Raw genomic sequence first — 57,671 nt, forward strand, 5'->3', positions numbered from 1 at the left:
GGAGTGGGCGTCGGAGTGACCGATGTCGTCGGAGTCGGAGTGGGAGTGGGCGTCGGAGTGACCGATGTCGTCGGAGTCGGAGTGGGAGTGGGCGTCGGAGTGACCGATGTCGTCGGAGTGGGAGTTGGTGTCGGAGTGACCGATGTCGTCGGAGTTGGAGTCGGAGTGGGCGTCGGAATTGGCGGCGGCGGTGGCGCTACATCGTTATCAGCGATCGCCACTGTCACGCCCGGAATCCCGATCGCACTATACTTACTATCAGCACTCTGGGCCGTATGAGAAATACTGCCTGTATGATTTCCTTCAACAACCGCATCGTCTTTCGCCGTGACAGTCACTGCTTTCGCGACATTCCAGTTAGTAGAGTCGAAGGTAACATCAGCGATCGCATTAATTTCATCGCCATTGGCAAAACTAACCGTCACAGGCGCCGTGGGCGACGAAGTTAGTTGAACGCTGTAACTGCCAGTAGCCCCGCCTTCGGTAGCAGTTATGTTCGTAGGTGAAATACTCACGCCTGCGGTATCGTTGTCAGCAATCGTGGCAGTCACAGGAGAAATCGTCAGCGCATTATACTTAGTATCGGTGCTGGCAGAAGTGTGAGCGATCGTGCCGCTGCGGGTTCCTTGGGCTATGCTATCGTCGATCGCACTAACAGTGACCGTCTGATCCACATTCCAGTTAGTGCTGTCAAAAGTAATTGGGGCGATCGCATTTATTGGCTCCCCTGTAGCGAAACTAACCGTCACAGGTGCGATCGGCTGGGATTTTAACTTAACCCTGTACGTGCCCGCACCGCCTTCGGTAGCAGTTGTACTCGTAGCTGAAATAATCACGCCTGCGGTATCGTTGTCAGCAATCGTGGCAGTCACAGGAGAAATCGTCAGCCCATTATAGAAAGTATCGGTACTGACCGAAGTGTGAGTAATGGTGCCGCTGTGGGTTGCTTCGGCTATGTCGTCTTCGATCGCACTAACAGTCACATTTTGAGCAACATTCCAATTATTTGGGGTGAAAGTCAGAGGTGCGATCGCACTAATTTGAGTACCCGGGTCAAAATTAATCGTAACGTTGGCAGTAGGTGCGGTAGTCAAAACCACTCCGTAGGTAGCCGTTGCACCGCCTTCAGCAATATTTGTACTGCCTGCCGATTGCACGATCGACACACCCGGACTATCGTTATCTGTAATCGATGCTGTCACATCGGGCATCGCTTTGGCGTTATAACTGGCATCGGTACTGGTAACTGTGTGAGCGATCGTGCCGCTGTGGGTTCCTTGTGCTAGATTGTCGTCGATCGCACTTACAGTCACAGTTTGATCGACATTCCAGTTAGTGCTGTCAAAAGTAATCGGTGTGGCGATCGGGCTAATTGCATTGCCAGTATTAAAGCTAATATTAACCGGTGCCGTCGGTTCCGAAGTTAGCTTGACGTTGTAACTGCCAGTTGCACCGCCTTCTGTAGCAGTGATGTTCGTAGGTGCAATGCTGAAACCGGCAGTATCGTCATTTGTGATAGTAGTTGTAGCAGTTGCAGCAGTAAAGGTAGGTGTCGGCCCCGGTGCAACAGGATTCGACAGCGTAACCGCAACTGTTTCGTCGGGTTCTACTAATCCGTCGCCTACCACATTTAATGTGATAGTTTTAGATGTTTCCGCCGCCGCAAAATTGATTGTGCCACTAATACCCGTTGCCCCAGAAGTGCCGCCGATGCTGTTGTAGTCGCTGACGTTAGTAGCAGTTCCTCCAATTGTATAATTGACGCTACTTGCTACACCAGTGCCTCCGCTGCGAGTCACGGTAAAAGTCAGAGGAGTTGGGCCGCTATTAGCTTCGGGAATGCTGGCAATATCGGCGGCTACAGCGTAAGAAACAGTACCGTTAGCTGCAATAGTTAGTGTTGTTTGATTAGTTGTACCTGCAACGCCACCAGTAATTGTGCCAAAGTTGAGAATTGCGGTTTCGGCGTTTTCAGGGAGATTATCTGGTTTGATAGTAACTGCAACATCCTGGGTGAGAGTAGTAGTGCCGGCGGGGAAAGTAACAGTAGTAGGGGAAATGGTGTAGTCTGAATTTTCGGTGGCACTGCTGCTGGGGTCGATGACAATTGGTACTGTCACGTCAGCGTCAGGAGTGGCGCTGATAGTAACGGGAATACTGACTACTGTATCCGCAGTTCCTTCAGTGCCACTGTAAGTGGTCGCACCGAAATTTACCGCCGGAGATGTATTCAGCAGAATCGAGGTGTTTTGACCGCCAAAATTCGCCGTAGCTAAATCGGATAAGCCATCTTTGTTAAAATCGCCTACAACAATACCTTGGGGATTGGTTCCCACAATAAAATTAGTGGCAGTCCCAAAGCTGCCATTGCCACTTCCAAACAAGACGGAGACATTGCCTGATCCATTGTTAGCTGTGGCTAAATCGAATTTTCCATCGGCATTGAAGTCGCCAGCAGCAATAGCAAGGGGTTGTGTTGCAACGCCAAAATTTGTAGCTGTACCAAAGTTACCCGTACCATCTCCTAACAATATGGATACGTCGTTTGAGCTTTCGTTACTCGTTGCTAAGTCAGGATTGTTGTCCCCGTTAAAGTCTCCTAGAGCGATGTAATTAGGGCTATTCCCAACGGTAAAGTTAGTAGCTGTGCCGAAACTGCCAGTACCTGTCCCTAGCAAAATAGAGATGTTATTTGAGCCTGAGTTGGCTGTTGCTAGGTCTGATATCCCATCTTTGTTAAAATCACCGACGGCAACAAAATAGGGACTTGAACCTAGGCTAAAGTCGGTAGCAGTTCCAAAAGTTCCAGTGCCAGTTCCCAATAGAACGGAAACGCTGCTACCACTTTGGTTAGCTGTTACTAAATCTTGGTTGCCATCTTTATTGAAGTCGCCGACAGCGACAGTATAGGGACTTGAACCTACGCTAAAGTTGGTGGCAGTTCCAAAAGTTCCATTGCCATTACCCAATAGAACAGATACGTCGCTAGTGCCGTAGTTTGCAGTGGCTAAGTCAGCATTGCCATCCCCATTAAAGTCATCTACAGCCACAAACCAGCTATAGAAATCAGTTGGCGTAAGGTTGGTAGCAGTACCAAAGTTGCCAGTGCCATCTCCCAGTGCGATCGAGATGCCAATTCCAGTGCTGGCAAAGGCTAGGTCAAGGTTGCCGTCTTTGTTAAAATCGCCACTGGCAACTTTACGGAGACTGTATGTTATGGGAAAATTAGTCGCAGCACCAAAAGTAGACAAAACATACTCGTAACCCGCTAACACTTCGGCTTCAAATACCAGCGGTGTGTTAATTTCCCCGGTTCTCACTTCCAGTTCCCAGTCCCCACCCTTTGCTACACTTCCCGTGAGGTTTTGGGAAGCCGCAACATTGGCATTTGTGAGTTGGGCGATGCGCTGGATGAATGCGATCGCACTTAATGCCACATTACAACCGTAAATCAGAATGTCCGCGCCCAGAGTGAAAGCACTCCGCCACTGCCGCAATTTCTCGGAATAAGCCTCTAGATTGTCTAAACTCAAGCTACCGCCGCCGAGTTGCAAGCTACCCGGAGCACCGTGAGAAACGATGTGAATGCTGTCAATATTGGTACGAAGAGCTAAAATTTGAGTAATTTGGTCGATCGCATCCCGGTTCCCATCCAACACTACTACTTCCGTACCGGGTGTTACCCCAGCAACTAAACTTTGATAATTTGGTACTTGAGTGTCGATAAAGGCGATCGCACTTCCTGAAACTTGAGTATTTAAATTTGGCATAATACACCTACTTGGGGGTAAAAAAAGACAATAATTTTCCCGTTTCGCGACGTGCGTCCTAAACTCTTTCTGAATGTTGTAGTAACCATAACAGTTCTTTAAGAGAATATATGTAAAATTTTCCCGTAAAAACACTTATTTAATTAAAGTTTTGATAAAGATGGGGAAATTTCTTAAGTAATATTGCGGGCGATCGACCGCGAGGTTGATGGCTTAACACAAAAAATTTTCAATCGCAAGTGTAATTATACTTAAATATTAAGAGATTTTTGATATACAGCGTATTCCAGTTTATCAAGCAGTAAGGCACACGGCAGTGCCGTATCCCTACGGGGATAGCTTTATCCGGGGTGTACTTCATAAACCTGGAATCCGCTGTATGTGCGATCGGGGCGGGTTTACTATAGCTTTTATCAAAAAGATGAGGTATGACTGTATGACTGACAGCTTATATAACCACTAAACTAAGAGGGCTGAAGCCCAACTACGTACCTCATCTTTCTGAGAACCGCTATATATTATTGATTTTAGGCAATTATTGTTGGTAAAACCCGCCCCTACGAGTTATTCGTTACCATCTTGACGGGCGATTCCCTACGGGATAGCTTCGCTTCACGCACTTACTTCAAACTTCCATCTATCTCTGCCAAAATCCCCTCAGCTTCCCCGCACAAAGCATCGTGACAGCAACCGTTACTCGCCAACAATCCCCCCCACTGACTGACATCTCCCCGGTTATATTCCAAAGCAGAACCGTCAAAACGAGTAAATCGACCGCCCGCTTCCGTCAAAATCAATTCCGGTGCCGCCAAATCCCAATCTTTCGGTGCAGACTTCCCCGAAAGCGCAATATAAACATCAGCCTTTTGTTCCACAATTGTCGCAATTTTACAGCCGATGCTGCCGACGGCTAGTTGATTTTGACAAGGCAGTTTGTGCAATAATTGATTGAAGCGATCGTCTCGGTGACTGCGGCTGGTTACTATAGATAAATCTGTCGCTGTATTTCGCGCAGACACCTGCAACTTTACCGCAGAACCGCCCCGACTTTCCACAAAAGCACCCGCATCGCGGATTGCGTAATAAATCTTTTGCTGTTGGGGCCAAGCCACAACTGCCAATACCGGTCTTCCCTGGTATGCTAAAGCAATGTGAACTGCAAATTCGCCTGTCCTGTCAATAAAATCTCGCGTTCCATCCAAAGGGTCAATAATCCAAACCCAATCTTGAGTTAAGGGAATTTGCCCGTTTTTTTCTAAATAAGATTTGTAAGTTTCTTCGCTAAGATAACCAAATTCTGCATTCCCTAAAACAGACTGCAATTCGTCGAGAATGTAAGAATTGACAGCGACATCGGCCGCGGTGACGGGCCCATCTTTTTGCTCTTGGATGTCGAGGTTAGGAGTGTTGGAATCCTGCCGATAATAGGATTGTAGGATATCTGATGCACTCCAGGCGATCGATCGGGCAATTTCGCTGATTTCTTCGAGAGTTTTCATTTTTAACCGCAGATAAACGCTGATTAACGCAGATAGGTGTTCGTGTTTGCAAGTTGTCTAATAACAACTATCAACTGACACCTGTCAATTGTCAACTAACACCTATCAACTGTCAACTGTCAACTGTCAACTGTCAACTGTTCTCTACCAATTAATATGAGGATATTTCCATTCGTAATAATTGGGAAACACAAAATTAGTAAAGGAAACCGAAATACTAACCTCCAAGGATTTTACGTGGTGCCACCAACCGACAGGAATAAAGATAACTTCTCCCGGTTCCAAAATCACCTCGATGATTTTTGCATCTCTGTAAAGCGGATACTTTTCGTAGTCGGGATTTTCGCCGTCAACCTTGCTGAAAACTCCGACGTGATTGTAAAGCAGAGGTGTTTGCTGCGGAGAAATCAATTTAATGAGTTTGCGTCCCGATACCTGTGCTAAAACTAAGTTAACTGGGTCGTGGTGCAGCGGCGTAATCGTACCTTTCGGCCCGAACCAAAAGAAAACTCTGCCTTTTGTGTCCGTGGGATTGAGGTATTCTGGAAAAATTTCAATATCGTTGAATAAGGGTTTAAATTCCTCTCTTTCCAGAGTTTGGTTGTTAGCAACCATGTAATAATCGTTGCTAGGCCCGCCCTTGACCACCATCTCTACATATTTGCGGAATAAAACAATTTTTTTGTGATTTTCTATCTTAATTTCGTAATTCGGGTCTGAGTTGCGGTTGGCTTGAATTTGTACCTCTGCATCGCCATATTTTTGCTGCAAATACTCCGGCGTCCACAACTGCAACGCTTTCCAGTTGTGCATAATGTTGGTAATAATTACTGGAGTATTTTTGGCGTAGTAATTTTCGAGAAAATACTCTCTAGAAAGGCTGCTTTTGCGTTCGATTGTGCCAAACTTGGAAGACAATGCAGCTAATTGATTGTGAATCCTGAGATGCGATTCTAATTTCTGCAATAACTGCACGTACTGACTACCTGCTTGAAAGTAGGGATGAGATGATATTTCCCTAACTTCTGCGGTGGCTGTTTCCGCATCTATGCCGGTATTTATTAGCGCTTGAATGATTTCTGCGTCAGGTTGATTTAATAATTTGTTGGCCGCCACCCACTGTCTCATATTGTCGGGAATTTCTGGTTTGCTTGGGGTGAGTAGATTAGGCAAGTTTTGCGTCAGCCATTCTAGATTAACCTGTTGTTGCTCGCTTAGGGTAATCCGCAAAGGGGGAAGGGTGATACTTAGAGGTTGGGTGTCAGGCATGATTCGGGTATGTTGTTTTGGGACTGTTTGGTTTGCGGTTATCTTACTAATATAGCAATTTTAACGAACCGCGAAGGCGCTAAGGGCGCTAAGGAAGAAAGGGAAAGGGAAGGTGTTCGGAATTTTTGTCAAGGTTGTTTTTCGGATTTTAACTTAGGGAGTGGTGTCTGTTCAAGTTTTCTAGCTTGGATATGTTTTTCCCGGATACTTTCGTTGATTTTTAGGGAAAGTTAACCGTTATTCATCCAGTCGCGGGTTCCTAAAATTTTGCAGGAATCGGCAGCAATTTTAGCGGCTGCTGCCAAACTATCTGTAAAGTTATTTTGCAAAATGTAGTGACAGAAAGCCCCGTGAAAAATATCGCCAGCGCCTAAAGTGTCTGTGGCTTGAAGTTGAGTGACTTCTATACTGCCGTAAGTGCCATTGCTGAGGTATAAAATTGATTTTTCGCCGCGAGTGATGGCTGTGTTGGGAATTCCCGCTGCTGACAGATAAGCAAAGACTTGTTCGGAATTGTCGCAGTCGGGCGGATGAAAGTTATCGGAACATACCGCCCATTCAATGAAAGGCAATATTTCTTCTAATCCGGGTTTCCAACTGCCACCATCTAGAACAATGGGAATGTTTTTTGACTTGGCAAGTTGAGCAATTTCTTGGCTGGCTGCGATTTGATGTCCGTCAAGCAGTACAATACTAACTGATGTTAAAATATCGGGGTGAATTGCTTGACTGTTAACTTGCGATTTAGTAGCATTGATGGAAATTACAGATCGATCGCCCGTTGCTTCAGTTACAATAATCGAGGAAACTGGCGGCGAGTGCGATCGCCCCGGCTCCAAATCAATTATCCTGACATTATACTCCCCTAAGTCTGCACGAATTAATTGGGCGATCGCGTGAGTGCCCAAAACCCCCGCCCATATCGCCGCATTCCCCAAATAGCTAAAAGTCACCGCAGCATTAGCCGCAGGCCCGCCCGCAGCAATGGTAAAATCAGAAGCAACAACTTTCTGATTTTCACCCGGAGGCCCAACAGCCAAATAAACTAAATCTAAAGTCGCCAATCCCAAAAACAATCCCGTTTTCATATCTGCGTTAATCTGCGTTAATCCGCCTTCATCTGCGGTTAAAAATCCAAATCTTAAAATGCAAGCAAATCCCAATACAGGAACACTTTACATCGTCGGAACCCCGATCGGCAACCTCGAAGACATGACCTTTCGCGCCATCCGAATTTTGCAAGCAGCAGACTTCATCGCCGCCGAAGATACCCGCCATACAGGCAAACTTTTGCACCACTTTCAAATCAAAACTCCCCAAATCAGCTATCACGAACACAACCAACACCAACGACTCCCCGAATTAATCGACAAACTGCATTTAGGAAAAAGTATCGCCCTCGTCACAGACGCCGGAATGCCCGGAATTTCCGACCCCGGATACGAGTTAGTCAAAGCTTGCGCCGATGCTAATATTAACATTATTCCGATTCCCGGCCCTACCGCCTGCATTGTTGGCATAACTGCATCAGGATTGCCCACAGAAAGATTTGTATTTGAAGGTTTCTTACCCGTGAAAGGTCAAGAACGCCAACAGAGTTTAGAAGCTTTGCAAATAGAATCCCGCACTATAATATTATACGAATCTCCCCACCGATTGCGGCAAACTTTACAAGATTTAGCAAATATTTTGGGAAGCGACAGACAGATTGTACTGGCGAGAGAGTTAACTAAAATGCACGAAGAGTTTTGGCGTGGTAGTATGGAAAGCGCGATCGAACTTTACACAACTCGCGAACCCCAAGGAGAATTTACCCTCGTAATTGCCGGCATCCAAACAGCAGCGCCGATATTCTCCGAAGACGCCATCAAAGCAGAATTGCAGACATTAATTGCAGAAGGCATAACTCGTTCCCAAGCCAGCCGCCAGCTAGCGCAACAAACATCCCTCCCCCGCCGCCAAATCTACCAACTCGCCCTCACACTTGGCGACAGTGAATCGCTAGAACAACCCTGAGATAATTTGTGAATATCTCTCTTCTCCTCTGTGCCCTCTGCGCCCTCTGCGGTTAAATAAAAAAAGCTAGATAATCACACTCAGAATTATATGGTACGCGGAAACTACGATCGACAAAAACCATATTTACGCAACCCCCACATCAACAAACCAATCGCCGAAATTTATGCAGACTTAGACGCCTTTAGCTGGGAGATATTTGAAGACCAACCCCACCGCTTCGATACCGTCAGTTTCTACGTCTTGCTTCCCCCGCTGTTTTACGAAGGAAAATTCATCAAAGGAATTTACTTCAGCGAAGCAGTCGAACTCATCAACAAACTATTTCCCCAACTTTCCTCAGTATTTTTATCCTTCGCCTATTCCCCCGGAATCTCCTATTCCTGGGCACCCGTAGCCGACGCCTACTCCAGTTTATACAAAAATCCACAGCGAGATAAGTGGTTTCGGGAAACTTATGCCGATCGCGCTCACAAACCAATCATACCACTGCAAGACACCGACTTCATCAACGAATACTTAATTTCCCCTCGCAACGTCCCCGCCAAAGACATAGACCTCCTCGCCGTCGCCCGAATTTCCGAAGAAAAAAATTTGCCAATCATAGCCAAAGCCTTAAAAGTTTACCGCCAAAAATATCCGCAAAAACCGATAAAATTAACAGTAGTCACCGGACACGAATTTGATGCTAGCAACCTGAAAACCCTCGACGAGTACGCCTTAAAAGAATGGCAACAAATAGAAACAATTTTAGGCAATCCCTCGGACTACATTAACTTAGTGCCGAGAGTTGACTACTACAGCGAAATACCCACATATTATTCGCGATCCCAAGCATTCGTCCTCGGTTCCCTCCTCGAAGGAAAAAACCGGGGAATTACCGAAGCCATGAGTTGTAACGTACCAGTAATTTGTTTTGAAGAATTCAACCAATACGCCAGAGGAAACTCGCCAGTTTTCCCCGAAGGTGCGGGTATTTACGCCAAATTTGACCCAGAATCTCTCGCAGATACTATATATACAGTATTGGAAAATCAAACTGAATTCAAACCGCGACTTCAGTATTTAAAACATTGCGGGCGCAAGAACTTTTTCAATACTTGTATAGACAGTTTTCCTTACTACCAGCACAACATTCCTGACTACAAACCCGGAGATGCTGTTAATAACTTGTGGCTGGATTTAGCAGTTCAGCAAAATTATCAAGTCAGCTTGAACAGCTTTTTGTACGGAGGTTCACCCATTTCTCACCTGCGCGGGATAAATACGATTCAGCAAAATCTCGGCGAGTTAACAAAATTTATAGCTGAGTAAGATACCTACAGTAGGGACACTCCAAGATCCCATTGGTGTCAACTTAAGCCGAAAGCTTTGAGAAATCTCGTTTTTACCCCAGTCTAGATCCCCCTAAATCCCCCTTAAGAAGGGGAGTAGGGGTTGACTTTGAGAAGACTCCTGTCCCCCCCTTTTTAAGGGGGGTTAGGGGGGATCTGGGCCTAATCGTCAGACAGTAGAGTGGTACTACATTTAACGTTAAGTTGACACTAATGGGCATTGCCGTTTCCCTGCGGGGATATGTCGCACCAAAGCCGATCGCAATTGTCTAAAACCGCATAAATTAGTAATTTACGATACAGTAAAAACCGCAATTAGGGTATTATAAAAGATAGTGACTTTCACAATTAGGGCAGACCGGAAACAAAAGTTATTTAACTGTTATCAATTCTGGAAATAAGATGTCATTCACTAGGAGAAACACATAATGCACGACTTGAAAGTTGTCATCATCGGTGCGGGAATTGGCGGCTTAACTGCGGGCATTGCCCTCGAACAAGCGGGCTATCAAGTTGAAATATACGATCGCGTTAAAGAACTGCGCCCCGCAGGAGCCGGAATATCTTTGTGGTCGAACGGGGTCAAAGTTCTCAACCGACTCGGTTTAGGCGAAAAGATGGCAAAAATTGGCGGGCAAATGGAGCGCATGGAATACCGCACCAAAACCGGCGAACTCCTGAATGATATCGATTTAATGCCGCTAATTCAACAAGTCGGTCAGCGCCCCTATCCCGTTGCCCGCCGAGATTTGCAAAATATGTTGCTAGCAGGATTTAAGGGAGAAGTCAAGCTCGATCGCAAGTGTATCTCTGTAGAAGAAGACGAAAGCGGAGTAACAGCAATCTTTGAAAACGGAGACAAAGCGCGGGGCGATTTGTTAGTGGCGGCTGACGGCGTGCGATCGATTTTGCGTACATATATATTGGGCCGCGAAGTAGAGCCGAAATACGGCGGCTATATCAACTGGAACGGGTTAGTTCCGGCAGATGAAAAACTCGCGCCGAAAGATACTTGGGCGATATATGTCGGCGATCACAAACGGGCGTCAATGATGCCGGTAGCGGGCGATCGATTTTACTTTTTCTTAGATGTTCCTTTGCCCAAAGGTACACCCGCCAATCCCGACAACTACAAAGCGGAACTTAAAGAACACTTTCAAGGCTGGGCAGAACCCGTGCAATTGTTAATAGACAGGTTCGATCCCGCAGCAGTGGCGCGGCCGGAAATTCACGACGTAGGGCCGATCGACCGCTTCGTTCGCGGTAAAGTTGCTTTGCTGGGAGATTCCGCCCACGCCACCTGCCCGGATCTCGGACAAGGCGGCTGTCAGGCGATGGAAGATGCGCTGGTACTTAGCAACTACCTTTTGAGTACGAATTTGGGCGTAGAATACGCGCTAAAACGTTACGAAACCGAGCGCAAACAGCGGGCCAATGCAGTCGTAGAAAAAGCCCGACAGCGCGCAGAACAAATACACGGCAAAGATCCGCAGGTAACAGAACAGTGGTACGAACAATTGGCTGATGAACGGCCAACTGATGTCACCGATGCGATCGCCAAAATCATCGCGGCCGGCCCGTTACACTAATACGAATAGATGATTTCCAGGAGACAGCATTGCTGTTTCCCTACTCATCCTTCTTCCTAACATCCGTTACATAATCCGTTGCCGAACTTCTTCAATAAAAAATGTCAGGCAAACTTACTACTCACGTTCTCGATACAGCCCGCGGCTGTGCGGCAGCAAATATGTCGATCGCCCTGCATTCAATTGACCCAAACTCCGGCGAAAAAACCCTGCTGAAAACTGTAACAACTAATGCTGACGGTCGCACCGCAGCTCCGTTACTATCAGAAAGCGAACTCAAACCGGGAGTTTACGAATTAGTCTTTTCCGTTGGCGAATACTTCGCGCAGTGCGCCGAAAATTTGCCAGAACCGCCGTTTTTAAACAGCGTTCCGATTCAGTTCGGCATCGCCGATTCCACCGCACACTATCACGTACCTTTGCTAGTTTCCCCTTGGTCGTACAGCACTTATAGAGGTAGCTGAAGTCAGTTGTCAGTTGTCAGTTGTCAGTTGTCAGTTGCGGTGCTCTGAGCGTAGTTTAGTATTGTAGGGTGCGTCAGCCCTTTCTCGTTTCCCTTGTAAGTAAGCGTAAGTGTTCTAGCTGACGCACCCTACAGGCCCCTAGAAGCCCACCCCACAAGAGTTTGATTGTTTTTTGACAGCCAATTTAAATGCAGAACAGCTTAACAGCTTAGTCAGTTGTTAGATAGTATTTTCTTGACACTCCCCAGCCTAAAGGCGTGGGGATTCTTAATTCATCGACTGACCTTTAAGCACCATGTCCTTGCGGCAGTCCTTAAACCTTTCAACCGTACAATAGTACAAATTGACGAGTCTAATTCACGGTAACCCCAGAGGGTCTATCTCCAAAAGCGTACTAGGATACAAGCCTAGAGTTTGGGTATGCCCTACCCTACTTAACAAAGCAAGAAATTGTTTGTTTTTACTGGTTTAAGGATGCGTTGATCCTTTAGCTGTTTTAAGAGTTTTCGCCGCTCTGCGTCCCCCGGTTTATACCTAAAAGTGTGTCTTAACTGTTTCACGATGGTAAAGGAGTTTAACCTTGACTATTTTAGTATACTACAAATACCAGCAATTCCTGATTTTTAGGAATGGATTTAAGAAATTAAAGCCGCCCTAGAAGGACGGGGTTTTAAACCCAATTTCCTGATAAACAATGCAATATTCTTTAGTTGACCTCAACCAAATCAGCCAGGAAGAATTTACAGAAGCTTTGGGTGCGATTTTTGAACACACGCCCGACATCGCCCGCCGCACTTGGGACGATCGCCCTTTTGCCTCCACAGCCGATTTGCACGCCAAAATGGTAACAGTTGTCAGCGCCATGACTGATGCCGAAAAATTAGCTTTGATTCAAGCGCATCCTGACTTAGGAAGCAAAGCAAAAATGGCGGAAGCATCAGTTAGCGAACAGACAGGTGTAGGTTTAGATCGGCTATCTGTTGAGGAGTTCGATCGCTTTCAATTCCTGAATCGATCGTACCGCGAAAAGTTTGGTTTCCCCTTCATTGCTGCGGTGAAAAAACACACTAAAACCAGCATTCTCGAAGCATTTAAAAGCCGCCTCGATAATTCCCCGGAAACTGAAATGCAGCAGGCTTTAGCTGAAATTTGCGAGATTGCCCGCTTTCGGATCGAGTCAGCAATCCGAAATTAATCGGGCGGGCAGGATGCCCAACCCCTACTCCCCACAAGAAAATTCAATTTTTGTGGAACAAGCATCTTGCCTGTTGCGGGCGGGCAGGATGCCCAACCCCTACTCCCCACAAGAAAATTCAATTTTTGTGGAACAGGCATCTTGCCTGTTGCGGGCCGGCAGGATGCCCAACCCCTACTCCCCACAAGAAAATTCAATTTTTGCCCCCATGCCTAAGTCAATATCACCCGATCGGGTGATACTTCCCGCCAAAAAAGTTCTATAATGGTATCATAAGACACAGAAAAGATTCGGACATACCAAATCAAGCTGGTATGGTGACAGGTTTCCATGTGTCTCCCAGAAACCACTCTCTTGGAGGCAAAGCCATGACATTCTTCAATCGCCAACTCACAACAAAATCCCCCGCGCCAGTACCTGTAGAAGAAATTAAACAGGCTCAGCACGAAGAACATTTAGGCCACCTGCACGGCATTTTCCGGCACTGGATGTGGCTTAGCCCATCCAATCACCGCGCCCAGTAAATCAGGTATTTCTCCGCCGCCGCAAACAAGCCATAAAGCACGGTTCCCATCACCGCCAAAACCATCAATCCTGCAAAACCTAAAGGCACGTCAAAGTTAGAACTCGCGGTGACAATTAAGTAGCCGAGGCCTTTGTTGGATGCTACTGTTTCCGAAATTACAGCGCCGACAAAGGCGAGGGAAATTGCTACTTTTAGAGATGCAAAAACGTAGGGTAAGGTGTGGGGGAACCCGACTTTTTGGAAAATTTCGATTTGCGATGCACCAAGCGATCGCATTACATCTTTCATCTCGGGTTCTACTGTATCTAATCCTAAAGCTACGTTAACGGCGATCGGGAAAAATGCCAGCAAAAAAGCAGTCAGAATTGCCGGCACCGTACCGATGCCAAACCACAGCGCAAACAGCGGCACTAACGCTACCTTCGGTACAGTATTGAACCCAACTAATAGCGGGTACAGAACTACATAGGCAATCCGCGAATATCCGATTAGAAAACCCAGCACTATGCCCGCTACAATGGCGAGGATGAAACCCGCGAGAGTTGTAAACAGAGTTTGTCCGGTGTTTTCGATCAGTGCTTTGCTTTGAGTGAAAGTTGCGACGATAATCGCAGAAGGTGCGGGCAGGTTGTACGGGGGAATTTTGAACAGCAATACTAGAAGTTCCCACAGCACGAACAGCAAGATTGTCGCAGCAATTGGCATCACAACACTTGCTGTTTTTGACCGAGCAAATTTCTCTAAATCTTCCATTGCTTTCTCGTTTTTTAATTGCGGTGAATGTGCCGGCGCAGTTCTGCTACAATGTGGTTGAATTCATCCGAGACCATCATATCTAGATTGGTGGGACGCGGCAGGTTGACTTTTACTTTATAGACGATCGTACTCGGACGCGGGCCCATTACATAAACTGTATCCGATAAGAAAACTGCCTCCCGCAAATCGTGAGTGATCAAGATGCAAACGCACTTCACCCGCATCCACAAATCTTGCAGCATCACCCACATTTCCTCGCGGGTGAAAGCATCTAGCGCCCCAAAAGGTTCGTCCAGCAGCAGTATTTCCGGTTGGTGAATTAACCCCCGACACAGGGAAGCCCTCTGCCGCATTCCTCCCGACAACTGCCAGGGAAACTGTTTCTGAAAGTCTTGCAATCCGACTGTAGCTAACAATTCTTGGGCTTGGCGCACAAACTTTTCGCGCCGCTTCGGATCTTTAGATTCCCGCTTGTAAGGCTGCACTACTTCCAGCGGCAGCAGTACGTTGTCGAGGGTATTTCGCCAAGGCAACAGCACGGGATTTTGAAACGCAATTCCGACATTTTTGAGCGGTTTGGTAATCTTTTTGTCCCGAATCCGAATTTCGCCGATCGGCGCTGGAGATAGCCCCGAAACCATCCTCAAAATAGAAGTTTTACCGCAGCCGCTCGGCCCCACAAACGACACAAATTCCCCCTGGGCGATCGACAGAGAAATCTCGTCAATAATTCGCCTCGGTTGCCCGTCAACTCGATACTCCAAACCCACCCGATCGAATTCCAAAAGAGTCGGTTCTTGCGTTTCGATCGCATCTGTTATAATTTTAGGCTGTACCACGATTAGTCTACCTCCTTTCTTTAATAGAAACTCAGATGTGGATGCGGTAAACAGTATTATCTCAACATTGTCCCGTCACCACTATCCTGCATACAAAAACAATTTCAAATTTATCTATTTATTGTTGATAATTGGGAACTGTGCTGTATCAGAGAATACAAAATTTCGCACGAGCAAGTAAGCGATCGCAGCATCAGCCAGTGCAGCCGAAAATAACAACTTATTTATTTGATTGTTGTTTGACAAAAACCAAATAAATGTGTTTCTGTATACAGTAAGTCAAGTAATTAGAGTATACGGTATACTGCAAGCCAGAGCGCTGCTTAACTTGGACGCAAGATCCGCAGAGATTAGCGATCGAGTTTGGCGCGCTAAATAGGTTTTTCCTTCGGTTGGTTGTCCAAATAGCAAGCTTTTTTATATGAAAAATACGTGGTTAGTACGATCGCTATCCCTAGTGCCGATCGCAGCGCTACTAATTCTGACTAGCTGCCAATCTCAGCAGCCGAATGCCGCAACTACCCCTGCACCGGGGGGAGCAACTACAACAGCGGCGGCTGACACCGCACAGAAACGCACGATCAAAGTCAATCCATCTTGGCTGCTGCAAGGCGACAATGCACCGCTAACAATTGCCATTGAAAAAGGCTATTTCCCAGCCGAAGGATTGGATGTCAAAATCGAGCGGGGCTACGGTTCATCTGACACAATTACCAAAGTTGCAGCAGGCCAATTCGCGCTCGGATTTGGCGATATTTACTCGATGATGGAGTTCAACGCCAAGAATCCAAACGATCCAGTAGTAGCAGTTGCAATACCTTACAACCGATCGGCTTTTGCAATTGTCGCCCTCAAGTCGAGCAACATTGCAGATCCTAAAGGATTAGCCGGCAAAAAGCTAGGAGCTCCCGCAGGAGATGCACCGCGCAAATTGTGGCCGGTATTTGCCCAAAAAACGGGCGTGCAGGCCGACTCAGTAGAGTGGATTACAATGGAGCCCAAGCTGCGCGAAACATTATTAATTAAAGGCGATGTGGATGCGGTGACCGGCTTTGCAACAACGATAATCCCTGCATTAGAAAAAGCAGGCAAAAAGCCGGAAGATATGAATGTCTTTTACTACACCGACAACGGTTTAGATTTGTACGGAAATGCGATCGTTGTTAAAAAAGCCTTTTTAGAAAAAAATCCAGAAGTAGTAAAAGGCTTTTTGAGAGCGTATTTTAAAGGACTTCAAGATACATTAAAAGATCCGGCAGCCGGATTGGAATCGGTGGTGAAAGCTGGAGATAGCTTGATGGACAAAAATGCGGAAAAGCGCCGCCTGCAAATTGCTTTAGAAAGGCTGTACGTCACTCCCGAAGTTGAAAAAGTTGGCTTGGGAGGAGTCGATCCAACTCGTCTGGAAGCCACAGCCAAACAAGTAGCAGAAGTCTTAAAAATAGCAGCTCCGCCAGTTAATCAGATATTTGATGAGAGCTATTTGCCTCCGAAAGAGGAGCGGGCTTTACCTCCTGCTGCCGATCGCAAACCGTTGACTTAAAAGTCGATCGAATATATTGCCGTTTTCCGAGATCGCTCGGCGGTTGAAACCGCTCCTTGTCAAACAAAGTCCGCGCAACGCGAGACTAAGAAATCGAGGGGTATTATACTCGTTACCAGGCTCTTCCTGGTAACGCAGATCCGGAGGCTCTGCCTCCAATTTCGCTATTTACGGTGTGAGGATCATGTCTAAATCTTTATTTTTCCAAATCCTGCTGACAGCAACGCCAGCCTTTTTTTGTATTAATTTTCTGCATTCTCCTGCCAGCTTTGCTGCGGAAATTGCCGCTGCTGAAACCGAGGAAGCAACAGCCCCAACAGCAGAGTTACCGCTAGCAGAATTGGTTGCATCGCCAGTGGCGATCGCACCAAGTAAAACACAGATAAACCCGGCGGTAACGCCAGAAATAGCCGCCAAGATCGAACTAAACGATCGACAACAGGAGAATAATTCACTCACTCCCGACAGCGAAAAAGTCACATCAGTTTCTCAGCTAAACGATGTTACACCTGCCAACACAGTAACTGAAGAATCCGGCGAAGCACAAATTGCGATCGCACCAATTCCCACCCAGACAAATCCAGCGGTAACACCAGAAAATTCCGCCGCGATCGCACCCAAAAATCAACCAGAAACAGAGCCGGAAAAAGTTCCAGCATTTTCTCAAGAAAACGAGGTAAAACCTAAAGAAACAGCAGCCCAAGAATCCGGCGGATCGAACGTATTGGCAGAGTCAATGCAAACGCAGGAAAATCGGGCACCGGCAAATATTGACGATATCCAACAGATAGATAGCCTGGAAATAAACGACGATTCCGAAATAGAGCAAGTCACCTCAGTTTCCCAACTCAGCGATGTCAAACCCACAGATTGGGCATTTCAAGCACTGCAATCATTAGTTGAACGCTACGGCTGCATCGCAGGATATCCCGACGGCACCTATCGCGGAAATCGAGCTATGACTCGCTACGAATTCGCCGCCGGCTTGAATGCTTGTCTCGATAAAGTGGCGGAGTTGGTAACAGCAGGAACATCCAACTTAGTTAAAAAAGAAGATTTACAAAAACTCCAGAAACTGCAAGAAGAATTTGCGGCAGAACTAGCAACGCTGCGCGGTAGAGTCGATGTATTAGAAGCTCGCACGGCGGAGCTAGAATCCAATCAATTCTCGACCACAACGAAACTCAATGCTACGGTTTGGTTCAACCTCACATCAGCATTTCCCACAGGCGACATCACTGCCGAACGCAGCCGAACTGCCCCGAACAGCGCCTTTGCTGCCCCAACTCGGGATGCAAACAATCGACCGACTCGCGTCGATCGGGATACTCCTGAAACTACTTTTAGCTACTACGCTTTCTTGACGCTAAATACCTCGTTTACAGGCAAAGATTCCCTGGTGACTCAGTTAGTTTTCGGCAACGGCAACTCGCCTGCAAACGAACTGGTATCGGCGGGTTTTTACAACTCTTGGGGAACGCCGTTTTTAGATCAAACAGGAGTGCCGACAGCTAATAGTGTGGGAATTCGCGAGATGTCCTACACGTTTCCAGTAGGAGATAAAGTTCAAGTTTCGATCGGGCCGCGGTTGAATTATTATCGATACTTTGACGGCAACCGCTTCACTTTCTTTCTGAGGGGGGCGACGAGTTTTAACTCGAACGGAAGTACGCTGTTGAATGCAGTCGATCGCGGATCGGGCGCTGCTGTCGCTTGGCAAATTGCCAAACCAGTCAGGTTTACGGCTGCTTATATGGCTGAAAATACAGAATTTTTGAATCCTGCGGTATTCAATACGGCTAGCAATCCCAGCGAGGGTTTGTTTAACAGTTCAAACACGATTACAGCGCAGTTGGAATACGCCCCCAGCAACTCTTTCAATCTCAAGCTGATTTACGCGCGATCGAGCCTCAAACCTTATAATGGATTCATCGGCGGAGCAGTGGGCGAGCCGCTGCCTTACGGCTATGCAGATGACGGTTTTGGGGGAAGAGTTAGAGACTCCGGTGCAGATGCTTTTGTGGTCAATTTTGATTGGTTGCTGACCAAAAATTTTGGTTTATTCGGGCGGTATTCCTACGGCCAACTTGAGGTAAATCCGGTAAATCGCGATCGCTCTGGCGGAGATATTAAGGTACAGTCTTTTCAAGTCGGGATGGGATTTCCAGATTTGGGAAAAAAGGGCGCGCTGGGTGTACTTTCATTTGTGATTCCCCACGATTACATATCGGGCCGCAGATTTTTGCTGTCGGGCGGGGGTAATGGCGGGACTCAGTACGAGGTAGAGGGTTCGTACTATTACCCGATTACTAATAATATTGCGATCGTCCAGGCATTTTATGCTATCTTCAATGCCAACAATTTTGATGGCAATCCGACTGTATTTGTGGGAAATCTTCGCACTCAGTTTAGCTTTTAAGTAGGCACACGGCTCCTAAGTAGTCACACGGCAAAGCCGTGTGCCTACAGTTGCAGGTGCGGGTAGGGACACGGCAAAGCCGTGTGCCTACAGGTGTCGCGTACAATCTACAGTCCCTACAAATGTCACCTGCAATCTATACGTATCTGGTGCAGAAACGTCAATGTGCTGTATCATTGATAATGAGTCAGCCAAAACAAACTCTCATTTAACATAAAAGTTTTAGATAGGAGGCTGAATCAACTATTTTTAACAATAGCAAACTAACTTTATTTTAAACTGAAGGATAACTGATTTTGGGCCTTTCATTTCGCGCGATTCGCCGCACTCAATCCCTCCACGAACAAACTTACCAAGCTCTCCGAACTGCTATCCTGTCGGGGGAATTAGCAGGTGGAGAACGCCTGATCGAAACACAACTGGCCCAAATGCTAAACGTCAGCAGAACTCCGGTGAGAGAAGCTTTGTGCCAACTGCAACGAGAGAATTTAGTGACGGCCGATCCGAATAATGGATTGCGCGTCGCTACGCTGTCGATCGCCGATGCTGCGGATCTTTACGATTGCCGGCTCGCTTTGGAACAGTTATCGGCGGCTCAAGCGAGTCAAAATGCTACACCCGCTCAATTGAAACAACTCGAATCGATCGTCCAGCAGGCAGAAAATACAATGCCCCCGCGATCGGGCGAACTCACCAACTATCAACTGCTGTACGCAGACTGCCAATTTCACCGCTTGCTAGCGCAAAGTTCCGGCAATCCTTGGTTGGTAACTCTGTTGGATCAGGTGTTTGACAAAATGATATTAGTGCGGCTCCGCACAATGCAGTACAATCCGGGAGTATTGGAAATTCGCAGCGAACACCGCCGCATTTATCAAGCAGTGAGCGAACAGAATGCACCCGCTGCGGCGCAAGCAATTAAAGAACATTTAATCGCCAGCAAAGCGCGGGTAATTAAAGAAATTCAGGAGATAGAACAGCAGCACGGGAAAATAGATAAGTTAAAATAAAGGCGATCGTACCATTAAAAAGAATCTCTCCCGATCGCCAGAGCGACAATCTCAATTCGCGACCATCTCAATTAACGATCGCGAGCGGGACGCTCGCAATGTAATATGTCAGCAAATTATCCGCGAGAATTAATCGGTTACGGGCAAAATCCGCCCGACCCCAAATGGCCCCATCGAGCGCGCATAGCCGTGCAATTTGTCATCAATTACGAAGAAGGCGGAGAAACCTGCATCCTGCACGGAGATGCGTCTTCGGAAACGTTTCTGTCAGAAATTGTCGGGGCAGTCCCTCTATCGGGACTGCGCCACATGAATATGGAATCCTGTTACGAATACGGCAGTCGGGCCGGTTTGTGGCGGCTGCACCGGATGTTTGTTTCGAGGGGAATACCGGTAACAGTTTACGGGGTAGCGATGGCATTAGAAAGGCATCCCGAAGCAGTAGCAGCGATGTTAGAGGCCGATTGGGAAATTGCCAGCCACGGCTACCGCTGGATCGATTATAAGTATTTTGGAGAAGAAGCGGAACGGGAGCACTTGCACAGGGCGATCGCCCTCCATACGCAAGTTACAGGCAGCCGTCCCCTCGGCTGGTATACCGGGCGCACGAGCCCCCATACTCGCAAGCTAGTAGCCGAGGAAGGCGGTTTTCTCTACGATGCCGACAGCTACGCGGACGACCTGCCTTATTGGGTGTACGAGTGCTCGCGACCCCACCTAGTAATTCCCTACACCCTCGACAACAACGATATGCGGTTTGCCACGAGTCAGGGGTTTAATTCCGGCGATCAGTTTTTTGCTTACCTGCGGGATGCTTTCGACTTACTCTACGCCGAGGGCGAGACAGCGCCCAAGATGATGAGTGTGGGACTCCACTGCCGTTTGGCGGGCAGGCCGGGGCGCGCTGCTGCCCTGGCGCGTTTTTTGGATTACGTGCAGCAGCACGAAAAGGTGTGGCTATGCCGCCGCATCGATATTGCCCGACACTGGCACGAATATCACAAGCCGTAGCATTTTCAAGAACAGGCAAGATGCCTGTTCCACAACCACTCAATTTGATTGTGGGGTGGGCGTCTCGCCCGCGGCCCAAACAAACAGGCAAGATGCCTGTTCCACAACCACTCAACTTGATTGTGGGGTGTCTCGCCCGCGGCCCAAACAAACAGGCAAGATGCCTGTTCCACAACCACTCAATTTGATTGTGGGGTGTCTCGCCCGCGGCCCGATGCCAGCGGAATTAGTTAATTTGCCCTGCGTTAACCGCGCTGGCTTTATAAGCGGCCCATCCACCTCGATCGGAAATATCTTCCCACTGGTACTTCTCCACTAACTCCTGCGGGTACAAGAAAGCCGTTAACACTTCCCCGTCCTCCAAAACCACATCCGACGCATACATATACGGCGGTTCCCCCGCTGCAAGCTGTTCAAATTGTTCTGGAGTCAGTTCGTACACTTCGCCCGGAATTGATACGCCGGAGGCTGCCACTTCGTAAATTGCAGGATGCCAGCCATTTTCTGCGGAGTGCAAGCGGTAAATCGGACGAGTTTTCGCTTCTCTGATAAACTTGGCTTCTCCAAGGTTGCTGTTGTCCGGCTGACCCCGAAGGGCAGAACCGCAAATGAACACTCGTTTGGCTGCAATTGCTGTTTGAGTCATATCCACCCGATAAAAAATTGTGCTTTTTTGTACAGTTAAATCGCCGCGATCGCCTTTATTCTGCTTACTGTGTTTTGCATACAGCAGTTTAAGTGCCAAAGCCATCGATTTTTGTAAACAAGGCTACATAGTTTCGCCCATTTAAATGATATTGCATACAGTATACAACAATTAGTTAAATCAATCAATCAATCAATAGCAGAACTTTAGATGACAATTACATTAACACTTTCAGTCAACGGGTCGCGCCTCAACCGCAGCATTGCCCAACTCGCTCAAATCGGCAAACTGCCGGGAGGAGGCGTCAGTCGGGTAGCATTTACCAAAGCAGATTTGCTTGCCCGCCAACTCGTTGAATCTTGGATGGTAGAAGCAGGGATGACAGTTCGCATTGACGCGGCGGGGAATATTATCGGTCGATATCCCGGAAAGCGCGAAGGTGCAGCGCTAGCCACAGGTTCTCACATCGACACCGTTCCTGTGGGCGGCCATTACGACGGAGTTTTGGGAGTTTTGGCAGGCATTGAAGTGGTGCGGGTACTGCACGAAAATAACGTGCGCTTGGAACATCCCATTGAGACGATCGTATTTACTGACGAAGAATGCACCGTTATCGGCTGCAAAGCGATGGCCGGAAATACAATCAGCGATGCGGCATATTACCGACGCAGCGACGGTACTTCCATTGAAACTTGCTTGGGAAAAATTGGCGGAGATTGGTCAAAAATTGGGGATGCCAAACGCCATCCCCAAGAAATAGCAGCTTTTGTAGAACTGCACGTCGAACAAGGAGGCGTTTTGGAAAGTACCGGCGACGAAATAGGAGTAGTCAAAGGCATTGTCGGACAGTACCGCTATGCAGTAACGGTAACGGGCCGCCCGAATCATGCCGGATCGACGCCCATGCACGCCCGAAAAGATGCGCTGGTAGCGGCCGCACAAATGGTACTGGCAGTCAACAAGCTGGGAGTGGAAACACCCGGAGAACAGGTAGCAACGGTGGGTTACTTAAATGTGTCGCCGAATGCTACAAATATTGTTCCGGGAAAGGTGGATTTTAAAATCGACTTGCGCGATATATCTCAAACTCATTTGGAAGAGTTGTTAGTTAAAATGAAACAGGAGTTTGGGGCGATCGCACTTGCCACTCAAACCGAAGTTGAAATGACCGAAATTCTCCACGTATTGCCGACGCTAGCAGCACCAAAAATTCAAAATGCAATTGCAGAAGTTTGCCGGGAATTAAGCTTGAGTTACACGCATTTAATCAGCCGCGCCGGACACGACGCTCAAGAAATCGGACGGTTTACCGATATGGGGATGATTTTCGTTGCTTCTCGCGGCGGCATCAGCCATGCAGAAGATGAATATACTTCCCCCGAACAGTGTACTCAGGGAGCAAATGCGCTGTTGCAAACGTTCTTGAAGCTCGATCGGCTTTATGGCGAGGGCGATCGATTTGAGATTTGAGATTTGAGATTTGAGATTTGAGATTGAGCGATGTAGGGTGCGTGACTGTGAATTGATTTGGGCTTGTGTGGCAGGCTTTTTTTAGTCACGCACTCCAACTTTATGCAACTTTATATACCAGAGTTTTATAATCCGATTTGGTGTTATATCATTACTTTATGGCGGCGACAAAATTGCAGTAGCAGTTTCATGGATATCAACACCCAAAAAGAAGAATTCAGCTATGCTTACATTTACGCAGTTGCCTCAGCAGCAGGGTGCATCTGCCAGCGAACAACTACTCCTCTAGACAAGCTGGGTGTAGACCTAATTATCACGGGAATAGCAGCATCAGGTTTACCAAACTTTCCCATTCTTTACCTTCAAGTCAAATGTACCTCAAGAGATATCCTCAACGAAAATAGCCTTCGCTATCCCCTGAACATTAAAAACTACGAAGAATTGAGTACAAGCAACGCCTATCCTCCTAGAATTATAATTGTGGTCAGCGTTCCCGATAGAGTCAATGACTGGCTGCAACAAACAGAAGCGGAACTTTGCTTAAAACGCTGCGCTTATTGGATATCATTAGAAGGTGCAGCACCTACTAACAATAAAGAAACCGTCACTATTTCAATACCCAGAACAAATATATTTTCGGCTGAGACTCTGACAACTATCATGCAGCGTATCGCAACCGGGAGACAACTATGAATGTGACAATAAAGGATATTGAATTGCTCAAAAATCTCCAACCTCAACAAATCAGCTACTACTTAGAAGCAAAAGGTTGGAAACAAGCACAACAAATTGACAGCCGCGCTATTATTTGGACAAGCAGCGATATCAAGCCAGAAACCCCTCAAATAGTTTTACCTTTAAATTCCAAGCTTCCCGACTTTCCCGTGTCAATGAACTTGATGCTAGAGACATTGGAGGTTTGTGAAAATCGCTCTCAAATGGAAATTTTAGCAGACTTAATTACTGGGCTTCCTAATACAACTATTCAGGGAATCGTGATTCAAATTCACACTCCTAACGCCGACAAATTAAGTGGCGAGATTACCTTATTAGGTGTCATTGGCGACCAACTGCGGAAAATTAAAACGGAACTTGCAGACAAAGACTACATCCTCGCAATCAAATCTTATCAAGAACGCTTGCCCGTTTTATGTACGGGAGACTTAATCAAAGAAAATCAAGTATTTATTGTCAAAAATACCCGGAGTTTTACCCTAAATGACCAAGGGCAAAACTAACAAAAAATATTATTGTAAAGTCGAGGTGGCTAATCTGCCAGACTTTCCAATATTTTCAAAAATCTTACTTGCCAAAACTCTTGCTAAATTCACAGGAACAGCATTGCCGACCATTTTGTATCCATCAGCAATATACTTGTACTTAAAAATAAACTCATCCGGGAAAGTCTGAACTCTCGCGCACTCTCGCACAGAAAGCCGACGGTAAGGCAGAGGCGAATTGGGGTCAAAAATGCGCTTGTCTTTGCCAACCAAAATCATTTTACTAGCTTGAGGATGGAGAGGCGCGTGTCTGCCGCTTGCCTGAATAGTAAAAGAAGGTTCAGACCAACTTCTAACTCGATTTCGCGACATATAAAGGCTGGAAAACCCCAAATCGGCACATTCGTGATTGGGAATAAACGGGTGATAGTTATCTACTTTACCTTTAATTGGAGTTGGGGCGATCGCCTGCAAATCAAAAATCGCATCTTTCATCGTCAAAACCTCATCTCCAGGTTCGGGAAACTCAAAATCCCAACCCAGATTCTCCCGATAACCAACAACAATCACCCTTTGCCTGTCTTGCGGAACCCCAAAATTTCTAGCATTCAGCAACTTGTACGAAACCCGATACCCGATCGCCTCAAACTGCGATAATATATAAGTGAAAGCATCCTTATTTCTGGCAGCTAAGATACCGCTAACATTCTCAGCTAAAAAAAACAAAGGCTGCTTGTCCCGCACAATTCTGATATACTCCCAGAAAAGCTGACCCCGACAGTCATCAATCCCCCGTTTCGCACCCGCCACACTCCAACTTTGACAAGGAGGCCCGCCGATAATCCCAATACAGTTGGGAATTTCATCAGATTTGATTTTTCTGATATCCCTGCGATCTAAAAGAGTTTCAGGATGATTGAAATTATACGTATCCCAAATAGACTTATCATATTCATTCGCCCAAACCGTATTAAAGCCAGCCAAGCGAAAACCCAAATCCAACCCGCCACAACCCGAAAACAGAGAAAGAATATCCAAAGCCACCTTTTTTAACCCGCAATAAATACAATAAATCAATTATAAACATCTCTTTTCTTAGATATCTATCTCTTTCTTCTCTACCTCTGCGCCCTCTGCGCCCTCTGCGGTTAATAAAAAAAATATAATTCACACACAAACAGAATTTATCATCCTCAATGAATGCAAGTTCCCTCCTCAAATCTTACCAACACTTCGGCGTCCACCTCGGCCTAGAAAGAATTCACCAACTTCTCCAAAAACTAGACAACCCCCACCAACAAGTACCCATTATCCACATTGCCGGCACAAACGGTAAAGGTTCCGTTTGCGCTTATCTCTCTTCCGTACTAACAGAAGCAGGCTATCGAGTTGGACGCTACACATCCCCGCACTTAATCGATTGGACAGAAAGAATTTGCATCAACCAAAAACCGATTTCCCCAACAGAATTGCAACAGTGTCTAGAACGAGTTGTCGCCGCCACCGAAAACAACACCGAAACCCCCACCCAATTTGAAATAATTACCGCCGCAGCTTGGCTGTACTTCGCCGAACAAAAAGCAGACATCGCCGTCATCGAAACAGGGTTGGGCGGTAGATTAGACGCAACTAATGTTTGCGAAACACCTCTCGCTAGCGTCATTACTTCTATCAGTCTGGAACACTGGCAAATACTCGGCCCCACCGTCGCAGATATTGCTGGGGAAAAAGCGGGAATTCTCAAAGCAAAATGTCCGGCAATTATCGGAGAATTGCCAGAATCTGCTAGAATAGTAGTAGAAAAACGCATTCAAGAATTAGACTGTCCGGCAACTTGGGTAAAACCCGCAATAGATTTAGGACAAGGATTCGCAGAATATCAGTTTAATCAAAATGCGGAGAAAATAAAATATCAATTGCCGCTGCTGGGACAAATTCAACTAATGAATTCAGCAATTGCGATCGCAACTATTGAAACTCTCCAAAACCGAGGATGGCAAATTTCCCCAACCGCAATCCAAAACGGTATCGCCAAAACCCAATGGCTTGGAAGACTCCAGCAGACAACTTGGAAAAACCGCAACATTTTAATTGACGGCGCGCACAACCCAGCCGCAGCGATCGCCCTACGTGAATATGTAGATAATCTTAACAGTTCCCAACCACCAATTAACTGGGTAATCGGCATTCTTGCTACCAAAGACTGCGACGATATATTAAAAGCATTACTCAAAAAGGGCGATCGACTTTATCTAGTACCCGTACCCGAACCCAATTCAACATCCCCCGCAGAATTAGCAACCATCGCTCAAAAAATCTGTCCTGAATTAACACTTTGTCAAACTTTTCCTGACTTAACAACAGCCTTAGATGTTGCTGTTGCAGACGACAACTTAACAGTTCTATGCGGTTCCCTGTATCTCGTCGGTCATTTCCTGCAACAACAACTATCCCATTCAAGTTAATTTTGCCAGATTTTCGGCTGTTTAAACACGGGAAATCCATCAGGACTTTTCAGTATTTTTCCCTGTTTGTCCCGTTCGACATCACAGAATACATAATTATCACTCGCATCTCGCATTAAAGCAGGTTGTCCGTCAACAATTTGGTAAGCAGGACGATAAAATTGAACCATGCCTTGATTTTCCACAATTTCTCCGTGTTCATCCCGCAAAATTGGACAACTCACTAATTTGTCTTCCGCATCAATAGCCCAAGAATTAGTTGCGGGATCTAGCAACAATTCCGGGTAAATATTTTGACCGCTAGATGACTTCAGCAATTCACCTTGTTCATCAACTAATGGCATGAAGAAAACAGGTTCTCCTTGAGAATTGCGAAGTAGTTCGTTAGTTTGGGGATGGCGCAGCGGAATTGCTCTCGGTGCAAGCAATTCTACATCGTCCAATTCGGGATGGGGCGGGTGCAAACTCGGTAATTCAGCATCAGTTGCAATGTCGTAATGGCGGGTATATTGCACGGCGGCTTTGGTAAATCCAGCCCGCTGCAACATGGCTTGAATGCCCGGTTGATCTGCTGCAATTAGCAAATCTATATCGCTGACTTTCATAGTTTTAGCGTGGGCGATCGCAGCTTTTGCTAGCATTTGAATTGCTTCTGATTTCCGGTGTTCTGGTTGGACGTACATCCCCAAAACGGAACCGACGCGGCGGGATTGAAAAGGATTTTCAATGTCGTGTTGCTTAATCAAGTATTCGGGGAGACTGGCGGGCGGGGCTTCGTCGTAATAGTAGATAAATAGACAGCCGATAATGCTGTCGCTGTGTTCTAGTACCCAGCAGAAAGAAAGGGTTTTTTCTAGTTGGCTGGTGACGTATTTTTCAAAGTCGAAGTTAGGTTTGACAAGCATTGAGGGGTCGATGGATTCGCGTTCTGCTGCGAATGCTTGCCAGAGGGGGGCGAGCTCCTTTGCGTCTTCTGTGGTGGCTAGACGGTGGCTGTAAGGGGCGATGGGGGCGATCGGCATAGTTGCGGCTGTCATAGCTTTTTGGGGGTGAATTTGCCTCGAAGGTGAAACCCTTCTATTGTTTATTGGGATTTAGCGGGGTATTTTTACGCAAAAGCCGAGTTTTTGTAATAAAAGTTAATATATAGGACTTGCGCATGGGGGCCCATAAACCGGGTTTTTTAGGAAAATATTGCATCCCAGCCTTTAATCTGGTGAAAAACCCGGTTTCTTTAATTGCTGAAATAATGATATATCTCGCTACAAAATCGTCAAATAAGTTTCTGTTGGACTGATGGGTAACGGTTTTAAAATTTGATTTTGTAAGTCGATTTCTAACCCCAAAGCTTCTAAAGGTATCACTCCCAAAAGAGCATCTCCACCTCCGGGTAACTCCAAGCACTCGAAGGTTCCTTCGCGATCGAACATGGATATTTTGGCATCTTGGAAAATTCGGGCTTTGCCGATGCCCATTGCTGTTGCTACGTCTACTTCTTTGAGGAGTTTCAGTCCCAGTTGGGCGATCGCATCTTGTGGCAAACACAAGGTAGTTGCACCCGTGTCTACTAATACATTTTTGAGAGTTATCGAGCGAATTTGCTCTAGTGAAATTGTCCCATCTTCTGCCCGAATTTGGTCGGCTCGATTAATGATGGTCAGAGTGGCGAAAACTTTTCCCATTGCTTTGTTGGTTTGGGTTTGCATAGTTGTCTCCTACTGGATAGTGGGACTGATTACCTCCTTTAATTATAACTTGTATTGAGGGCGATCGCGCTGGGTTTAAGAAACCGGGTTTCTTAACAAATATCTCGGTGGGATGCAAAAGTTATCGCAGAAACCCGGTTTCTGAGGAGCGATCGCACTCCATTTAACTTACAGAAAGAGTGGGATCAAGAAACCGGGTTTCTTCACAAATATTTCGGTGCTGATGCAAAAGCGATCGCAGAAACCGGGTTTCTGAGGAGCGATCGCACTTTGGATAGTTTACAGAAAGAAAGGGGGGCGATCGCACAACAACAACACCTGTAGGGGCGAAGCATTCCCCACGACAATCTATGATATAATCCACAATTGAACTTGGGGAATGCTTCGCCCTGGCCCCCGCGACAAGGCCAAAACTCAGACTAAAACGTGCGATCGCATCAAGTTTTTCCGGCCTTAACATTGGGGCTGGGCGAAGCATTGGCCAATATATATTTTCGGTATGATTTGAATATTGTCGCGGCCAATGCTTCGCCCCTACGTTGAATTATAATAAAAATGTTGAATTGTGAGGCTTTTTATGGCTTATAATCCTGAAATTCATCACCGTCGATCGCTCCGGTTACGCCAATATGATTATACCCAAGCAGGGGCTTATTTTGTAACTATTTGTTGTTATCAAAAAAATTGCTTATTTGGTGAAATTAAAGGGGGTATTATGTATCTTAATGCAATGGGGGAAGTGGTACAAAAAGTTTGGTCAAATTTACCGAATAATTTTCCTCAAATTGAACTTGATGATTTTGTGATTATGCCAAATCATTTACACGGAATAATTTGCTTAATTGATGATTCTGATTTGATGACCCCGCATACCAATATAACACCAATAAATCCGATGCCGAATGGTACGAAAAAAGGTTCATTAGGGGCGATTATCCAAAATTTTAAATCAATTTCAACGCGACGGGTGAATAATATTACCCGTAATTCCGGGACAATTTGGCAAAGGAATTATTATGAAATGATTATTCGGGACGATCGCGCTTATGAAAACATTAAGCGTTATATAAAGGAAAACCCGTTAAAATGGGAAGAAGACCCAGAAAATCCCACGCAATTACCCCATAATACCAATAAACCAATAACACAATAATATGTCAACACCTGTAGGGGCGAAGCATTCCCCTCGACAATCTCTGATATAACCGACAATTGAACTTGGGGAATGCTTCGCCCTGGCCCCCGCGACAAAGCCAAAACTCAGACCAAAACTTGCGATCGCCAAACAGTTTTTCCAACCTTAACGCGGGGGCAGGGCGAAGCATTGGCCAACATAAATTTGGGTGGGGATTCATAAATTGTCCCGGCCAATGCTTCGCCCCTACAAACATCAAAAATCATGTTTGATATTTACATAAAAGCGATCGCATAACAACCACACCTGTAGGGGCGAAGCATTCCCCACGACAATCTATGATATAATCCACAATTGAACTTGGGGAATGCTTCGCCCTGGCCCCCGCGACAAGGCCAAAACTCAGACTAAAACGTGCGATCGCATCAAGTTTTTCCGGCCTTAACATTGGGGCTGGGCGAAGCATTGGCCAATATATATTTTCGGTATGATTTGAATATTGTCGCGGCCAATGCTTCGCCCCTACGTTGAATTATAATAAAAATGTTGAATTGTGAGGCTTTTTATGGCTTATAATCCTGAAATTCATCACCGTCGATCGCTCCGGTTACGCCAATATGATTATACCCAAGCAGGGGCTTATTTTGTAACTATTTGTTGTTATCAAAAAAATTGCTTATTTGGTGAAATTAAAGGGGGTATTATGTATCTTAATGCAATGGGGGAAGTGGTACAAAAAGTTTGGTCAAATTTACCGAATAATTTTCCTCAAATTGAACTTGATGATTTTGTGATTATGCCAAATCATTTACACGGAATAATTTGCTTAATTGATGATTCTGATTTGATGACCCCGCATACCAATATAACACCAATAAATCCGATGCCGAATGGTACGAAAAAAGGTTCATTAGGGGCGATTATCCAAAATTTTAAATCAATTTCAACGCGACGGGTGAATAATATTACCCGTAATTCCGGGACAATTTGGCAAAGGAATTATTATGAAATGATTATTCGGGACGATCGCGCTTATGAAAACATTAAGCGTTATATAAAGGAAAACCCGTTAAAATGGGAAGAAGACCCAGAAAATCCCACGCAATTACCCCATAATACCAATAAACCAATAACACAATAATATGTCAACACCTGTAGGGGCGAAGCATTCCCCTCGACAATCTCTGATATAACCGACAATTGAACTTGGGGAATGCTTCGCCCTGGCCCCCGCGACAAAGCCAAAACTCAGACCAAAACTTGCGATCGCCAAACAGTTTTTCCAACCTTAACGCGGGGGCAGGGCGAAGCATTGGCCGATCTATATTTTGGGTATGATTCAAGTATTGTCGCGGCCAATGCTTCGCCCCTACAAACATCAAAAATCATGTTTAATATTTACATAAAAGCGATCGCACTCTGTTTAACTTGCAGAAAGAGAGGGGGCGATCGCGTGGTTTTGGGAAAGGGCGATCGCTTGTTCTTTTTGGCGGGTAATAGCCAAAATGTAGTCAAAGTTTTTTGATTTGTTGAAAGATGTTTTCAGAAAACATAATTACCTCTGAGTTTTTGATTATCGTTGGGGTATAACATTAATAACATCACTACCAACTGGAAGATTAGGAGCTACTTCTTTAATGTATTTCCAATCAAAATTGGAGCCAGGATCTGTCTTGCCATCACTCTTGCCATCACTTAATAAATTTAAACTATCTAAGTCTTGATGCCCAGGAAGATATTTGATCTGGTATTTGTTTATTAAATCTTGAGTAAGCCATTGTAAGGCATGATATTGCTCTGGGGTATAATCATTATAATTTCCATCAGGATTAACGATTTCAATTCCGATAGACCTATCATTAAAGTTTCTTGCCTGGTATGCTCTTTCTTCAAGAGGAACCATTTGAATTATTACTCCATTACGAGCAACAATATAATGTGAAGAAACTGGATCAGGAAAATTCACTGTTGGCAAAGGTAAATTTATATCTATACCTAAAGAAGTTGCAACAGCTATTTTTGATACAATAACTGACGCATTTATATCTGTTTCAATTCCCTCTAAATCAGGAATTAAGAAATGGGCTATTGTTTTTAGTACGCTATTATTTCCTGTGTGATGATACACAATCATATCTATATTATCTGAGCCACTAGAACGTGGATCATGATTGGGGCTGGGAATATAAAAAATAAGAGGCTTATACTCTAATAAAGTAGGAGGAGAAGAATATGTAACTCCACTACCAGAAATGGTGGCACTCGTCGTCACCGAATTTGAAAAATTATTATTTGACGAAAAATCAATTATTTCTTTTATCAAATCAACTTGCTGTTTCTCTGATAAATTAGCCCATAGATTTTTTTGTTCTTCAGGATTCAAATTGCCAAGAATATTTACTTGAGTATCTGTGGATAGGTTGCTAAAAACTAAGGGCTTTTCTTCTGTTGAAATTTTCTCAAACCCTGTAATCTGATCATTTTGAGACAGAGTTTCAATGTTCTTAGCCTCTAAGTTTGCTTGTTCTATTTTTTGTTTTTCAGCTTCTTGTTCTTGATTAATGCAAGTGCATTGACATTCACACTCCTCCTTCCCTGAAATCTTATCAACCATCCCCATCAAATCATTTTTCCAAAGACCCAAAATCCCATCAATACCAGACAACCAACCCTCAATCCCCCCATTCTTAATCGCATTACCTAAGTACAAAGCAGTATTACCAACCTTACTGACATTCTCCAAAATCCCAGCAACAGCAGTATTGAAATTACCAGCAAAACTTTGACCGATCGCCAGTGCCCCATTAAAGAAATTGCCGATCGCATTCAACCAATCCCCACTTTGAATCGACTTAATACCGCTATAAATCATCTGCGGTGCTTGTTGCAAACTTTGCACCACAGACAACATAACTTTCTGTAGCGTGCCACTAAATTGATTGATAAAACTGCTCATCCCCGCCGATGCAGCACTCGCCACACTACCGAGAATTTGCAGGAAACCCATAATACTTTCGCCCGACATGAGCGATCGCGCCCCAGAAAACGCACCAGAAGCAATAGTTTGAAGGGTTTTAATCGTCTGTGCTGCGGCTTTTGCGCCTGCACTCGCCATCTGACCTAAACCGCCAGAAATAGCAGTTAAACCAGTCATCACCCCACTGAAAATCGCCCCCATCCAGTCACCATTTATGACAGCTTGAATCGTATTAATTGCCCCACTGACAGCACCTAAACCAATAGAGAAGGGAATCAGTGCGGGAAAAACAGGAGAGAGAATCATCAAAACAGTGCTGAGAATCCCCATGACTTGGGAAATAATACCCAAAATCTTATTCCAAAAAGCCTTCTTCCGAGCCTTCCGTTCCGCAACCCGCTGCTTGATAATTTGGTCCAACATCTCCTTCGACTGCTTCGCCAAATCATCAGAAACACCCACCGCTTGTTCCGCATAAGCAACCTTAGTCAAAGCCTCCATATACAGCGGCTCAATCACCTGCTTTTCACCCGATAATTCCTCAGCACGCTGCAACTCTTTCAACAATTGTTGAGAAGCACCTTGCAAATCCGTCTCGGCAGTTTGCAACAACTGAGTATCCCACTGTTCCTCTAAATCGATGCGACTGATCTCAGTTTTGTACTGCTGAATTTGCCCGATCAAACCGTCCATTGCCTTCAGCAGATTTTCCTGAATATTCGCCGCTTCTTTGCCTTGCAGCGCTTCATGGATATCACCCCGCGCTTCTGCTAACAACGCCTTTAAATCCGCCGGCAAATCAGATTGCTGCTGACTTTCCAAATCTTTCAGCGATGCGAGAAGTCCCGCTAATTGAGTTTGCAATTGCACCGGATCGTCCGTTGCTTCGAGGGTAGTCATTCCCAGATTTCCCCGCCCCTGATTTAATGCTTGGCGCAAATTATCTTCCGCTTGCAGTTGCTGCAACAGTTCTATTTTGGCAACAGTTTCTGTTCTCTGACGTGCCGTTTCTAGTCTGTCTCGTTCCATCCTCGCTTGCACTGCTTCATCAATTCCCTTCTGCCGCGATTCGGCAATTTCTTGCTCTAATTGTGCTTGGGCTAAATTCAGTTTTTCGATCGTTACTAACTGAATAAAGGTTTGTTCCGTTTGTTCGCGGATGCGGGTAATCCCATCCAAACGTGCTTGGGCAATGGCTAATTCCTGTTCTTTCTTCTCCTTTTCCTCCTGGGTAGTGGCAATTTTGTCATTCAAATCGCTCAATATTTTAGCAGCAGCTTCTTGCTGTACTTGCAGCGTTTTCATCTGCGCTTCTGCGGTTCGTCTCGCTGCACCAAAGGCATCAGCTTGCGATCGAGCGCGGCGCTGCAATTCCTGATTTACCAACATTTCCTGATAGTATCGGTCTGCTAACATCCGGTCTTCTGGCTTAGCTAAACCGGGGCTAGAGCTATTGCCTTTATCGCCTGCTAAATCGCTGTAATCGCGATAGTAAATCTCTGCCGCCGTCGCCATGTCGTTGTGCTTAGCTACATCTAACAGCGCTTTCGCTTCTTTGAAACCCGCGTCAGTTGCTTGCTGCAATCGCTGCAAAATTTGGAATTCTAAATTGTTGACTTCTTGCTGTTTTTGTGCAGCTTGAATCGTGTAGTTAGCATTCGCCTGAGTTGCTTCTACCAGCGCTTTCAGAATCTGTTGATTTTCCCTCGCTTGCTTGAGATGTTCGTCATTTTGCACCAACAAATCTTCTTTCAACTGTTGCAATGGTGCGGTGAGAATCTTGCTAGCAGCTTCAGCTTGTTCTGCTAAGCGCTGGGCTTCGGCTAAAGCAGCGCGGGCATCTTGCAATTGTTGCTGCAAATTGCTGGTGTCGGCATCGGGGTCTTTGATGTAAGCATCGAGTAACCTTTGTTCGGCAATAATTACCTCGTTTTGTGCTGTTAATAGCGTCCGTTTTTGGGTCAGCGCGGTTTGCTGTGCGGTGAGAATTGCAGCTTTATTTGTTAGTAGCTGCAAGGTTTGTTTTAACTGTGCTTCTTTGCTGTATAAATCTTGCAAACCGTCTACAGTAGCACCTTGTTTGACAAATTCGGTAATTCGATCGGCAATTGCCTGCTGTTGCTGTTCCAGGGAATCAATTAGCGCTTTTGTGCCTGCTAATTCCGGTGCTAAGGCTACACTTTGCCGCTCAACCCATTTTTCTACATCCGCAATTTGTTGCTGAGTTTCTATGGCTTGTTTGTTGAGTTCACCGCGACGTGCCAGGATATCAGCAACAGCAGCGCGATATTCCTCAGAATTAGTATCGTATTCTTCCCATTCTTGCTGCACTTTAGCATTTTGGGCGGCGGCTTCAGCCTCGGCGTGTTCTAACTGTTGCTTCAGCGTTGGCAACAGATTTTCTAATAATTCCAGTTGAATTTGGTCACCGGGAATCGACTTGCGAGCCTCTTCTAATTGTGCAAAGAAATTGCGGGCTTCTGTAACAGGAGGTTGAGCTTCATTGGCCGCATTATTTGCGTCAGTCCACTGTTTCGCCAATGGTTCGATGCGCTCTTTTTCCTTGCGCCATTTATCGGCTTCTGCGAGATGTGCAATTCCTTGTTGCCGCAACTGGGGAAATATTTGGGAATATTGACTCCAAAGAATCCAATTATGGTCAACATGGGTAACAGTCTCCCAATGACCTTTTCCAGAGCGTCCTTTAACCCAGCGTTGCTCGTACCAGTAAGGCCCATTTTTGCGACTGACAGCCCAATTATAAGCCGCTTGTTGTTCGTACCAATCTGCCTGTGCTAAAGCTGCATAACCTTGCGCTTCGTGTGATGCTTGTTCGGCTTTTGCTTTATCAAATAGCGTTTGATTTGGATTTCGCCCTTCGACAGCATCAGCAGCCAGTAATTCATCCACCGTTGAATTTAACAAGTTGGATATTTGCTGATTTGAACTACGTCCTTCTAAAGTTGCCCCTTGCAAAAAATTAATAGCTGTACCGTTTTCAGGATGCTCTTTGAGGAATTGCACTCTTAATTCTTTAGTAGCTGCATCTATTTCTGTCTGAGATGTTTTGGAACCTAGAATTGCCTCTACTTGTGCTTGATAATCCTTCAATTCCTGCGACTCAACACCGTAACGAATCGCAATCGGAGCAATTTCTTGCCACAACTCTTTATCCTGCTGAATGCGGAGTTTAATTTTCTCGATCGCTTGTTCAGTAGAAGTAACGCTACCATCCAGTACATCGGCGAGATTTTCCACAACTCCAAGAGTCTTAATCCCATCCTCCAGATTCGCCTCACTTCGCTGATATGCGCCGTAGGGTTCAGCAAATTGACTGTTAATTTCAGCTATCAAACTATCAACAGATTCAGACAATTTTTGCTGGTTATCACCCAATTTTTTAGTCATCGGGTTGCCCTCTAATAGCTCTTGAGTTGTGTTGGTGACGCTATTAGTTAAATCTTGGCGAACTTGGTCGGTAAGTTGGGCATGAGCTAGCACGGTGTCATCTTTAATTGCCGCCTCAGCCGCGTTTTCAGAATTGAGCTGAGATTGCAAAGCATTGAGGCGATTTTCATTGCTTTCTAGCTTCTGGCGGATTTCTAATTCTTGCTTTTGCCGCAACGGAAGCAGCGCTTCTGTTGCCTGTTTCAGCAATTTTTCTAAATCATCAGCGGCTGTTTGACTCGATGCTTGCAATGCTTCTAAACTGCTAAGCTGAGATTTTGAAAGTTGAATCAAATTCTTCAGATATTCCTGACTCACCGGATCTGTTGTATTGGCAAGTTGCTGTTCCCAATCAGCACCTAACTCGTTGATACTGTTGATTTGATTTGTCAAATCTTGACCTTGACCGCGCAATTTTTCAAAGTGAGTATTGACTTGCGGCTCGACTTGTGTAGCAAAGAAATCAACATCGGATTCAGAAGCAAGCATTCCCAAACCAATTAACTGACGCAGTGCAGTTGATTTTAATTGAGTTGTTTGTGCCAGTTCTGCGGCCAGATTTGCGGCCTGAGATGCTGCATTTTGGATGGTTTGAATCAGTTGATTTTCTCGATCTTGCAGGGGTTGCAAGCGCTGATTCACAGATGCGATCGCACTTTGTACCGCATTAAACTCCGCTTCCAGTTGCGGCATCCCTCCCAAGGCTTGTAACTGGGAGTTGAGGTCAGCAATTTGTGACTGTTGTTCGGCGGCTTTCTGAGTTAGTTCATTAATTTTATTCCCGGCATCTTGACGGCGCTGCCACAGTTTGTTCCGCTCATCTGCCATCAATGAAGCTGCTTGCAAATGACTGCGATAAGCCGCAGCTTCCCCAGCATTGTAAGCCCAAGCGCTGCCGTTCCAATACCACGTTTTTTGCCGACTCGCATCAGCCAAATTCAAGTAATAGCGTTCCGTTGCTGCGAGTCCAGCATCGTTATCGATCGCACTTTGAATCACTAAATTTTGGTTGCCGATTTGTAGATTGGTAAAAGCGAGGGCTTGTTGAGTATCGGCAAGAGATGTTTGGAGCGATCGCCCTTTTTGCAGATTCTCTTGAACCGGCTTTAATTGTGACTGCAAATCGGCCAATTGTTGCCTGTCAGCTTCCCCAGCTTGACGAGTTGCTAATAGAGATTCAGTGGCAGTTACTTGAGTTTGATTTGCTTGCTGCCATGCGTTCCAATCCTGCTGATACTTAGTTTGTAAAACACCAGTGCGATTGAGAACATCGAGGCGACTTTGCAGGCGATCGACTTCACCTTCAACTTGCTCCAAGTATTGGCTGGTAAGTTCAATTTCCCGATATTTGTCAATCAGTTTTTGTTCGGTATCAGCTTTTTGTTGATTCAGCTTATCTAAATCTTTGACAAGATTATCCCGCTGCTGTTGTTGTTGCGATAGTTGGGCATTTAATTGTGATAGCTGAACTAAAAAGTTCTTGTCTGTTTCCAGTGTGCCTATTTGCTGTTGAGCCGTGGCAATTTGCGGCTGCAAAGTGGCATTTATTTGTTGTGCATTTGAGCTAGCTAAATCTCGCTGAGCAGCAGCATTATTAGCAGCAGCTTGGGCGGCATTTCGGTTAAGGATCGCCTGATTAATATTGTTATTTAAGAATCCCGGAATATTTAATAATCCAGGAATCGGATTATTTAACAATCCTGGATTATTAAATAATCCTGAATTCTGTCCATCTGGAAGATTCAAAAACCAACTAGGAATCTGTGAATTCCAATAATTAGCATTAGCTTGCTGCTGCTGTCGTTGCTGTTCAAATTGTTGTGCAGCAGCAAAGGCTTGGCTGATTTGATTTTGATAGCCTTGTACCGCTGATTTTTGCTGCTGAATTGCGGTATCTGTAGAGCCGATCGCACTTGGGATATCCGTCAGTTGCGCTGCGGAAACCGTCGATAAACTGGATATAGTTTGGGCGATCGCACTTTCCGTCCCTTCAATTTCCTTGTCTTTATCAGCAATTTGCTTTTGTTTAGCAGGAATCTGAATATCTTCTAAATCGGCTTTCTTCAAACCCAATTCGCGATATTCTTGCTGGAGTGCTGCGAGAGATTTCTCAGTTTGTGCTTGCTCAGTTTTCCCTTGAGTTAAACGACTATCTAAATTATCAAACCCGGCTAGGAAACTCGCGCCACTTCCCTCATAGGATTTTAGATTTTGGATTTTGGATTTTGGATTGATAGATGCGGGTGCGGTTTCTAGTTGTTGGATTAAATCAGCTATTGCCAAACGTTCCGGCGAATCAGCCAAAGCCATTGCTAACTGGTCGCGCTGCAACTTAGCCCAAGCCAATTCTTGCTCTAAATTCTGCAAATAACTTCCCCAGTTATCCAACTGTTGCTGCAAACTATCGCTGGGATTTTTTTGCAATTGATTCTGCAACTCCAGCATTGTCTTGAACGCATCCAGTTGTTCAGATTCTAACTTCTCAATTTGCTTGTCAACTGCCAACAATCTCTCGCGATAAGGCAACAAGAAACCAGCCGTTTCTAAGAAGTTTTGCAAATTCTTCGCAGCTTCAGCTTTGTCAGCTTGAATTTCTTCTAACTTAGCCTGACTTTCTTTCAACCGATTTTCGGTTACATCGGTTAGCTGTTGTTGCGCGGGAATCTTTTCACTTTCCAATCTTTGCAGTTCTTTTTCGGCTAGATCGATTTCTTGAAGCAGCGTTTCTAACTTTTGTCGCTGAACCGGATCGTGCAAATCCAACAAGTCTTTTTCAGCTTGCAACCGTAACGCATCCGCCGCAATTTCATAGTCAATTCCCTGTTTCAAAACAGGCCAATCTTTAATGCCAGTTTCTAACTTTCTTGCCTGTTCTTGCAGCGCGCTTGCTTGTTGCTGTGCTTGTTGCCCTAACTGTGCGTAAGCTTGCGACTCCGAAGCTGCTTCATTAGCTAATTGTTGAGCCATATCTCGCGGCCCAATATGTTCGGGATAGTGTACAGTTCCATAAACAGGTTCGGTATTTTTTCCAGAACGACCTGTACGTTTAGTACCTACTTGTTCCCAACGATTAATTTGAGAATTGTGCCAATTAGCTTGAATTTGATTTTGTTGTTGGCGCGACCCAGCAATAGCAGCTAAATTGGTATAATTTTCAGCAATCTTTGCTTGTTCTGCGGCCTGTTGTTGCAAAAGTTGGAGCACTTTACCAGCCTTATCGAGACCTTCTTCACCGAGATTAGTTGGTCTTGCTTCTAGGAATTGAGCGTACTGATTTAAAGCACCTTCTTGCTGTGTTGCTTGTTGCGATAGCTGCTGTAAATTTTGAGAATTTTGAGTAGCAATTTGGGATTGCCATTGCGATTGATTTTTCTGCTTTAACAAGTTTGGGTCATTTGCCCAACCCCAAACTTCTCGCCGGCGGCCGGATCTGCCCTTTTCTGAACCAACAGGTTGCCACCGGAGGGGGTTAATGCTGTTGGAAATCGCACTAAATCTCGTCGATTCTGCATTTTGAATCGCAGCTTGTTCTTGAAAATTAGAGGCTAATTCCTGTTGTTTATTTGCAGCTTCGCGCCAAGGTGCGGGATCTGTCTGCAAATTATCGCCAACATTCGCAAAAGGATTGAGCAATTTAGCTTGAGCTTTAGCCAAATCTGTCTCAGCTTTGGCAATTTGTGCTTGAATTGCCTCTAACAGTTTTTGAGTTTCTGTCTCTAAAGCAGATTTATTTTCCCCAAGTTTAACTAACCTATCCTCAAGTTCCTTTTGCTGTGCTAAAAGATTTTGCAGTCGATCGTTTTCAATTTGATAGTGACTGGTTGCGAGGGCTAATTCTTCGACTCTTTGTTGGTTGTGAGCGTCAGTAATCCCAGCATCAGTGCTAACTTGTTGATACTTATTTAAAGCCTCAGCAATTTTCGCGATCGCCTCAGCTTGCAAATCTGACAAGCTGAGAGAGGAATTGCCCAAATTTGCTAAGATTTGCCACTGTTCGAGTAAATCTTGCTGAGCTTTTTCTAACTCAAAAATTGCCTTTTGAGTTGGCTCAGATGCAGCTCTAGCTAAGGTTTCAACGCGCCCTTCTCCGCTAAATAAACTTACCTGCACCCCTGATTTTACTTCGTCTATACTTGGTTCAAGTGACAAAGCGCGATCGATCGCACTTTTCACATCTACCAAACCCGCCCCAGTTTCTTTATCCCATCCAGGTGCATTCAAATCCGCTGCTGTATCTATCAGCAATTGCTTGACTTGTGTCAAACTTAATGCTGGATTTGCTGCCCAAACTAAAGAAGCTGCGGCTGTGACATAGGATGCCGATCGCGAAGTGCCGACAAAAGCATTGGGATCGTTCGCCCACGAACCCCCAGGAGCCATTAAATCGAGTCCTTCACCGTAGGCAGAATAGTCAGTTTTAGACTCAAATTGATTGACAGCACCGACAGTAATAATGTTATCAAATTGCTTGCTAGCCGCTCCCAAAGCTGACATTACACCGCCAGTATTGCCTGCGGAAACAACTAGCAAAACATTATTTTCGCGGGCATATTGAATCGCGGCTTGTTCTTCAGGAGTGAGTTCGTAACGAGTGGTAATGCCGATATCATCTAATTGGGATAAATCAAAACTTAAATTCGCGATCGCCCGATTTTCACCATTTGCTTTCACCCCATCTACAAACCGCCTCAATTGCTCGGCCCAATCCCCGCGATCGACAATAAAAGTGTCGTACTCAGCCAGAGAATTAATCGAGGAAAATGCAGAAGTAACTCGCTGAACGTGCTGTCCTTCAGTAAAATCAATAAACGCAACCTTCGGCTGCTTAGCATCAGATGGAAGCAGAGAAATCGCCTCATCAGCATTCAACAAAAACTCATCAAATCCTGTCGAATCAGGATGACTCAAAGCTTCCCCTAAAGACACTGATAGCCCAAATTCTGCTCCCACATCTGGACTTTGCAGTAATTGTCGGATAGTCGGAATATTGCTGTCATTTATGCCGAGTTTAGCCAGAGAATCAGGGTTATTAAATAACGGCAGAGCATCGGGATATTGCTCTAATAAAGTTGCCAGATTTTCCAGAGATTCTGCTGCTGCATCGGTACTCAAAGCTTCGCTAAAACTTTGCGAATTTTGATTGATGACTTCTGTAAAATCTGTGAGGGCATTATTGACAGCAGTAATTGACTCCGTACTGAGATTGCTATTAGTAACTGCAAAATTGTGAATGACAGAATTACCTGCCGCATCCGTTGCTCGAATTACGACATCTGTTACCCCCGATTGTGGCAATCCTGTTAGTTGTAACTTATCCCCTTCCAAACTGACAGCTAAAGAGGCACTGTTACCCTCAACGACTTCATATTTTAAAGTGCTAGCTTCCGGGTCAACAAATACTTGAGCGAGGTCAATTGTGCGCGTAGGTTGTGCGGGAGTTAATGCCATATCTGCAACGGGTTTAATCGCAGGAGGCTTATCATTAACTAAGGACTTAGTTAAAATTTCCTGGGCTGCTTTTGACTCCAGCCATTGAGTATTGGCATTGACATTTGCTGCGAGTTCGGGTAAATTTGCCGTCGCGCCATCGATCGCAAAAATCAAGTCATTAAAATCACGATCGCCCTGGTTCCCCGGTATATCTTCCCAACCAAAAGTATTACCATTACCAGTGAAATCAGCCAGCATTCCTTGACTGTCGGGATTAGCTGCTGGAATTGAAAATAGGGGAGTTTTATCTGCCCAAAGATTGGGAGATTCAGATATCTCTTGCACAGTGCCATTAGGAACTAACATCACAGCGAATTTGGCACCAGGAGGCATGGCAAAAGTTTTGATACCTTGGTACTGACCCTGATTAACATTAGGTTCGCCAAATTCACCGCTAAATCTCGCACCTTCCAGGCGATCGCGAATCGCAATATAACCCAATTCTGAATTGCTTAAGGCACGTTTAACCGCTTCTTGTTTAAAAGCATCGGAATGCGGCGGATATTGCTCCATCCCCGATAAATTAACGATCGCAATTTCTCCCTCATAAAGACCGCCATCAACGAGGAAATCAAAGCTGACTTGACCCGTTTCGCCAACAGTCCATACTCCCGGTGTGAGATTCAGCGAGTTATTTGCAGGAATATCTAATTTTGATTGAGGAACTTCTGGATTTGGCAGAATAACTGGATTTTCAGTTCTATCTGTTCCGGCTGTTGACTGATTTGTATTAGTTTTTGTTTGAGGTTCAGTTAAAAATGACTTAGGCGCTTCCACCAAAGAAACCGGGTTTTTTACCGAATCTGTAGGCTGTAACGAAGTATTTTCGGATAAAAACCCGGTTTCTGATTCCCCATGAGTAAGTTCTATTAAAGTTGATGCTGTTTCCTGAGTTTCAGAAGCGATCGCATCTTGATTTAGATTGATTTCATTCGGAACAGAAACAGGTGCGATCGCCTTTTTGTCCTCTTCAATTGTCACCGCAGGCGTGACAGTTGTTTCTGAAGATGGCTGATGCGCTTCCACCAAAGAAACCGGGTTTTTTACAGAATCTGTAGGCTGTAACGAAGTATTTTCGGATAAAAACCCGGTTTCTGATTCCCCATGAGTAAGTTCTATTAAAGTTGATGCTGTTTCCTGAGTTTCAGAAGTTATCGCATCTTGATTTAGATTGATTTCATTCGGAACAGAAACAGGTGCGATCGCCTTTTTCTCTTCTTCACTTGTCACCGCGGGCGTGACAGTTGTTTCTGAAGATGGCTGATGCGCTTCCACCAAAGAAACCGGGTTTTTTACCGAATCTATAGGCTGTAACGAAGTATTTTCGGATAAAAACCCGGTTTCTGATTCCCCATGAGTAAGTTCTATTAAAGTTGATGCTGTTTCCTGAGTTTCAGAAGTTATCGCATCTTGATTTAGATTGATTTCATTCGGAACAGAAACAGGTGCGATCGCCGATTTTTCTTCTTCAATTGTCACAGTTTTGTCTGAAGTAGCAACCTCGGTTTTTGCAACAGATTCAGCAGCAGGAGAAACAGGTGCGATCGGCTCTATTTTAGCTTCATCAGTCGGCGTTACTTTTGTTTCAGAAACTGCCACATCTTTAGTTTCCACAGAATCAATTAAAGGTTTTGTATCCTCTTTGGCAGTCGGTAGAGTATCCGAAATAGGAACATCTAAAACTAAATTTGACTCAGAATTAGAGACAGGTTTTGCATCCTCTTTGGCAGGCTCTACTTTCGGTTCAGCGTCTGGTTTAGGATCGGCAATCAAAGCCTTACCCATATCCGTTTTTCGCCAATCATTATCGGCATTAATCACGCTATCTAAATTCACAGCTTGACCAGTTGCACCCCGCACCTGAAATACGAAGTCATTGTAATCGCGATCGCTCCCTAAATCGACTCGCATATCCTCCATTGTAAAAATCTTGCCACTACCGGTTACATCGGCAATTTGACCCACATGAAATCCCTCAGCAGGATTCGCTGTCACCATCGAGAATAAAGGACGTTTGTCTCCTCCGATCGCCGGATTGTTAAGCACCTCTTGTACAGTCCCATTAGGTACTAACATCACCCCAAATTCCTCACCCGGAGTCATCGCAAAAGTCTTGACTCCTAAGTAACTTCCATCGTTAGAATTGCCTTCAGGTAAATTATCGGTAAATTTTGCACCTTCACTCAAGTCATTAATCACTAAATGACCTTTTTCAGAGTTGCTAAGTGCTCTCGAAGCCACTTCTTTGATAAATTCTTCCGAACCCGGTACAAACTTCTCCATCCCTTTGAGGCTGATAATAGCTAATTGACCTTTATACAGCCCACCGTCAAATAAGAAATCGATGCCGACTTGACCCGTAGAGTCAACAACAAATTTCCCAGATGTAAAGGAATTATCAGCTACTGGCTCTGATTTAGGAACTGTTGGACTGAGTTCTTTTTGTGTTTCAACTGCGACAGATTGAGTGCTTTCAGCAAGCTTGTTATCGTTTTCCCCGCTGCTGGCTGTAGAGTTTTCTTTTTTAGTATCTTGGCTAACTTCGGCGGTAGTGACAGGCTTTTCGGCTGTTGAACTTTCAGGTTGAGTTGTTTCTGCAATTGCGGTTGCTTTCGGTTCGATACTTGTGTTATTTGTAGCAGTTTCAGTTTCGGAATTTTGCTCTTTTTCGGCTAACGCAGTAGGGGCGATCGCACTTAAATTTTCTGCGGGTATCTTATTGTTAGTCAGCGGGTCATTTGCTGTCAAAGTCTCATCTTTAACCGGAATTAACGGTGCATCTTTGCTGCTTCCAGTCAGTGTATCTTCGACTTCTGCATCGGAACTGGAAGACAAGGTATTGCGCTCGATCGACCCGCTTAAACTGCTGCTGAGATTGTCGGGAACAATTAAAGAATCATCGGATTTATTGCTGCTTGAATCGGAAATAGTATCGTTTGATTTAGTAGGGGCGATCGCGGCAGATATTTGGTCAGCTTCAGTTGCGGGCTGATTTTTGCTGTCAACTATCAACGAACTTCCGCCGATGTTTTGTCGGTTGCTGCTGCTTAAAGGGTTGAGTATATAATTATTTGTCACACTTCCCGGTAAAGTGTCAGTTATCAAAACATCTTGCAATATAACGTTATCTTGAACTTCATTTACGCTTGCCATTGGGATTGCACTCCTAATCTTGGATTGGATAAAAAGTGATACAATGAAATCAAATCGAGCGATCGCCCTGAGTTTGAAACTTCTGCACTATATTTCGGAACCAAGCCGATGTTTTTACGCAAATCTCAGAAATTTTTTTGAGAAGTATGAAAGGGCGATCGTCTCCTCAACTGTAATTACGGAAGTCAGCCGCAGTTTTTACGCAAATCTCAGAAATTTTTTTGAGAAGTATGAAAGGGCGATCGTCCCTTCAACTGTAATTACGGAAGTTCGTTGCAGTTTTTACGCAAATCTCAAAACTTTTTTCTGAATCAGCTTTACAATGTATAAAAACAAGGAGATCCAGCTATGGTAGAAACAATCCAAGCCAAGAATATCAAGCTGCGCGACTTAATAGAAAAGTTTGGATTGCAGCGCACTGATGACGCTCAATTTTTTCGAGAGTGGCAAGATCATTTACCCGAACTAACAGATTTGGAAAAGCAAGCTTTAGATGAAGTCAAGGGCGACTACATCCACTTATCCGAGTACGAAATTCTGGAACCTGTAGTTAAGTTAGTGGTGCTTTCTCCGTTGTTGAGACTAGCAGGATTTTATCGTGCGCCATTTTACTTGACTGGTGAGAAAGAGGTGAGAATTTTTTCCGAAGATGAGGGAACTATTGTTACGGGACGCCTGGATTTGTTGGTTTTTACGCCTGAGTTTTGGGTGTTGGTAATTGAGGCAAAAAAGTCGCAATATTCGCTAGAAGCTGGAATTCCACAAGCTTTGGCGTATATGCTGGGTAGTCCTAATCCTGACAAACCTACTTTGGGATTTGTCACGAATGGGATTGATTTTATCTTCTTGAAATTGACGAAACAAGGAACGCCGCAGTATGCTCGTTCTGAACGATTTTATCTGGATAATAACGATGGTTTGTACACGGTGCTGAAGGTGTTAAAGCGTTTTGCTCAATTGTTCAGGGAGTAGGTTTTTGATGCTGCGAATAGGATGGAAGGGCGATCGCTCTTTTTGTGATTGTGCTTGAAGGGCGATCGCACTTTCTCCCCTAAATCAGCTAGCTATTGAATTCAAAGCTTTCTGTTGCTGTTTGCGCTGCATCCGCCAGCGGGAAATGACAGCACCAAAAGCTAAAGTACCCAACATAGTAGTCGGTTCGGGAACTGACTCCGGGTCGTCAATCGAAGTTATGTTGTTTCCCGTATCAAAACTAGCACCAACATGGACAACTTTATGAGGGCTATATGAAAATAGGTTTTCGATAATTTTGATAGTTCGATCGCCACCGTTAGCATTAAGAACATGAGTCCCGACAGGAACATTCGATGTCGAAAGTCCCTGCAAATTATTGACAAAAAAGTCAGACCCTACAGGCTGAGGATTCAGCATTAAATCTCCAACAAAAGAACCGTTAGCGCTGATATTCTCAGCACCAGTAAACAAACCATCGAAGCCGAAGTTGGTCAAAATTTGGTTGGCCGTGTAAGCGAAATCATTATGATCCGTACCAATTAGAATACCGCCCCCCGCATTTTTAAGAGCTAAAGCTTGGTTGATTGTTACTGCTATCGCTGAAGGAGTGAGGGTCGTAGTTTCTTTGTTGCGGAAACCGAAGGAACTGTCTAGAATGAATTCTGGCTGCTTGTTGGCCGCCCAAGCATTAATCGCGCCAAAATCTACTGCGTTCAAAAGCGATGTTTGATAAATACTCGTGTCGAACCAAATCTGGTTGTAAAACCCAACAGGCTTAGAGTTGAGCGATAATCCGAGGCTGCCAGGAACATGAGTTTGCACGAAATCAACATCAAATACTGTTCCGTTTTGATAATTTTCTAAGGTATTAGCGATCGCCCCGCGAAAAGCTTCTAAATTTCCCGTACCAAGGCCGCGAGTTGAATTCAGGTAAAGAATGTTTGTTATCGATAGTGTTTTCGGAGGATGAGGCATTTTTTTGAGCGCATCAATAAAATTGTCTGCTGTCAAGTTATCTACTGGCAATTTTGTTAACAAATCCATGACAGTCAGGTTATTAGCCTTCTGAGCCAGCAATGTCGCAGCTTCTTGTATTTCTGCATCAGTGAAACCAGGTTGCAACAATTGCAAAAAGTTTTTTAGTTGGTCTGGTAACTTAGCCGCTGATTGTGGATCGTTTGGATCTAGGCTGATGATTTGGTTTAGTTGTTTTCGCAGTACCAGTGATATGGATTCGCCATTGTTATTAGTAGTTATTGAAAAAACTTCTTCCCAATCCTTTAAGCTAAGGGATATATTGCCTGTGTTTGCAAAATTTTCTAGATCTGCAACTTCAACTGGATTCGTTCCATCCAAAATAGTCACAGTTTTTGCAGCTAATCCCGGTGTAGCAACTCCACAACTCAATCCTAATCCTAAGCTCCAGAAAATTCCTCGGACAACCCAATTTGAAATTGATGGCATTATTTTTACCCCAGTTTGAATAAAAGACATAGAACCCGATCGCCCTTCCACAACAACAACAACTGCTACTGAGGACGATCGCCCTTTCCCGCAAAGCCCGCGCCAGCCAAGCCATACCCAGGAAATCGCCCCCTCAACCCTAATTACGGAACCACCTCACACTTTTTACGCAAATCTCAAAACTTTTTTTCCCAAAACCCCTCAAACGTAAAGTTTTGTAACAATATCCCCACAAATGCGTAAAAAATTGCGACTCTACCGAAAAACAATATAGAGATACCCCAACACCGCACAAAAATCCCCAGAGGAGTCAGGAGATTGAGATGGAGGACGAGATTGAGATGGAGGACGAAATTGATTTGCAACTCCAACAGCTAGCTGTCGAAGCTAAACAGCACCCAGCCCAAAGCCGTCAGCGAAACAGAGCGCTAACCAAACTAATCGAAATAGTTAGGTGTTGTCATAGACTTGCTCGTCCTTACAAAGCCGGTTTGCAAGGTCTCATTTACCAGGATCTTTATAACGAAGCACTTGTAAAAACAATTGAGTATATTTGTCTGAAAATTGACAACTACTATCCAGAAAAACCAGTGATGGCTTGGGTCAACCACATATTGAAGTATAGATTCAGCGATGTTGTCGATCGACATATGAACGAAAATAGGAGACGCGAACTGCCTTCCTTGAATGACCTAGATGATAAATTAGAAAACTGGCTTTCAGAAGAATTGCAAGAGTCCGAAGAGGCTAGAATGATGCGTGAATTGCATCAAGAATGGTGCGAATTGCGTAAATTAATCGAAGAAGATCCAGATAGCCATTTTAGAAGAGTGTCACTTAGAGGTCGCCCAGATATCACTTGGCAAGTTATAGCTTTAGCTAAATTAGACGGTGAAACATTGGATAGTATCTCTCAAAGATTTGGAGTTGCCTTGACAACTATTGCCGATTTTTACAAACGAAATTTGCGTAGATTTGGTGATTACATTCGTAATAGATTACAGTAACAATTAAGCGACCATAGAAACTAATGATGAGCAAAATGATCGAACCAATAACTTTTACCGTACCGCTATCCTTTGAAGCCCACGACATCGCTCAACAGTGCGCCGAAAAATCCAGTCCGACAAAATTCAAACAAGTTTATCTCAATACCCTAGCAGTCTATGCCGTAGATTCTTACCTGCACTGCATGGGATTTGAAACCAACTTGGAAAAGAGCGAAAGTCGCGATTCACTCATGCTGAAATTTGTAGATGTTGCTGATTTAGATGTCGTCGGTGTTGGCAAAATCGAATGCCGTCCCGTCTTGCCAGATGCCGACGCTTGTCAGATTCCCTACGATGCTTGGGGAGACAGAATTGGTTATGTAGCCGTACAGTTAGACCAATCTTTGAAACAAGCAACACTACTAGGATTTACCAGAACAGTAGCTCAAGAAGTACCTCTGGCTGACATGAATTCCCTCGAAGATTTGCTCGTCTACATGAATCGAATTCAACAACTGAAACCAGTTAATTTGATGAACTGGTTCGATGAAGTTTTTGATGCAGGATGGCAAGTAATTGACGAGCTATTAAATCCCAAACAAATACAATTTCGCTCTTTTAGAAGCGACAAAGCATTACCCATCGATCGCGGTCAGAAAATTGACTTGGGAATGCAATTAGCAGAACACTCCGTAGCACTGCTAGTCACCATCCCCCCAGAACCAGATTCAGAACTGGATATTGTCGTGGAATTGTATCCAATGGGCAATCAAACTTATTTGCCTCCGGGGTTGAAATTGATGCTGACAGATGAGTTATCGGCAGAGGTAATTTTGCAGACTGAATCAAGAGATTCTGACAACTTTCTTAGATTTGAATTTACTCCTGACTTAAGAGAATTGTTCAGCATTACTGTGGCCCTGGGAGAGGTAAATGTGAAGCAATCTTTTCGTTTGTAGTAACTGCCCGATGGGGGTTCGATCGATTCCTTCTTTGTACAATGCAATGTATTGTAGGGGCGGGTTCACCAGTATTCTTAACTTCCAAGCCAACAGCTTCATAAACCCGCCCCGCCCATACAAACACGAATCAACACTTCCCTGGAAACGAGAAAATTAATCCGTGTATCTGTGTCAAAATCCCTGTTGTGCCATCCTTCTAGCATATGTCATCATTAACATTTCAAAACTTTCGCGGTCAAAATCTCCAAGGTCATTCTTTCAAAGGCCTTGACTTGACTAATACAGATTTCTCGAATGCAGATATTCGCGGTGCAGATTTTACCAATGCAATTCTCGATGGTGCTAATTTCAATGAGGCTTGCTGCGGACTAGCCAGAAAATCGCAAATCAAAATTTTCATAATTGTAGCACTGCTTTCGGCAATATCAGGAATAGCTGCTGTAATTGCGATCGATAGTACATTCAAATCTCTAATTCCCAAAACTACGGAGCATATCGGTTTTATTCCCACTGCAATCATCTTATTCGTCAATGCTATTCTCTTGACTGCCATGATTCGCCAAGGAATACAAAAAGCGTTGGATTATTTAGGTATTGCTGCTGCTGTATTTGTACCTTTAATTGGTGTTTTGTCTGCGTTCTCCAATGATAAACATCCCATACTTTCCTGGTTAAGGTCTTTTAGAAGTGGGAGCTTAATGAGTGCCTTGTCTGGCGAAACGAAGGCTAACGATATTCCGTTTTTAATTGTGACTTTAACTGCGGCTGTGGCTGCGACTACGATCGCAGTTGTAGCTCTCCCTTTAGCCCTAGCATTGGCTGAAGTTGTTTTAGGGAGGACGATTGCAGCTTTGGCTGTATTTGAAGCTCTGGCTATAAGTGCGATCGCCACCGGAATTATTGCCAGAAATTCCTTGAGATATTTAAAAGCATCCGTGTTAATCCAAGCTGGAGTAGTTGACAACACAAACAATAAATGCTATGAATTCCTGAATAATTGCGTCAAAAAAATTCCCGATCCGCCTGTAGTTATTGGGGCGATCGCTGGAGCTATCATCTTAGCTGTAGCTTTAATCTTATTAGGCAATCACATTTCTAAGAGAGTTTTAGCCGAAGATGATAAATACGCCGTAATTCGCCAGTTAGCGATCGTCATTGGTGCGATCGGCGGTACCAGCTTTCGCAATGCTCAATTAGCCAATACTAATTTCAGTTGTGCTACCCTCAAAAACACCGATTTTAGATTTGCTACTATCCACCGAACTATGTGGCGTCACGCTCGTTCTCTCGACTGGGCAAGAGTCGATGAAACAATATTAATTAATCCAGCAGTGCGAGAGTTGCTTGTCACCAGCAACGGCTATCACAAATCCTATCAAGGCATGGATCTCAGAGGAGCAAACCTCATAGGTGCAGACCTCAGATATGCCCAAATGCAAACAGCAGACCTCAGTCAAGCGACTTTGGAAGCTGCTAATTTAGAATATGCAAAATTTAGTCAAGTTCAGGCGATCGGTACTGATTTTAGCAGTGCCCAAATGACTGGTGTTTGCGGTTTGGGAACCTGGAATATTGACAGCACTACCAAACTAGAATGGGTTGATTGTAGGTGGGTTTACTTGCTAGAAGAACCGAAACCGGAAACGGACGATCGCGAACGCCGTCCCAGCAGTGGCGACTATCAACCACTAGAATTTACCAGCTTTTTTCAAGAAGTAGTAAATACAGTTGACTTGATTTTTAACCACGGTGTTGATTGGAAAGCTTTCGTCGCATCTTTTCAACAAGTCCAAGTAGAAAATCAAGGCATAGAACTGAAGATTCAGAGTATTGAAAACAAAGGCAATGGAGTTGTAGTCAAAGTCAGCGTACCTCCTGACACAGACAAAGAAAAAATTCACAAAGATTTCAATGTTTTTTATCAAAATATGCTACAATTGCTAGGAACAGAATTACCTGCCATGCACAACTCAACAGAACAGCGCCAATATTTGCTGTCAGCAATGGAGGATATAGTCAGACCGTTGTCCGAACAAGTAGTCATCTTAAACTTGGCTAACGGTGACTTGAAACAAGGGTTTGAGGTGACAGTTGATATTTCGTGCGATCGCCAGCGTTTAGCAATAGAATTAGAAGGCAAGTTACCACCAATCCCGGAAATTTCAGAACGCTATCAACAGTGGCAAAAAATGTATAACCTTCTGAAGGGTCAGCGTGCCATAAGAGTAAACCCAGGTCAAATCATTAACTTTTCCCAACAAGAGCTAAAAAGCATAGCTAAAGACGTAGAAAGTGATGTAAACAATTGGCTCGCATCCGAACACTTTTCCCCGATCGAGCAGGGATTGCGCGACAAGTTAAACCGCACTGACGAAGTACGGGTAATCATCCAAACTGAAGATAACTTACTGCGAAAACTCCCCTGGCATCAATGGGAATTTTTTAATAATTACTGTGAATCAGAAGTAGCTTTAAGTCGCACGATATCTAACAGAGTCAAAAAATCAGTTTCATCTAAAAATAAAGTAAGAATTTTGGCAATTTTGGGCGACAGTACAGGAATTAATATCGATCGAGACAGGCAGATATTGGAGCATTTGTCAGAAGCAGAAACCATATTTTTGGTAGAACCAACTCACCAGCAAGTTCAGGAATATCTCACCGATAAAAGAGGCTGGGATATTTTGTGTTTTTCGGGTCACAGTCAGAGCGAAGTCGATGGCAGTACGGGGGCGATTTGTATCAATAAGACAGATAAGTTAACTGTAGAACAGCTAAAAGATTCTTTGGAAATAGCTATTAAACGCGGTTTGGAAATAGCAATTTTTAACTCTTGCGATGGTTTAGGATTGGGGAAGCAATTAGCTAATTTAGATATTCCTCAAATTATCGTGATGCGAGAACCGGTACCGGATTTAATCGCCCAGGAGTTTCTGAAAATTTTTCTCCAAGCTTTTGCTGGCGGCAATTCTTTTTATGTTTCCGTGCGGCAAGCGCGAAAACATCTAAAAGATACTTGGGATCGGGAAATTCCCGGTGCTAGCTGGTTGCCTGTTATCTGTCAGAATCAAGCTGAGTTTCCCAAGACTTGGCGAAAATTGCAAGGGAATTATTGATGGTTAGTTAAATAATTGTAGATTTTGTTTGAGGAGGCAATTATGTCTGTTGTCGATCGACCTTTGAATGGCGGGCAAGATACCCACTCCCTAATAAAATTTAACTCTTGTGGAACAGGCATCTTGCCTGTTCGTGAAAAAAGATACTTAAACGCCGAACTCGCTCGCAGTTACCAAAAGTGCAATTTCCTGCGCTACATTTATGCACTGCGTGCCGGTGACGCCAACGCTTCACCAGGCTTCACTTTAATTGAGTTATTAGTTGTAATAATAATTATTGGCATTTTATCGGCGATCGCCCTCCCAGCTTTTCTCAGCCAAGTCAACAAAGCTAAAGAAGTAGAAGCTATACAAGCTACCAAATATCTGAGCGATCGCCAATCCGATCGCTTCCATCAAGAATTAAACTTTACCGACAATTTGAATCAGCTTGACTTCTATTTGTCCAGGGAAACAGAAAACTATTGCTATCAAATTTTGGCTGATAATAACTCTTTAAATGGTTCGGTTCATGTTGCTTTATCAAAAAAGTCTGGATTAAAATCCTATGCAAGTGTCGTGTACTATCAAAACGGGCAAATTCTGAAATGTCAACCCGTCCCGATTCAAGTTAGCTGTCCTGCATCATCTTTGGAAGTTGCGTTACTGATTGCTAATGTAGTCGCGAATCCCCAAAAGTATTGTCCTTAGTTTACTGAAATACTTAGATTATTGTTACAATATAAGTGAGTAAAAAAAAAATAGTATTGTAGGGTGCGTCAGCCCTTTCTCGTTTCCCTTGCCCCGTCAGTGTTCTAGCTGACGCACCCTACAGGCCTCGTTAGTGGTTTAAATGCTCCACAGCTTACTTAGATTATTGTTACAATATAAGTGAGTTAAAAAAAATTAGAGATAGAAGTTTATGAGCAGCCTTATATCGGTGCAAACGCTAATTGAATATATAGAAGCTTTGCCAGCCCAGGAGCAAACTTTACTATTTGACGAGCTTTTCAGGCGAAACATAATCAAGCAGCGTCAGGAAAACATCGATTCTTCTACAGTCAAGGTAGCTGGTGAGTCGGCGATCATCGGGTCAGCAATAGAATACTTAGGCCCGGGAAACACCAAGCGTATACTAAAGATGGCCAATTTTGTTGACGCGCTTCAAGAAGCAGACCCGATTATCATTGGAGAAAGAGAAAAGCCGCGCCAGGAAAACACCAAGCAGACAGTCAAGACAAAAACACTCTTAACAGATAACGCTACCTGCGACATTCGCGCAGCCGCCGATCGCACTAACTATGGGGGCGACCTCGACAGCTCAACTTATCACATAATCATTAAAAACGAATCAGACACAACAGTCAGTGCAGCGTTGCTGGGATGGCCCGAATGTAAAGCTTTTGGCGAGACGCGATCGCAAGCACTGCAAAACCTTCACGATTTAGTAAATGCCCAGCTAGCCGAAGCAGAAATCGTCTCTGTCAAACTCACGAATAGTCGATCGAACAATCCTTGGGTGAGGTTAGCTGGTAAGTATGAAAACGATCCGCAATACGATGAGGTATTGGCACACATAGAAGAATATCGCCGCGAACTCGATGCAGAAACCGAAGCTTATTACAGTCAAATTGACGCTGCGGCTGAAACCAAATGAGTCGATACATACTTGATACGGATTGTTTCTCCCTTTGGCAACAGAATCATCCAATGATGGTGCAGCGGGTCGAGGATAACGCAGAAAACCTTGCTTTAACTATCGTAACCGTAGAGGAAGCAATTCGCGGCTGGTTCAATGAGATCAGAAAGGCTTCGGCACCTCCGAAAGCGGACAAAAATGCTTCTAAAAGTTCGCAAGCGGACACAAAGGCTTCTGAACCTTCGCAAGCGGACAAATTAGTATGGAGTTACACCAAGTTATGGGATACATTAGAGGATTTCAAAATTCTCAACATTCTGAAATTTGACCAGAATGCTTTCACTATTTACACTGAGTTCCGTCGTCAAAAAATACGCATCGGCACGCAAGATTTGCGGATTGCTGCTATTGTACTTGCTAATAATTCTATCCTCGTTACCCGCAACCACCGAGATTTTTCGCAAGTGCCCGATCTAGTGCAGGAAGACTGGACAATTAAACCTTAAAAACAAGTGCGATTGCTAATCGTAGGGTGCGTCGCTCTCGAATTTTTTGTGATAATTTGAAGTTAATTGAGGCGACGCACCCGACACAATATCGTATGCTGCGTCGCCCTTGAATTTTTCGCGATGATTTGAAGCTATTCGATGCGACGCACTCGACAGTTAAAAGCAGATTTATGCTTATATGACGGCACGGATTCCCATTATTTAATAATACGTCAAGCCACGTATAAAAGCAAGGGGCGATCGCAAAAAAACCGCCCAATGCCCAATGCCCAATACCCTACCTTTGATTCCAAGCCACAGCCGCATCAGCCACAGCTTGTTCCACAGATTTCTCGCTCAACATCGCCGCCTGCAAATTGTCATAAATTGCCTTTTGCAACTTCTTAACATCCTTGAGAGGCGGAATCAACATCTCGGCGGAACTCAACCCAGAAGCACTGACAATCCGAGCTCGATCGGCAGCAGCAGCATCAGCCGGAACACTCTTAAAATAGCCATCCCCCAAAGCATCAACCGTAGAAGGCAAAACATTAGCAGCCTTAGCAAAAGCCAACTGATTCTGAGAATTAGTGAGAAACAAAGCAAACTTGACAGCATCATCAGGGCGCTTGCTGTCGCGAGGGACAACTAAATTCATCACCGCCACAGTCTTCTTACCGCTTTCCCCGGTAATTTGAGGCGCAGCAGCCGAAACAGCACCAACACTCGGAGCATTCTCAGCGATCGCCTTCAAAAACTGAGGCCCGGAGCCCAACAAAGCAGTTTCTCCAGCTTGATAAAGCTCGATCGCCCTGCGGTGGCCCTGCACCAAAACATCCTGCGGTAACAATCCGCCCTTGTACAAATCCACCCAATACTGAAAAACAGCCTTGCCCTTATCAGTATTAAAAGCCGCCTTTCCTTGAGCGTCCACCAAAGGTACGCCCATCTGCACAAAAGATTGCAAAACCTCCGCCGAATCTTCCGGCACAAAAGTCGCAAAAAAAGCAAACTTACCAGTCTTCTCCTTCACCTGTTTCGCAACAGCAGCCAACTCGGCATAGGTAGCAGGAGGCTTAGCAATTCCAGCTTTTTTAAACAACTCCGTATTGTAAATAGTTACCGGGGTTGTGAGATACCAAGGAATGCCAAAACTCTTACCGTCGAGCACACTAGCTTTCCAGATATTCGGGAGATAAGTCGATCGAACTTGCTGCGGAATCCGAGAATCCAAATCCAGCCAAGCATTGCGTCCCGCCAACAGCGAAGCAAAATCGGGATTCAGGTTCACCACATCCGGCGCCGTTTTCGCCGAAACCGCCCCCAAAATCTTGCTTTCCATCGCCGACCAAGGAACGTCCACCCAGCGCACCTTCACCCCCGGATTTTGGGCTTCAAAATCGGCGATCGTCTTGTTGAAATACTCAGTAAACTGAGGTTGAAGCTGCATAGTCCAGAACTCGATTTCCTGCGTATTATTTGCCTGGGAATTAACAGCCGGTTTGCCGCAACTCACCACCGCCGCCAGCAGCAGCCCCACCAGCCCAAAAACAGCAAACAGTTGCCAAGATTTACGTTTCATAGAATAAAATTTGAGAGTTATGGGAACCGTTAGAGAAAAAAGCGCTCGCCCGAGTCAAGCGCGATCGAGTGCGAGAGAGAGTTTTGTAGCCGGGCCCCCGATCGAGAGAGTCGGTTTTTGTGCAAAATCGGCAGGTTTTCGGTCGATCGAGCTGGAATTTGTTGACATTTGCAGCAGAATAGCTATTGTCAAGTAAATTGGGTAGCATAAAATCGGAACGGGCGATCGCGCAACACAGACAGATCCGCGATCGCCGAAGGCGGGATACCGAGATTACAGCACTCTTTCGGCAGTTGGAAACCAACCCTCCAACACGCCAGCGCGCTGAATCCGGCTGGCCAACTACAAAAGAAAAAAATAGCAATTACCGGCGACCCAATCCTATGGTTAACTTTTTCAAAGGTCTACTTTCCCAACGCCAGCCAGGAATCGGGATCGAAATAGCCCCAGACCGCATCAACATCATTCAGCTCGAAAAGAAAGCTCAGGCATTAAAATTAGCCACCCTAGCCTCAATAGAAGTACCAGAAGACATAGTACAAGAAGGACAAATAGTAGATCCGCCTGGAATGGCAGAACTAATAAAAGCCGTCCTCGCCGAAAACAAAATCAAAGCCAAGCGAGTAGCCACAGCCATTCCCGGCCGCGAAGCCGTCATCCGCCTCATCCCAGTTCCCGCAGAACTCAACGAAGAAGAACTGCGGGATTACATGAACGCAGAAGCAGGACTGTACTTGCCGTTTCCCAGAGAAGACGCCGACGTAGACTATCAAAAAATCGGCCTATTTGTAGATGACGACGGCGTAGAAAAAGTGCAAGTCGTGTTAGTAGCAACCCGCAGAGAAGTTACCGACACATACATCGAAACCTTCAAAGAAGCCGGACTGATTATAGACGTACTAGAAGTAACAAGCTTTGCCCTAATCCGCACCCTCAAAGACCAACTGCAACAATTTTCGTCCCAAGAAGCCGCAGTTCTCACCGCCATAGAATTTGACAGCACCGAGTTAGCTATAGTAGTGGACGGCATACCTCAGTTCAACCGTACCATCCCGATCGGCACCTACCAAATCCAGACCGCCCTCAACCAAGCCATGAACCTGCCGCCAACCAGAGACACCAGCGAACTGCAAGGCATGACCCTGCCAGTCACAGATACAATGGGTGCGTCGGGAGACGGCAATCCAGGCACAAATGCGATGATTAAAGTATTGGGAGAACTAGCAGACGAACTGCGCCGCTCAGTAGACTTTTACCTCAACCAGAGCGAAGAACTCGAAGTAGCGCAACTGCTGCTAGCAGGCCCGGGAGCTGCGATCGGCAAACTCGACGAATTTTTCATGCAAAGATTAAGCTTGCCCGCATCTCAAGTCGATCCCATCGAAACGCTAGGACTCGAAATCAGCGAAGAAATTACCCCAGAACAGCGAGCAGGTTTAGGAGTCGCCCTAGGTTTAGGACTGAGGGAGGTTATGTAACCTAACAGTTTTAGATGAGAGAAAAACAAATTTTAGAATTTTAGGTAAAA

General features: G+C 45.0%; 41 protein-coding genes. 27 read left to right on the forward strand and 14 right to left on the reverse strand.

Features of this window, described 5'->3' with window-relative positions; all coding sequences use genetic code 11:
- The 4 genes from QUB70_RS07155 to QUB70_RS07170 form a co-directional block, all read right to left on the reverse strand.
- Positions 1 to 3,770 (reverse strand): DUF4347 domain-containing protein (locus QUB70_RS07155; RefSeq protein WP_332979282.1); only part of this gene is annotated, 3,770 nt, incomplete at its 3' end.
- Positions 3,771 to 4,390: 620 nt separating this feature from the next.
- The gene (locus QUB70_RS07160) at positions 4,391 to 5,269 is read right to left on the reverse strand and encodes a 3'(2'),5'-bisphosphate nucleotidase CysQ family protein (protein ID WP_332979284.1); all 879 of its coding nucleotides are present in this window, start codon (positions 5,267 to 5,269) and stop codon (positions 4,391 to 4,393) included.
- 144 nt (positions 5,270 to 5,413) lie between these two features.
- Positions 5,414 to 6,538 carry a cupin-like domain-containing protein gene (locus tag QUB70_RS07165; RefSeq protein ID WP_332979286.1) on the reverse strand — a complete coding sequence of 375 codons (1,125 nt, stop codon included), beginning with the start codon at positions 6,536 to 6,538 and terminating at the stop codon, positions 5,414 to 5,416.
- Between the two features lie 230 nt (positions 6,539 to 6,768).
- The gene (locus QUB70_RS07170) at positions 6,769 to 7,626 is read right to left on the reverse strand and encodes a PfkB family carbohydrate kinase (protein ID WP_332979287.1); all 858 of its coding nucleotides are present in this window, start codon (positions 7,624 to 7,626) and stop codon (positions 6,769 to 6,771) included.
- Between the two features lie 58 nt (positions 7,627 to 7,684).
- Here QUB70_RS07170 and rsmI point away from each other — a divergent pair, with 58 nt between their 5' ends.
- The 7 genes from rsmI to QUB70_RS07205 all read left to right on the forward strand — a co-directional run bounded on the left by rsmI (position 7,685) and on the right by QUB70_RS07205 (position 13,660).
- Positions 7,685 to 8,554, forward strand: a complete 870-nt coding sequence (rsmI, locus tag QUB70_RS07175) for a 16S rRNA (cytidine(1402)-2'-O)-methyltransferase (RefSeq protein ID WP_332979288.1) — start codon at positions 7,685 to 7,687, stop codon at positions 8,552 to 8,554.
- Positions 8,555 to 8,644: 90 nt separating this feature from the next.
- Complete coding sequence (locus tag QUB70_RS07180) at positions 8,645 to 9,868, forward strand: glycosyltransferase (protein ID WP_332979290.1); 1,224 nt, start codon at positions 8,645 to 8,647, stop codon at positions 9,866 to 9,868.
- 448 nt (positions 9,869 to 10,316) lie between these two features.
- Positions 10,317 to 11,477, forward strand: coding sequence for an FAD-dependent urate hydroxylase HpxO (hpxO, locus tag QUB70_RS07185; protein ID WP_332979291.1), 1,161 nt, complete (start codon positions 10,317 to 10,319; stop codon positions 11,475 to 11,477).
- Positions 11,478 to 11,578: 101 nt separating this feature from the next.
- On the forward strand, positions 11,579 to 11,941 hold the full coding sequence (uraH, locus tag QUB70_RS07190) for a hydroxyisourate hydrolase (RefSeq protein ID WP_332979292.1): 363 nt from the start codon (positions 11,579 to 11,581) through the stop codon (positions 11,939 to 11,941).
- 694 nt (positions 11,942 to 12,635) lie between these two features.
- Positions 12,636 to 13,136, forward strand: coding sequence for a 2-oxo-4-hydroxy-4-carboxy-5-ureidoimidazoline decarboxylase (gene uraD, locus QUB70_RS07195; protein ID WP_332979293.1), 501 nt, complete (start codon positions 12,636 to 12,638; stop codon positions 13,134 to 13,136).
- 13 nt (positions 13,137 to 13,149) lie between these two features.
- On the forward strand, positions 13,150 to 13,401 hold the full coding sequence (locus QUB70_RS07200; protein ID WP_332979294.1) for a hypothetical protein: 252 nt from the start codon (positions 13,150 to 13,152) through the stop codon (positions 13,399 to 13,401).
- A gap of 103 nt (positions 13,402 to 13,504) precedes the next feature.
- On the forward strand, positions 13,505 to 13,660 hold the full coding sequence (locus tag QUB70_RS07205; protein WP_332979295.1) for a hypothetical protein: 156 nt from the start codon (positions 13,505 to 13,507) through the stop codon (positions 13,658 to 13,660).
- Here the strand turns inward: QUB70_RS07205 and QUB70_RS07210 are convergent.
- Together QUB70_RS07210 and QUB70_RS07215 are read right to left on the reverse strand one after the other, a co-directional pair.
- Complete coding sequence (locus QUB70_RS07210) at positions 13,645 to 14,415, reverse strand: ABC transporter permease (protein WP_332979296.1); 771 nt, start codon at positions 14,413 to 14,415, stop codon at positions 13,645 to 13,647. The genes QUB70_RS07205 and QUB70_RS07210 overlap by 16 nt on opposite strands.
- A gap of 14 nt (positions 14,416 to 14,429) precedes the next feature.
- A complete protein-coding gene (locus tag QUB70_RS07215; protein ID WP_332979297.1) occupies positions 14,430 to 15,257 on the reverse strand; it encodes an ABC transporter ATP-binding protein in 828 nt (275 codons plus the stop codon).
- 421 nt (positions 15,258 to 15,678) lie between these two features.
- Here QUB70_RS07215 and QUB70_RS07220 point away from each other — a divergent pair, with 421 nt between their 5' ends.
- The 4 genes from QUB70_RS07220 (at position 15,679) to puuE (ending at position 21,240) form a co-directional block, all read left to right on the forward strand.
- A complete protein-coding gene (locus QUB70_RS07220) occupies positions 15,679 to 16,800 on the forward strand; it encodes an ABC transporter substrate-binding protein (RefSeq protein ID WP_332979298.1) in 1,122 nt (373 codons plus the stop codon).
- Positions 16,801 to 16,984: 184 nt separating this feature from the next.
- A complete protein-coding gene (locus QUB70_RS07225; RefSeq protein ID WP_332979300.1) occupies positions 16,985 to 19,219 on the forward strand; it encodes an iron uptake porin in 2,235 nt (744 codons plus the stop codon).
- 296 nt (positions 19,220 to 19,515) lie between these two features.
- Positions 19,516 to 20,229 carry a GntR family transcriptional regulator gene (locus tag QUB70_RS07230; RefSeq protein WP_332979301.1) on the forward strand — a complete coding sequence of 238 codons (714 nt, stop codon included), beginning with the start codon at positions 19,516 to 19,518 and terminating at the stop codon, positions 20,227 to 20,229.
- Between the two features lie 105 nt (positions 20,230 to 20,334).
- Entirely contained in the window at positions 20,335 to 21,240 is a 906-nt protein-coding gene (puuE, locus tag QUB70_RS07235; RefSeq protein ID WP_332979302.1) for an allantoinase PuuE, read from the forward strand.
- Between the two features lie 226 nt (positions 21,241 to 21,466).
- On the opposite strand, the gene QUB70_RS07240 is transcribed toward puuE, so the two are convergent.
- Positions 21,467 to 21,991, reverse strand: coding sequence for an allophanate hydrolase-related protein (locus QUB70_RS07240; RefSeq protein ID WP_332979303.1), 525 nt, complete (start codon positions 21,989 to 21,991; stop codon positions 21,467 to 21,469).
- 105 nt (positions 21,992 to 22,096) lie between these two features.
- Between QUB70_RS07240 and QUB70_RS07245 the strand changes: the two genes are divergently transcribed.
- From QUB70_RS07245 to QUB70_RS07255, 3 genes are all read left to right on the forward strand, one after another.
- On the forward strand, positions 22,097 to 23,356 hold the full coding sequence (locus tag QUB70_RS07245) for a Zn-dependent hydrolase (protein ID WP_332979304.1): 1,260 nt from the start codon (positions 22,097 to 22,099) through the stop codon (positions 23,354 to 23,356).
- A gap of 189 nt (positions 23,357 to 23,545) precedes the next feature.
- Positions 23,546 to 24,049 (forward strand): DUF4365 domain-containing protein, encoded by a 504-nt coding sequence (locus tag QUB70_RS07250; RefSeq protein WP_332979305.1) that lies wholly within the window; start codon positions 23,546 to 23,548, stop codon positions 24,047 to 24,049.
- Positions 24,046 to 24,594 carry a hypothetical protein gene (locus tag QUB70_RS07255; protein WP_332979306.1) on the forward strand — a complete coding sequence of 183 codons (549 nt, stop codon included), beginning with the start codon at positions 24,046 to 24,048 and terminating at the stop codon, positions 24,592 to 24,594. Before QUB70_RS07250 ends, QUB70_RS07255 begins: the two co-directional genes overlap by 4 nt.
- Positions 24,595 to 24,603: 9 nt before the next feature.
- Here the strand turns inward: QUB70_RS07255 and QUB70_RS07260 are convergent, their stop codons facing one another.
- Positions 24,604 to 25,620 (reverse strand): DNA cytosine methyltransferase, encoded by a 1,017-nt coding sequence (locus QUB70_RS07260; RefSeq protein ID WP_332979307.1) that lies wholly within the window; start codon positions 25,618 to 25,620, stop codon positions 24,604 to 24,606.
- A gap of 152 nt (positions 25,621 to 25,772) precedes the next feature.
- Between QUB70_RS07260 and QUB70_RS07265 the strand changes: the two genes are divergently transcribed.
- Positions 25,773 to 27,041, forward strand: a complete 1,269-nt coding sequence (locus QUB70_RS07265; RefSeq protein ID WP_332979308.1) for a bifunctional folylpolyglutamate synthase/dihydrofolate synthase — start codon at positions 25,773 to 25,775, stop codon at positions 27,039 to 27,041.
- On the opposite strand, the gene QUB70_RS07270 is transcribed toward QUB70_RS07265, so the two are convergent.
- Positions 27,038 to 28,078 carry a GNAT family N-acetyltransferase gene (locus QUB70_RS07270; RefSeq protein WP_332979309.1) on the reverse strand — a complete coding sequence of 347 codons (1,041 nt, stop codon included), beginning with the start codon at positions 28,076 to 28,078 and terminating at the stop codon, positions 27,038 to 27,040. The genes QUB70_RS07265 and QUB70_RS07270 overlap by 4 nt on opposite strands.
- 225 nt (positions 28,079 to 28,303) lie before the next feature.
- Positions 28,304 to 28,747, reverse strand: a complete 444-nt coding sequence (locus tag QUB70_RS07275) for a retroviral-like aspartic protease family protein (RefSeq protein WP_332979310.1) — start codon at positions 28,745 to 28,747, stop codon at positions 28,304 to 28,306.
- Between the two features lie 577 nt (positions 28,748 to 29,324).
- On the opposite strand from QUB70_RS07275, the gene QUB70_RS07280 reads away from it, so the two are divergent.
- From QUB70_RS07280 to QUB70_RS07290, 3 genes are all read left to right on the forward strand, one after another.
- The gene (locus QUB70_RS07280; protein ID WP_332979311.1) at positions 29,325 to 29,900 is read left to right on the forward strand and encodes a transposase; all 576 of its coding nucleotides are present in this window, start codon (positions 29,325 to 29,327) and stop codon (positions 29,898 to 29,900) included.
- A 547-nt stretch (positions 29,901 to 30,447) separates the two neighbouring features.
- The gene (locus tag QUB70_RS07285) at positions 30,448 to 31,023 is read left to right on the forward strand and encodes a transposase (protein ID WP_332979311.1); all 576 of its coding nucleotides are present in this window, start codon (positions 30,448 to 30,450) and stop codon (positions 31,021 to 31,023) included.
- 72 nt (positions 31,024 to 31,095) lie between these two features.
- Positions 31,096 to 31,407 carry a hypothetical protein gene (locus QUB70_RS07290; protein ID WP_332979313.1) on the forward strand — a complete coding sequence of 104 codons (312 nt, stop codon included), beginning with the start codon at positions 31,096 to 31,098 and terminating at the stop codon, positions 31,405 to 31,407.
- A 48-nt stretch (positions 31,408 to 31,455) separates the two neighbouring features.
- Here the strand turns inward: QUB70_RS07290 and QUB70_RS07295 are convergent, their stop codons facing one another.
- On the reverse strand, positions 31,456 to 44,949 hold the full coding sequence (locus tag QUB70_RS07295; RefSeq protein WP_332979315.1) for a DUF4114 domain-containing protein: 13,494 nt from the start codon (positions 44,947 to 44,949) through the stop codon (positions 31,456 to 31,458).
- A 43-nt stretch (positions 44,950 to 44,992) separates the two neighbouring features.
- Between QUB70_RS07295 and QUB70_RS07300 the strand changes: the two genes are divergently transcribed.
- On the forward strand, positions 44,993 to 45,259 hold the full coding sequence (locus tag QUB70_RS07300) for a hypothetical protein (protein WP_332979316.1): 267 nt from the start codon (positions 44,993 to 44,995) through the stop codon (positions 45,257 to 45,259).
- Positions 45,260 to 45,297: 38 nt separating this feature from the next.
- Positions 45,298 to 45,921, forward strand: coding sequence for a type I restriction enzyme HsdR N-terminal domain-containing protein (locus tag QUB70_RS07305; RefSeq protein WP_332979317.1), 624 nt, complete (start codon positions 45,298 to 45,300; stop codon positions 45,919 to 45,921).
- Positions 45,922 to 46,005: 84 nt separating this feature from the next.
- On the opposite strand, the gene QUB70_RS07310 is transcribed toward QUB70_RS07305, so the two are convergent.
- Complete coding sequence (locus QUB70_RS07310) at positions 46,006 to 47,388, reverse strand: alpha/beta hydrolase (protein ID WP_332979318.1); 1,383 nt, start codon at positions 47,386 to 47,388, stop codon at positions 46,006 to 46,008.
- 323 nt (positions 47,389 to 47,711) lie between these two features.
- Between QUB70_RS07310 and QUB70_RS07315 the strand changes: the two genes are divergently transcribed.
- From QUB70_RS07315 to QUB70_RS07340, 6 genes are all read left to right on the forward strand, one after another.
- Positions 47,712 to 48,395 (forward strand): hypothetical protein, encoded by a 684-nt coding sequence (locus tag QUB70_RS07315; RefSeq protein WP_332979319.1) that lies wholly within the window; start codon positions 47,712 to 47,714, stop codon positions 48,393 to 48,395.
- Between the two features lie 35 nt (positions 48,396 to 48,430).
- Positions 48,431 to 49,336, forward strand: a complete 906-nt coding sequence (locus QUB70_RS07320) for a DUF1822 family protein (protein WP_332979320.1) — start codon at positions 48,431 to 48,433, stop codon at positions 49,334 to 49,336.
- Between the two features lie 206 nt (positions 49,337 to 49,542).
- Positions 49,543 to 52,455: a pentapeptide repeat-containing protein gene (locus QUB70_RS07325; protein ID WP_332979321.1), complete on the forward strand. Its 2,913-nt coding sequence runs from the start codon at positions 49,543 to 49,545 to the stop codon at positions 52,453 to 52,455.
- Between the two features lie 42 nt (positions 52,456 to 52,497).
- Positions 52,498 to 53,145: a type IV pilin-like G/H family protein gene (locus QUB70_RS07330; protein WP_332979322.1), complete on the forward strand. Its 648-nt coding sequence runs from the start codon at positions 52,498 to 52,500 to the stop codon at positions 53,143 to 53,145.
- A 211-nt stretch (positions 53,146 to 53,356) separates the two neighbouring features.
- Complete coding sequence (locus QUB70_RS07335) at positions 53,357 to 54,091, forward strand: type II toxin-antitoxin system HicB family antitoxin (RefSeq protein ID WP_332979323.1); 735 nt, start codon at positions 53,357 to 53,359, stop codon at positions 54,089 to 54,091.
- Complete coding sequence (locus QUB70_RS07340; RefSeq protein WP_332979325.1) at positions 54,088 to 54,579, forward strand: type II toxin-antitoxin system VapC family toxin; 492 nt, start codon at positions 54,088 to 54,090, stop codon at positions 54,577 to 54,579. Before QUB70_RS07335 ends, QUB70_RS07340 begins: the two co-directional genes overlap by 4 nt.
- Positions 54,580 to 54,859: 280 nt before the next feature.
- On the opposite strand, the gene QUB70_RS07345 is transcribed toward QUB70_RS07340, so the two are convergent.
- Positions 54,860 to 56,143, reverse strand: a complete 1,284-nt coding sequence (locus QUB70_RS07345; protein ID WP_332979326.1) for an ABC transporter substrate-binding protein — start codon at positions 56,141 to 56,143, stop codon at positions 54,860 to 54,862.
- The gene (locus QUB70_RS07350; protein WP_332979328.1) at positions 56,133 to 56,351 is read right to left on the reverse strand and encodes a hypothetical protein; all 219 of its coding nucleotides are present in this window, start codon (positions 56,349 to 56,351) and stop codon (positions 56,133 to 56,135) included. The genes QUB70_RS07345 and QUB70_RS07350 overlap by 11 nt, the downstream gene beginning before the upstream one ends.
- 175 nt (positions 56,352 to 56,526) lie before the next feature.
- On the opposite strand from QUB70_RS07350, the gene pilM reads away from it, so the two are divergent.
- On the forward strand, positions 56,527 to 57,621 hold the full coding sequence (pilM, locus tag QUB70_RS07355) for a type IV pilus assembly protein PilM (protein WP_332979337.1): 1,095 nt from the start codon (positions 56,527 to 56,529) through the stop codon (positions 57,619 to 57,621).
- Positions 57,622 to 57,671 lie beyond the last annotated feature (50 nt).

The organism is Microcoleus sp. A003_D6, from assembly GCF_036702825.1.
In the GTDB taxonomy this organism is placed as follows: domain Bacteria; phylum Cyanobacteriota; class Cyanobacteriia; order Cyanobacteriales; family Microcoleaceae; genus Microcoleus.

Excerpts from the sequence above, each read along its gene's own strand:
- QUB70_RS07160 (WP_332979284.1), bottom strand. The coding sequence starts at position 5,269 with ATGAAAACTCTCGAAGAAATCAGCGAAATTGCCCGATCGATCGCCTGG.
- QUB70_RS07165 (WP_332979286.1), bottom strand. The coding sequence starts at position 6,538 with ATGCCTGACACCCAACCTCTAAGTATCACCCTTCCCCCTTTGCGGATT.
- QUB70_RS07170 (WP_332979287.1), bottom strand. The coding sequence starts at position 7,626 with ATGAAAACGGGATTGTTTTTGGGATTGGCGACTTTAGATTTAGTTTAT.
- rsmI (WP_332979288.1), top strand. The coding sequence starts at position 7,685 with ATGCAAGCAAATCCCAATACAGGAACACTTTACATCGTCGGAACCCCG.
- QUB70_RS07180 (WP_332979290.1), top strand. The coding sequence starts at position 8,645 with ATGGTACGCGGAAACTACGATCGACAAAAACCATATTTACGCAACCCC.
- hpxO (WP_332979291.1), top strand. The coding sequence starts at position 10,317 with ATGCACGACTTGAAAGTTGTCATCATCGGTGCGGGAATTGGCGGCTTA.
- uraH (WP_332979292.1), top strand. The coding sequence starts at position 11,579 with ATGTCAGGCAAACTTACTACTCACGTTCTCGATACAGCCCGCGGCTGT.
- uraD (WP_332979293.1), top strand. The coding sequence starts at position 12,636 with ATGCAATATTCTTTAGTTGACCTCAACCAAATCAGCCAGGAAGAATTT.
- QUB70_RS07200 (WP_332979294.1), top strand. The coding sequence starts at position 13,150 with ATGCCCAACCCCTACTCCCCACAAGAAAATTCAATTTTTGTGGAACAA.
- QUB70_RS07205 (WP_332979295.1), top strand. The coding sequence starts at position 13,505 with ATGACATTCTTCAATCGCCAACTCACAACAAAATCCCCCGCGCCAGTA.
- QUB70_RS07210 (WP_332979296.1), bottom strand. The coding sequence starts at position 14,415 with ATGGAAGATTTAGAGAAATTTGCTCGGTCAAAAACAGCAAGTGTTGTG.
- QUB70_RS07220 (WP_332979298.1), top strand. The coding sequence starts at position 15,679 with ATGAAAAATACGTGGTTAGTACGATCGCTATCCCTAGTGCCGATCGCA.
- QUB70_RS07225 (WP_332979300.1), top strand. The coding sequence starts at position 16,985 with ATGTCTAAATCTTTATTTTTCCAAATCCTGCTGACAGCAACGCCAGCC.
- puuE (WP_332979302.1), top strand. The coding sequence starts at position 20,335 with ATGTCAGCAAATTATCCGCGAGAATTAATCGGTTACGGGCAAAATCCG.
- QUB70_RS07240 (WP_332979303.1), bottom strand. The coding sequence starts at position 21,991 with ATGGCTTTGGCACTTAAACTGCTGTATGCAAAACACAGTAAGCAGAAT.
- QUB70_RS07245 (WP_332979304.1), top strand. The coding sequence starts at position 22,097 with ATGACAATTACATTAACACTTTCAGTCAACGGGTCGCGCCTCAACCGC.
- QUB70_RS07250 (WP_332979305.1), top strand. The coding sequence starts at position 23,546 with ATGGATATCAACACCCAAAAAGAAGAATTCAGCTATGCTTACATTTAC.
- QUB70_RS07255 (WP_332979306.1), top strand. The coding sequence starts at position 24,046 with ATGAATGTGACAATAAAGGATATTGAATTGCTCAAAAATCTCCAACCT.
- QUB70_RS07265 (WP_332979308.1), top strand. The coding sequence starts at position 25,773 with ATGAATGCAAGTTCCCTCCTCAAATCTTACCAACACTTCGGCGTCCAC.
- QUB70_RS07270 (WP_332979309.1), bottom strand. The coding sequence starts at position 28,078 with ATGACAGCCGCAACTATGCCGATCGCCCCCATCGCCCCTTACAGCCAC.
- QUB70_RS07275 (WP_332979310.1), bottom strand. The coding sequence starts at position 28,747 with ATGCAAACCCAAACCAACAAAGCAATGGGAAAAGTTTTCGCCACTCTG.
- QUB70_RS07280 (WP_332979311.1), top strand. The coding sequence starts at position 29,325 with ATGGCTTATAATCCTGAAATTCATCACCGTCGATCGCTCCGGTTACGC.
- QUB70_RS07285 (WP_332979311.1), top strand. The coding sequence starts at position 30,448 with ATGGCTTATAATCCTGAAATTCATCACCGTCGATCGCTCCGGTTACGC.
- QUB70_RS07290 (WP_332979313.1), top strand. The coding sequence starts at position 31,096 with ATGCTTCGCCCTGGCCCCCGCGACAAAGCCAAAACTCAGACCAAAACT.
- QUB70_RS07295 (WP_332979315.1), bottom strand. The coding sequence starts at position 44,949 with ATGGCAAGCGTAAATGAAGTTCAAGATAACGTTATATTGCAAGATGTT.
- QUB70_RS07300 (WP_332979316.1), top strand. The coding sequence starts at position 44,993 with ATGAAATCAAATCGAGCGATCGCCCTGAGTTTGAAACTTCTGCACTAT.
- QUB70_RS07305 (WP_332979317.1), top strand. The coding sequence starts at position 45,298 with ATGGTAGAAACAATCCAAGCCAAGAATATCAAGCTGCGCGACTTAATA.
- QUB70_RS07310 (WP_332979318.1), bottom strand. The coding sequence starts at position 47,388 with ATGCCATCAATTTCAAATTGGGTTGTCCGAGGAATTTTCTGGAGCTTA.
- QUB70_RS07315 (WP_332979319.1), top strand. The coding sequence starts at position 47,712 with ATGGAGGACGAGATTGAGATGGAGGACGAAATTGATTTGCAACTCCAA.
- QUB70_RS07320 (WP_332979320.1), top strand. The coding sequence starts at position 48,431 with ATGATCGAACCAATAACTTTTACCGTACCGCTATCCTTTGAAGCCCAC.
- QUB70_RS07325 (WP_332979321.1), top strand. The coding sequence starts at position 49,543 with ATGTCATCATTAACATTTCAAAACTTTCGCGGTCAAAATCTCCAAGGT.
- QUB70_RS07330 (WP_332979322.1), top strand. The coding sequence starts at position 52,498 with ATGTCTGTTGTCGATCGACCTTTGAATGGCGGGCAAGATACCCACTCC.
- QUB70_RS07335 (WP_332979323.1), top strand. The coding sequence starts at position 53,357 with ATGAGCAGCCTTATATCGGTGCAAACGCTAATTGAATATATAGAAGCT.
- QUB70_RS07340 (WP_332979325.1), top strand. The coding sequence starts at position 54,088 with ATGAGTCGATACATACTTGATACGGATTGTTTCTCCCTTTGGCAACAG.
- QUB70_RS07345 (WP_332979326.1), bottom strand. The coding sequence starts at position 56,143 with ATGAAACGTAAATCTTGGCAACTGTTTGCTGTTTTTGGGCTGGTGGGG.
- QUB70_RS07350 (WP_332979328.1), bottom strand. The coding sequence starts at position 56,351 with ATGCTACCCAATTTACTTGACAATAGCTATTCTGCTGCAAATGTCAAC.
- pilM (WP_332979337.1), top strand. The coding sequence starts at position 56,527 with ATGGTTAACTTTTTCAAAGGTCTACTTTCCCAACGCCAGCCAGGAATC.